Consider the following 57,015-nt stretch of genomic DNA (forward strand, 5'->3'; position numbering starts at 1 on the left):
GTAGAGCGGCGTTCGCTTGAGTTGGCCGCGTCACAATACATACGATCTTTGGTAATGTCGATGTAAATACCGCTCAGCTCATTGACGATGAAATAATTCAGAGCGCTCATCCCGTGGACGAAATTGTATTCCCCGAACAGACGATGGGTTTCATCAAACACCTCTTTGGCTTTGGCCACGATCCATTTATCGATCTCCCCCATTTCACTGTAGGGGACGATGGCTTCCAATCCGTCAAGATTGGCCAGCATAATACGGAACGTATTGCGCAGTTTACGGTATTGCTCCGCCGTCTGTTTGAGGATATTCGCCGAAATTTTCAAATCCCCCTGATAGTCGCTCATCGCAACCCACAGACGTAAAATCTCTGAACCGTACTCTTTGAGGACCGTCTCGGGAGCGACGACGTTCCCTTTGGATTTCGACATCTTCTCACCCTTCTCGTCCACCGTAAATCCGTGGGTCAGAAGCGCTTTGTACGGTGCGATATGTTCCACCGCCGTACTCAAAAAGAGAGAGGATTGAAACCATCCTCGGTGCTGATCGGACCCTTCGATGTACAAATCGGCCGGATAAGTTCCCGCATCGTAGTTGCGCGATTTAAGAACCGCATTCCACGTCGAACCGCTGTCGAACCAAACGTCAAGGATATCGGATACTTTTTCAAGTTCGTCGGCCTTGTAAGCACATCCCGGATAGAGGAGCTCATCGATACCCATGGAGTACCATGCGTCAGTGCTGTGCATCTCGAAAATCATCGCGATAAAGTTGAGTACTTTCTCATCCAAAATCACTTCACCGGTCGCTTTAACACGAAAAAAAGCGATCGGAACCCCCCAGTCGCGCTGTCGTGAAATACACCAGTCGGGACGGTTTTCGACCATAGAGCCCAAACGGTTGCGTCCCGATTCGGGATAAAATGCTGTTTTGGCCACTTCCGCCTGCGCGATTTCACGCAAGGTTTTGCTCTCACCGTCCGGAGTTCCGTCCACGCTGATAAACCATTGCTTCGTCGCACGGTAGATAAGCGGCGTATGGCTTCTCCAGCAGTGAGGATAAGAGTGGCGGAATTTAGAGACTTTCAACGCCGCTTCGCCCAACAAAGCGATAATCGGTTCGTTGGCTTTAAAAATATGCATACCGACAAACGTTTCGGGATCCGGAAGGAGTTTCTCTTTAACGAGCGTAGCGTCATAACATCCCGTCTCATCAACCGGCATCACCACTTCGAGGTTGTAGCGAAGGCCGATACGGTAGTCGTCTTCCCCGTGTCCCGGTGCGGTGTGAACACATCCCGAACCGTTCTCCATCAAAACATGCTCACCCAAAACCACGTGTGAACCACGGCCGTTGAGAGGATTGATCGCATAAAGATTTTCGAACGTTGTCGCTTCAATTTTTTGAATGACGGTACCGTTAAAAACACCCTCTTCTATCAGAGCGTTATACCGTTTTTCGGCAACAATGTAACCATCACTAGTACGAACATAAATCTCATCCGGGTTGAGAGAAATCCCCGTATTGGCAGGCAACGTCCAAGGTGTCGTCGTCCAGATAACGATGGCGGCGTCTCCTTCGATACCGGCGCGTATTTTAGCTTCATCACTGAGTTCAAACGCGACGTAGATGGAGTAATCCTCTTTGTCCTCATACTCCACTTCCGCTTCGGCGAGTGCGGTGCGCTCCGCCCAACTCCAATAAACGGGTTTGGAACGCTCAATCAAAAGCCCTTTCTTTGCCACCGCACAAAGAGTCCGGTAGATGTTCGCTTCAAATTTGGAATCCATCGTTAAATACGGTTTTTCCCAATCGGCAATCACCCCCAGTTTTTTGAACTCTTCACGCTGGATATCGACAAATTCGCCGGCATGCTCACGGCACATTTGGCGCACTTCTGCGGTGCTGAGAAGCTCTTTTTTCTGCTTTCCGCCCAGTTTCTTCTCAACCTGCTGTTCGATCGGGAGACCGTGACAATCCCAACCCGGGGTAAAACGGACCGATTTACCGTTAAAATAGTGATATTTGACAATAATGTCTTTCAAAATTTTATTGAGCGCGTGACCGATATGAGTGTGGCCGTTGGCATAGGGGGGACCGTCATGCAGAGTAAACGGTTCTGCCCCTTTTCGAGCAGCCTTCATCTTTCCGTAAACGTCAGCAGCAATCCATGCACGGTAGCGTACAGGCTCATTTTGAACCAGATTTCCACGCATCGGAAACGGGGTTTGGGGTAATAGGAGGGTCTCTTTGTAATCCATTATGTGCCTTAGATAATCAGCGTATTAAAAATGGTGCATTATATCCATTAGGGGATTAAATTTTGCTGTCACTATGCTATACTACCCCAAATTTACAAGGAGCAAAAGCATGAAGCGGGATATCATTTTTGTAGGTAACCGTCTAACACTCAATGAATCATTTGAACGTTATATCCTCCGAAATATTAAAAATCATCTTACCTCGATCGATTCCGTCTCCTATTTTGACGAATCCGACAAAGGGCTCTTTTTACATCTGGAATCGCTTTTAAAAAATGAATCCAAACTAATTATTATCACAACAAAAAACACCTTTACGATTGTCGGAAAGCTTCTGAGCACCGTGACCGCCGACAATCAGATTCTTAAAGAGCATATGCTGATCCCATCGCGTGCCAGCATACTGGAAAAAGGGAGCTACCTTCTCAGCCACAACACCTCTGAAATTAATGTTATTTTGGCACAAGAGGGGAAAATGCTCCCCCAGATTCTGATTGAAGATGAGCAGCGAAGCGCCGTTATCCATCTTTTTAACGAGGAACTCAACAGCGCTCAAACCCTTCTTGAACCTCTAGCCCAGAATTTTGATGTCCGGCTTGAATTCAGCGAACTCATCGAGGGGTGGATAAAAATTAAAATTCATACGCGACGGCACGGAAATCTCTCCCAATTTATCGCTTCCGCAAAAGGGCTGATGCACCATAAAGTGATCAGCGCGGGCAATATTGCCGCATTTATCATCGAACGCCTCGCTAAAAATCATAAAAAACTCTCTTTCGCCGAAAGCTGCAGCGGCGGTCTGTTGGCCTATTTTTTCACCTCTCACAGCGGCTCATCCGCTATTTATGAGGGATCACTGATCACGTATTCCAATACATTGAAAGCCAACTGGCTCGCCGTCGATGACGAATCGATCAACGCATACGGTGCCGTCAGTGCCGAAGTTGTCCTTCAAATGTCGGAAGGGGCGATGAACGTCAGTTACGGCGATTTTTCCATTGCAATCAGCGGTGTTGCCGGCCCTACCGGAGGAACAGACAGCAAACCCGTCGGAACCGTCTATATCAGCGCACGCTCTAAAACTTCGGTCCATACGGAACGGTTCCATTTTGAAGGTGACCGCAATTACATTCAGGAACAAAGCGTTTTAATGGCAATAAAAATGTTTTTAAATATCGACCGAGAGCTTTTCTTTGCACATTAGCCCATTTTGCCCTTGACAAAAGAAAACTTTTCCCCTATAATTTCGCCCTCACAATCGCCGCATTTGGAGATTGATTGAGGTCTCGTTAGCTCAGCCGGTAGAGCATCTCACTTTTAATGAGGGGGTCGATGGTTCGAATCCATCACGGGACACCATGGGATTATTTCAAGTGACCCTTTCGTCTAGTGGCCAAGGACACTATCACTTCATGGTAGGAACAGAGGTTCAAATCCTTTAGGGGTCGCCACTTGTTCGAATAGTTATTTTTTTCTTTACATAAAAAGAAAATTGCGGGAGTTTAGCTCAGTTGGTAGAGCGCTACCCTTACAAGGTAGATGTCACAAGTTCGAGTCTTGTAATTCCCACCATTTATTTGGCGCTGCAGCGGTAGTTCAGTTGGTTAGAATGCCTGCCTGTCACGCAGGAGGTCGCGGGTTCGAGTCCCGTCCGCTGCGCCACGTTATTTGATTTTTTTAAAATTTCAGATTTTTTTCTTCAGACGAGGAAAACGAAATTTTTGAATGAGGCAGCGTACATCAAGTACGTAACGAAATAAAAAAATGAGTTTGACGAAGTATCAAGAAAAAAAGATAAATTTTGGGAGTTTAGCTCAGTTGGTAGAGCGCTACCCTTACAAGGTAGATGTCACAAGTTCGAGTCTTGTAATTCCCACCATTATTTTAGGTTGCAGCGGTAGTTCAGTTGGTTAGAATGCCTGCCTGTCACGCAGGAGGTCGCGGGTTCGAGTCCCGTCCGCTGCGCCACCTATTTTACCCCTATTTTTCTCTCCCTATGTTATGATTCTTTCATGAAACTCAATCGCACATTGTTTGTACTGTATCTGTTAATCTGGATTGTTTTGGCCTATGCTCCATCCTATCGCAGCGACTGGCTCCTTGAAAATATAATCGTATTTATCACCGTTCCGATGATACTCTGGGCCGATAAACGGATCCGATTTTCCCGTAACAGTCTCTGGATGCTCTTTCTCTTTTTTGTTTTGCACGCTATCGGCGCACATTATACCTATAGCGAAGTCCCTTGGTTCTCACCGATCACCGATTTTTTCGCCTTTGAACGCAACCATTACGACCGGCTGATCCATTTTTTCTTCGGATTTTTACTTTTTATGCCGTTTTATGAATTATTTTTTAGCTTCCAAAAATCGAAACGGCAAACGATTCTTTTTACAGTTATGTTTCTCACTGCCGCTTCGGGGATGTACGAAGTGATCGAGTGGGGAGCTGCCGAAGTAACCCATCCGGAGCTTGGTACCGCATTTTTGGGGATGCAAGGAGATGGATGGGATACGCAAAAAGACATGGCCTGCGGCTATGTAGGGAACATCATCGCACTCCTATTGTGGTATAGAGAGCTACCCGCTGATGGATAAATAACTGACCTTACGCACCTTGTCTAAACAAGTGCGACAAGGTTAGTAATCTCTCGCATCCGAAAGATGCGGGTAGCTTCAGGGGGGTGCAGGGGACATCTGTCCCTGCCACTTTACGGGCTTTGCCCGGAAAGTGCGTAACGTCTGTAAATGTTTTAATGGGTAGCGATGTTTCCGCGCGGATAGGATTGAAATTTAAATTTTACCTCCGATTGCTCTGTTTTTGAAGCTTCAATCGTTTTGCTTGCCCCCTTAGGAGGGGGCGAAAGCTTCTCTTTTTTACTCGGCGGCTCACTTTGTTTGGTCAAGCTTGTCGCTTCAGCACCGAAAGCAGCAATACAAAGCGCACTGCATACCAAAATTTTTTTCATTATTTCCCCTTCTCTTTTAGTATCCGCCAAAGTTACCGTACCAATGTCGAATATTTGCGAACTATAATCCCCCTTTTAGAAAACTTCCCTTAGAATAAATAATTATTATCCAAAACAAGGAATCTCAATGACAGCCGTTATTATCATCATCGGTGTACTCATCCTCATAGCCGTCCTCATGTACAATTCGCTCATTGGCAAAAAGAATCAGGTGGAAAATATCTTTGCCGGCGTCGATGCCGTCCTTAAAAAAAGGTTTGACCTCATCCCCAACCTCGTCGCATCGGTCGAACGGTATATGGAACACGAAAAATCGACCCTCGAAAAGGTGACCGCACTCCGTGCAGAGGCGATGAAACCGGGAATCAGCAACGATCAGAAAATCGCTCTGGATGCGAAACTGACCGCCGCGCTAGGCTCGATCACCGTCGCGATGGAGGCCTATCCCGATCTCAAAGCCAACGAAAACGTCATGCACCTCCAACGCAGTCTGAACGAGATCGAAGAGCAAATCTCCGCCGCCCGCCGCGCTTACAATCAATCGGTTACCGATCTGAACAACGCGATCGAAATGTTTCCGACCAATCTGATGGCCGGATGGATGAATCTCAGCCGCCGCGCGGTGTTCGAAATCACCGTAGCGGAACGGCAAAACGTTAACGTAAGCCATTTATTTAGCCGTCCATGAAATCGACATCGGAACTGACAGATTTTTACTACAAAGAGCTCTACCCCAGCCTCAAGGAACTCGAAGAGACCCGAAAACGGATCGTTTCGCAGCTCCAATGGTACGGGGGGATGGGCATCGTTGTTTTTGCCCTTGCGGCCCTATGGATGGGAAAAAACTTCGGCCTCTTCCACCCTCTGATGATGGCCGTCACGATCGGATTTGTCGCCCTTGCGTCGATTACCTACCGTTTTATGACGCAAGGGTACGCGCGTGATTTCAAAGCCAGAGTGATTACCCCACTCATCGGAGCGATTGATCCGCTTTTGCTTTATAACCCCGATTTTATGATCTCCCGGTATCTCTTTGAACGCTCCAATCTTTTTAACCACTCCATCGACCGCTACAGCGGCAACGATTACGTCAAAGGCTCCATCGACGGCACCGCAATCGAATTCTCCGACGTTCATGCCGAGTACCAGACCCGCGATTCCAAAGGGCGTACCCAATGGCACACCCTCTTTCGCGGGCTGTTTCTCGTCGCCGAATTCAACAAACACTTCAAAAGCAAAACGGTGATTCTTCCCGATCAGGCGGAAAAAAGTTTCGGCTCCCTAATCGGCGGATGGCTCCAGTCGATCAATTTTTCCCGCGACGACCTGATCCGTCTGGATGATCCCGAATTCGAAAAACATTTCGTCGTCTACGGAAACGACCCGATCGAAGCTCGCTACATCCTCTCTCATTCGATGATGAAACGGCTGCTCGACTTCCAAAAAAAGGTCTCCCATCCCCTCTTTGTTTCGTTTGTCCACAACCATATTCACGTCGCGATCGGTACGGGAAAAGATTTGTTCGAACCGGCTGTTTTTACCTCACTCTTGGATTATAAACAGGCGATGGAATACGTCAATACCCTGCGCAACACGATCGGATTGGTGGAAGAGTTGAAACTTAATGAGAAGTTGTGGAGCAAAGAGTAACGACTTAGTTACTTATGGATTACAACCCGTGCCAAGCACCATCAAAGAATCTTCCGCACAAAGGAACATCGATGCATTTTACCAAAACCGCTGAATACGCTATTCGGGTATTATCATATCTCTACCGTCATCACGAGAGATCCCACTCCGTCAATGTTCTCCACCAGGAGCTCGATCTTCCCTACAAATATCTCACCAAAATGGTAACAGATTTGGTAAAAAAAGGGCTAGTCAACGCCTCTCGCGGTCGTGAGGGGGGGATAAGTTTAGCTAAAAATGCGGATCAAATTCGCCTGTGTGATATCCTCGAAGCGATTGGAGAGCCGTTGGAGCATGAACGGTGTATCTTGGGGTTTGAGAAATGCGATGCCTCGAACCCTTGTGCTTTGCATGAGCAATGGGTTCGGCCCAAAGAGCTGATTGAGACGATGCTCACCACTACGACGCTGGCTTCACTCATAGATAATAAAGAGACAAAATTATAACCGGCTTAAAACTTTGCATTTTTTGCAAAATGAAGTGATATCAGCTTTTCAAGCACCGCTAACACATCCTCTTCATCACTAAGCGATTCAACAATCGAGTGCATGCACGCTTGGTAGGGATCAAACCCGTGGGTAATCAATTTTCCGGCGTAAATAAGCAATCGTGTCGATACCGCTTCTTGAATATCGCTGTCACTCAGCTGGCGTATTTCACCCGCAATTGCCACCAGCTTTTGCGCGATCTTTTGATCTACTCCACTCTCTTTGACGATAACCTCTCTCTCTATCTCCGCCTTTGGATAGTTAAACGTAAGGGAGATAAAGCGTTGCTTGGTGCTGGGTTTCATCCCTTTTAATACATTTTGATATCCGGGATTGTAGGATACCACGAGCATAAAATCAGGATGAGCCGTGATCACTTCACCGGTTCGATCGATCGGGAGAACTCGGCGATAATCGGCAAGGGAGTGTATAACAACCGTCGTATCTTTGCGCGCTTCGATAATCTCATCCAGATAGCAAATTCCGCCGTTACGCACCGCCTTCGTCAATGGGCCGTCTTGCCAATAGGTCCCGTTTTCATCGATCAAATGGCGACCCACCAAATCGGCGGCACTGAGATCATCGTGGCACACCACCGTATACACATCACGACCCAGCTCTTCCCCCATCGCTTCGACAAATCGGGTTTTCCCGCACCCCGTCGGTCCTTTGATCAACACAGGGAGGTTCATCCTAGCCGCCGCCTTGAAAAGCTCAACTTCGTTACTTTGAGGTAAGTAGTACGTTTTAGACATAATTAAATTCCTTTTATTTGGTCAAGTTCATATAAATTTCGGGTAACACTTTGGGGAGTTTTTTGGCATCGCGGATCACCGCATAGGAGTTTCTCCCGAAAAGATAGGGGAGATACTCTTTCGCCTCGATATCGATCGTGATACAAAACGGCGTGATCCCCTTTTGTTTCACCTCTTCGATCGCTTTTTTCGTATCTTCAATCCCATAGCGTCCATCGTAGCGATCAACGTCATTGGGTTTCCCGTCACTAAGAATCAACAGGAGCTTATTGGCGCTTTGTTGTTTCTCTAAAATCTTGCCACTCTCTCGTATTCCGGCTCCCATCCGGGTGTAATACCCCGGTTTTATGGCATGAATCCGACCGCGAATATGGTCACTGTAGCTCTCTTTGAAATTTTTAATGATGTGAAAGTTGACCTTGGTATTTTTGATCGAGGAAAAAGTATAGATGGCAAACCGATCTCGGAGCCGGTGAAGCGATTCGGAGAACACCATCAACGCATCTTGTATCATGTCGATGACCCGTATCTCTTGCGTGATTCCCGCTTCGGTGGAGAGGGAAACATCCGCCAATATTAGTGTCGACATATCACGCATCTTTCTCTCATACGTTTGAAAAAATCGCTGTGGATGGTTTGAGCGGTTTTGATCTCCTTTGTAATCGATCCATGACTCGATATTGATCTCATCACCGTAGGGGAGATTGTCTCTTTTAATGCAGTCAAGTTCCATCAGATCGAGTTCGCTTTGGACCCGCCGCATCATTTTTTGGAGTCGTTTTGGTAATTCGATGGGTTCGGTATGGAGCGAAATAATGGGTTTTATACAGACATAGTTTTTGAGATAGATCTCTTTTTTATAGTCCCACTCATCGATAAAATGCCCTTTACCCAGAGGATATTCTTCAACGCTGTTAGCAGAGATATCCAAATCCATTTTGATGCGGGCGGAGAGGTTGGCATCTTTTTGCCCCAGTGTGATCTCCTCTAAATCTTCGGCATTGTAGAGGGCATCCGCATCAAAGCTGTCATTTTCCTGCCGATCAACCTTCACCTGCTCCATCAGGCTCAGTATCGACTCGGGTAAAAAGAGGAGTAGTCCGTCCGTCTCTTTTTTATCGTTGATTTGTTCGCTCTTTTTCTTCATTTTCAAGATTTCGGTTTTATTCTCCTCATCTCTTTGTCTGTGTACCTCCTCTTCATCATTGCTTGAGAGGAGTTTATTGGAGCTTGAGAGGGGCAGATAAATCCATAACGGATTGGGATAATTATGTACGGATGAGGCTTCTAGGGAAGGTTCAATCGTAGATAATTCAGGATAATGTTCACGTAAGTAGCGAGTGCAATACGTATAGAATTCACGAAATCCGGGATACTTTTCGATGAGGAGATCACTCACTCTCATGTTTTCAGAAGATATATTTTGAGTATTAACCGTGACATTAGAGAGCATAGCAATCAGCCAATAATAGTGCATCTCATTGTGTGTTTTTAGGGGGAAATAGGCGAGAGAGGCAGGGAGATAAATCCCTTTTTCATCTTGCCAAGCAAGGAAAAAAGTTTTACCCGTCCCTGAAAATTTTTCCAAAAGTGTTCGTGACGTTTGGATGGAGCGTTTGTCGGTAATATGGAGTTCTTTACCTTTTTCACCCCCTAAGAGGTGATAAAAGAGTTTTAAGCTTTTGGCGATCTCCGTAAAGGTGACCTCTTCGTCTTTAAAAAGACGAGAGGCTTTTTTCGTGACATAATGATCCCAAAATTTACCGACTTTTTCATCCATTACGCGGTTACTTTCTCTTCTTTAACAAAGAAACTGTAAAAATAGGTCAATAGTCCCACAAGAACCATCACACCAAACGCCAATCGAACACCATATACCGTGCTAATCGCCGCTTGTGCACTCATGAAATCCAGCGCATCCGCCGCATCGGGAAGCCGTTGCAGTTGTATTTGTATGATCCCCGCAGCTGTCAATGCCAACGTCAGACCGATCATACCGATCACCATCATCCAAAAACTGGTGAGCTCCACACTCTGCGCCTTCGGTCCGTTTCCATGAGGACGACCTCGAAGGATCGGCATCGCATACGAAATCAATGTAAAACAGATCATCACATACGCACCGAAAAAGGCGAGATGCCCATGTGCTGCGGTCAGCTGCGTCCCGTGCGTATAGTAGTTGATCGGGGCGAGTGTGTGCAAAAAGCCCCAGACACCCGCTCCCAAAAATCCGACGACGGCCGTCCCTTTTGCCCATATCAGCGCAATTTTATTGTCATGCTGGATACGACGATTTCTTGCCATAGTGTAGGCAAACAAAATCATCAGGAAAAAGGGGATAGGTTCCGCCGCAGAGGCAATCGATCCAATCCACAACCAATACCCCGGAGTACCGATAAAGAAGAAGTGATGCCCCGTCCCTGCAAGCCCGGAAATCAACGTCATCGCAATAATCAAATAGAGCCATTTATCGATATGCTCACGGTCCACACCCGTCGTTTTAATCAAAACAAACGCTAAAAGAGCCCCTAAAATAAGTTCCCACGTCGCTTCAACCCACAAATGGACGACAAACCACCAGAAAAATTTATCCATGACCAGATTTTCAGGGACATAAAACGCAAATAAAAAGAAAAATGCCAACCCAAAAAGACCCGTCAACAAAATAACCGATATCGTCGTCTTACGTCCTTTGATAACCGTCATTGTCGTATTAAGAATATACGAAAGGACGACCAAAACAATCCCGATTTTTGTAATCGTCGGCTGTTCTAAAAACTCACGCCCCATTGTCGGCAACAGATTGTTATAGGTTAGTTCCGCTAACGTGGCATAAGGGACCAATAAATAACCCAAAATTGTTGCTACACCCGCCACTGCAAATACCCAAAAGGTAATTTTGGCCAACATCGGGCTCCACAATTCACGTTCACTCTCTTCTGGAATCAGATAATAGGTAGCTCCCATAAACCCGAACAACAAAAGAACAATCAACAAGTTCGTATGAACCATCCGAAGGACATTAAAAGGGATAGCAGGGAATAAAAAATCCCCGTACAAATACTGAACTCCCATACTAAGGCCGAAAACAATCTCCCCGGCCAAAAGGATGAGTGCAAAAATAAAATATGGTTTTGCGACCATTTGAGATGAATATTTCATAGTTTTCCTTATCCTTTAATGTTTGGCGGCCACTCTTGATTGTTGACACGAGAGGTCCAAATCAAAAAGTCTGCAAGGTGATTCACTTGTTCCGGGCTCAGATGGAACTGTGGCATTTTTCGTCTATCAGGTGTATCGAGCGGTTGTGCCGCCATCCATCCGGCTAAATATGTTTTAAACGCGGCTTCGTCATTGGCACCAAGACGAGCAAATGCATTCCCAAGTTCCGGAGCATAATACGCCCCCTCCCCCATGATCGTATGGCAACCGACACAATTGTTCTCTTCCCATACCACTTTTCCCCGAGCGACTGACTCGGTAATTTTGTCATCATGGCTCAGCTTTGGGATTTGTTTAACGGTATCAACGCTCAGTCCGGTAAATACCAAAATCGCGAAAAGTCCCCCGCCAAAGTAAATATTTCTGGCCATATTTTTAGTAATACGTTCAGCCATTTCAACCCCTCTGTTTAATTCTACCTATATGTAGTAATAAAATAGTAGCAGGATATATTTAATTCTACCTTTATATAGTATTTTGTGGGTTTTCTTTTTTAATGATCCAATAGACTAAATAAAGGGCTACCATTCACCCTTCCAAGACGTATTTATGAGTTCATCATCACTGCACGAGGTGATTTTTTTAGGTTGTATCGATTTAAGTCAGCTTTTTTTATGCTCTGGAACAATCATCAAAATTTGCCCGTTTCGTTTCACTTCCAAAGGCTCTTTGGTTTCGATTACGGAATCAAGTAAATTATAAAGATTTTCTCGTAACTTTGAGGGTGTTATGATCACAATTCACCTCCTAAATAAAAGCACTATAACATAAACGTACGTTTTAGCATAATATCGTACGTAAGCTAGAGTTTTTGAATAGAACGTCCCAAAACGGTGAAAAACTCTTCCAACTTCTCCCCCGTCCCCTCAATCTCAAAAATCGCTCCCCTCTCACCAAACTCTTTGGAGAGAATCCGAATATTTTTTTGAGTGCTTTCATATTCGACCATCGAGACATTCGAGTAGTTGCATTCGATTTTTTGGATAAAGAGTTTTTGATACGGCACTAACTCCGCTTGTGCGTACGCCGCATTCGCCGCTTCCGCATAGGCACGCACCAAACCTCCCGGCCCCAGCTTCGTCCCGCCGAAATAGCGGACCGTGATCACTGCCGCATTCATCAGGTCATGCCCCTGCAAAACAGAGAGAGTCGGTTTTCCCGATGTCCCCTTGGGTTCGCCGTCATCACCGCTGTATTCGACGATCTGATCGTATTCGTTGAGGCTTCGTGTGGCGCTGACAAAATGGACCGCCTTGGGATGGAGGGAGCGAAAACGCTTCATCTCTCCCTCATAAAATGTTATCGGCATTAAAAAAGCAATAAATTTAGACCCTTTGATCTCGATTGTATCGCTAAAAATTGCGTTCACCGTAACCATCACACCCCTTTTTTGATATCACCCTTATACAATTTGATCATCCAAGCGGATGATATGCCCATGATCATCATGGTGGACAGTAACCAATTGACTATTGAGACACTGCTGCAACTCACTCTTTTTTAGCTGAAAATAACCGACATAATCGCTTGATTCATACACCAAATGTTCACTCGGTGCCTGATGACGATTGAGCCGTGAGAGGATAAACAACACAATCGGCGTTCCCAAGAGCATATAGACCGCATGCGAAAATGTTACACTGCTGATGTTCTCATAAATCCAATCCGAAATTTCTCCTGGCTGCGTTTCTAGCGTAATGATTCGGTAAAAGACAATCAGTAACGGTTTCCACAAATACAAAAAACCCAACCACAGCGCAACCGTTGCCGCATCCCAGATTATTCGTTTGGATCGTGGCAAATCATGACGTTTATTGATAATTAATGTTTCCATCTCTCTTAACCTTTATTTGTCGCTTGATCCAAAGGGGTATCATCACTCTTTTTGAGCTGCTGATGCGCTCCTCTGTCCGGACTGATCCATCGGGCACGCCCTTTTTTAGTGAATAAAACCTTCGGAAGAGCCGTTACTGCGGTAAACAGATTCAGCAGCCAATAAACAAACGGATACCAGACCATCCAAAAATAATTTTTGCCCAGCCCCTGATCGTAATGGCCGTCCAGCCATTTACTGATCGCAAACTGTATCAGACACGCACCGATCAAAATAACACTGCTTTCATCCGGAAGAATCGGTGAGCGCTGAGGCATCAGATAGGAGACGGGAACAAAGAGGCTGATAAACCAGACCAAAAAGACCAATACCATGCTGTAGGCCCACAGGGTGCTGAGCATCAGTTCGGTCATGAGTCCCCACAGGTGGGTCTGTTTGGGGTGAAACAAGACCTTGAAGTTTTTAAGCATCACCTGAACGCCGCCCATAGCCCAGCGAAGGCGCTGTTTCCAAAGTCCGCTCAGCGTTTCGGGCATCAAAATCCAGACCAAAGCCCGAGGCTCGAAACGGACATCCCAGCCGTTGCGCTGAAGTTTCCAGGTGATGTCGATATCTTCGGTCAGCATATCCGGGCTCCAGTAGCCCACCTCGTGCACTGCCGCCTTTCTAAAACCCGTAATGACGCCCGATACGGTAAAAAGGCGCCCAAAACTGCGCTGTGCACGCTTGATCATCCCGACAATGGAAGAAAACTCACCGACCTGAATTTTGCCCAAGAGCGTTGTACGGTTGCGAATTCGCGGGTTGCCTGTAACCGCCGCGACTTCGGGATAGCGGACGAAATGTTTGACCATCCAGTGGACGCAATGTTTGTCGATCAGGGCATCCCCGTCGATACAGATCAGATACTCATATTTTGCCAACAAAGCTCCCGCCTGTAACCCCAGCGCTTTCCCCTGATTTTCCGCTAGATTAACCACTTTTAATCGCGGATTCTCTTGTGCCAGAGCGACCAGTATTTCGAGAGTATTATCCTTGCTGCCGTCGTTGATCGCGATCACTTCGAATTCCGGATAATCGACATTCAGCGCATAGGTGATGGTTTCGATCGCATTGACCCCTTCGTTGTAGCAGGGGATTAAAATACTGACTCCGTCCCAGGTTTCCTTCTCTCTAAGGGGGGGGATAATGTATTTGGAGTAGGGTTTTTCATTTTTAAAATAAAAAAAGATCGCCCCGACAATCCATAAACTCGACATAAATAACGGATAATAAAAGACAAAAGCGAGCACTACATGCCACAGCGAATGCCAAAACAGGAGAAAATCCATCATCTAATCCTTATCTCCTGCCGGGAGTTATTGTAAACATCCGTACCGCTTTTTCTGAAAAAACCCGATTGATCGTATCGGCATCGGGAGTGTTGGTGTAGACATCATCAGGATAATAAGCTACGTGGTGTACCCCCTGAGCGTATAGATCGCGGATGGTTTCACTGAGTTCCTGGCGGGAAATCGGCTCATTGTTTTTTCTCCAGTTGACTGATTGCAGTTCCATGACGGTACGCTCCAATCCGCATTGCTCCTCTTTGACACGATTGACGATCTTCTGATAAAACGCTTTGGGATCATCGGCTTGTTCCATGTACGGCATCGCCATAATGGCCGTATAGTCGTATTTTTGAATCGATTGGGCCAGATTTTGTGCATACCACTCTTCGGCATCGGGATGAAGTGCGACTTGTGCGTAGAGGTTGCGTGCCGTTTTGAGTTCGGGCTGCTCTTTTCTCACGATTTTCCCTAACTCTATTGCAAAATCATCCAGATAGCGTGTTTTGAGTTTCGTCCATTTTAGAAACTGCGCTCGATCGGATCGGATTTGGGAGACATTTTCGGACAATCCCCATTTTTTGTATTGTTGACGGGCAAAGAGACTGTCGTCTTCAAAATCGGAGAGGGTCACGTCGTCATGAAACAAGATTCCCGAGATGTAGGCCGATTTGGCCAAATCGGCATAGATCTCCTCAATCACTTGCCGCGCTTTCGGAGAAAACGGGGAGAGGCGGTGGTATCCCATGTTCAGATGGGACGGATCCACCTGTAGGGTCACGACCGTATCGTTGGCTGCAGGGTGATTTTGCGGCAATCTCCAGGCCATCATCGGCATCCAGGCATAAATACGTTTAACCTGCGTAGCTTTGGCGATTTGCCACGTTACGCGGTTGAAAAAATCGTCCTTCATCGGAATATGGCGGTTGCGAAAATAGACATAGTCGGCCGAGCCGTCGCCGTCGGGATCGGCAAACGCCTGCACATAGACCGTATTGACCCCCAGTTTGTTGATCCGCTCAAGCAGGAGGCCGAGATTTTTTTCGCGCTGGATCGGATCGGGATCGTAGATATAATCGATATCAATATGGGCCGCTTTGGTCGTACGGGCATCATCGATCAGATTGGCATTGCGCTCCCACATGTCAATCTCCAGATCCGCAAGACTCATCCGTCCCTCTACCAGAATACGGCGCAGCCCCCATAGCGGGGTTGTGCGGGTATTGCTTCCGTCATCAAGAGTCAACCCTATCGGCATCCCCAGCTTTTCGGCAATAGTGCGTACTTCGATGTTGTAGCGCCCATATGGCCATACGATGACACGGGGCTTCTGTCCCGTATAGCGTTTTAAAAAGGTGCTGTTTTCAAGTAAATCGTTGTAAACGCGCTGCTCGTAGCTTTTTTCGTCCTCATACCGTTTTTGGTCCGCCAGCCATCGGCGGGTAGTGGCTGCGGGCTGCATACTCCCCTGCGGATTGCCCTGAACCCCCTTATGCAAACCGTAGCTGTGGCTGGCGATCTCCACCAGACCGCTACTGATCATCTCTTTGAGTTCCGATTGGCTTAAAAACTTGCTGCGATCGATTATGTGCCCGTCGAAATCGACTTTCTCTTTGGCCCTCATCCAGTTCCCGACCAGTGCGATGACGGCCGGAATGCGATATTTTTTGAGTATGGGATAGGCATTGGTATACACGGATCGATATCCGTCGTCAAACGTAATCAAAACCGCTTTATCGGGCAGCGCCTTGCCGATTTTGCGATATTTCAGGATATCGTCTACCGTGATAAAGTGGTAGCCGCTCTCTATCAGCCAACGTATCTGCTGTTCGAAATTTGACGGGGAAACCGCATAGGAGGTATCCAGTGTTTCGCTTTTATCGGCTATCTCATGATAGCTTAGAACGGTAAACTCGTTGACGTTCTGATCCCGACTGCACACATTGGGCAACTCATTTGCCATGACGTAACTGCTTGCAATAGCGATTAAAAGCAATGTCAATTTTAGCAGTGGCTTGAGTAGACTGCATCCATTTTTTAGCGTTATTGATCCAACCATAGTTAAAGCACTTTTTTTAAAATTTCTAAAAAATATTATACATCAGATCCTCTTATAAAACATGTCTATTTGGCTACAATTGCGTATGGATAAAAAAGTACATCAATCCCTTTTAAATTGGTATGAGCAAAACGGCAGACATGATTTGCCTTGGAGGCGTACAAATGATCCTTACAAAATATACGTCAGCGAAATCATGCTCCAACAAACACAGGTAAAAACCGTCCTTGAACGGTTCTATTTTCCCTTCCTTGAAGCCTTCCCTACAATGGAAGATTTAGCCCGTGCAAGCCTCGATAATGTCCTAAAAAAATGGGAAGGATTAGGCTACTACACCCGTGCCCGAAACCTTCTCGCCACAGCGCGACAATGCAATAAAGCCCTCCCCGAATCGGCACATGAACTGATGAAACTACCCGGTATCGGACGCTCTACCGCCCATGCCGTCGCCGCATTCGCCTATCGTGAAAGGCTCCCCATTCTCGATGCCAACGTCAAACGGATTTTGCACCGCTATTTTGCCGTTGCGGAGCGAAACGAAAAAAAACTCTGGGAATATGCCCATACTCTCTTTGACTCCTCTCACCCGTTTGAATACAATCAGGCGATGATGGATTTGGGATCCATGATTTGTTTACCGAAAAAACCCCTTTGTGAATTGTGTCCGTTTGCAATGAGCTGTCAGGGGAGATCTACCCCCCTCTCGTATCCGGCTCCGAGAACCTCCTCTGTAAAACCGATTCGACACCGAAATATCATTGTTTTTCAAAAAGAGGACAAATACGCCCTTGTGCAGCGGGAGACACGATTTTTGCATGGGTTATGGGGATTTTTTGAAAGTGAAGAGGCAGATACTAGACGATTAAAACATTTAGGAGAGGTTACACAACACTACACACATTTCACCCTTCAAGCCAACGTCCACCTCTCGAATGAGGAGACTTTACCCGAGGGGTTTGAATGGTTTACCCTCGAAGAGATCACACGCCTCTCACTCAGCCGCGCCGATCATAAAGTGGTAAATTTGTTCTAAACTCTCCCGCATATGAGAGATGCGGATAGCTCCGTTCGTTATAAATTGAACCGTTCGGGATCGAAAAAGGTATCATCGCTGATGTGGCCGAATGCCGAGTTGATCGAGACAAACAGATTGGGATATTTCTCTTCCATCTCATGGAGCATTGTTTTCATCGAAGCCCGGGCATGGGGCATTTTGACATCAAAACGCATGGAGGGGCACGCCTCATCGCCGATGGTCGGCATCTCGTTTTCGATCGCACATGCGGCCAATTGACGCTCACGTAACTGAATCAGAGGACGGATAACAATCAACCCGTTTTCTGCCTTATATTTTGGAGCAAGAGCACGCATATGTCCGTTATAGATGAAGTTCATAAAAAAACTCTCCGCAGCATCATCAAGATGGTGCCCGAGGGCTACTTTGTTGCATCCGTACTCTTTTGCCGCACTGTAAAGTGCACCGCGCCGCATACGGGAGAAAAAGCTGCAAAAAGAGGAGTTTTGACGAATTTTGTCTGCGGCAATCGCATACGTGTTCGTCTCATATATCCGGTGGGGAATATCATGCACGACACAATGTTCACTCAGAGCACGGAGGTCTTCCCCCATTCCATAGGTTACCGTTACGGCGATTACTTCAAATTTGAACGGGGCACGGCGTTGCTGCTCTCTTAACGCGTGAATCATCGTAAGCGAATCTTTCCCGCCGCTCAGTCCGACAAGAATTTTATCCCCCTCTTCGATCAAACCAAACGCCGCATTGGTCCGCCCGATCTGGCGCATAATCTTTTTACTTAGCGTAATCATCGGAAATCTTATCAATCATGGCCAAAATAAAACTGCTGCTTACCTTGGAAGAGTGTTTTAGAAATTCATCAAAATCGAATGTCGCATCGGTATCTGCCGTATCACTGATAGCACGAAGAACAAAAAACGGCACGTTCAATGCATCGCAAATAACCGCTACAGCAGCCCCCTCCATCTCAATTGCATCCGCCTCAAACGTTTTTTGGATCCACTCTTTGCGTTCCGGATCGGCGATAAACTGATCCCCCGTAGCGATAATGCCCCCTTTGAGGTTGATCCCCTTTTCATCGGCAACTTCTTTTGCGATATGGAGCAAATGCTGTGAAGGTTCTACATACACTTTCCCTTCAGGGACAAATCCGTGCGGGTGACCGAAAGCGGTAATATCCAAATCATGTTGGCACAAATGGGTAGCGGCTATCAAATCGCCGATTTTCAACTGCGGATTGACGGCCCCCGCTACACCGCTAAAGAGAAGCATCTCGGCACCGAATTTTTCAATCATCATGGACGCGGTCAAACCGGCATTGACTTTTCCGATTTTACTGTAAGCCAAAACGATATCAAGCCCCTTGTATTTGGCTTCATGGTAAATATTCCCGCCATAAACGGTATCGGTATGTTTTTTAAAATACTCTAAAAGCGGTTCATGCTCTGCCACTTCCAAAAACGGTTCAACTTCTTCGAGCATAGCGCCCATGATCGCAATTTTCATTTTTATCCTTGAAATAAATTCAGTCTCTTAAGGGGGGGCACTGCCCAAATGCGGCCGCATTAACACGTTATGCAACTATCAAAGATAGTTTGCTATATAGCGCCCCACTTTTTGGAGGCGATGGTTCAGTTCAACCGTAGCCGATTGTGCTTCAAAAAGGGAAAGGCTATACTCGATCTCCCCCATCGGAGTGATAATACGGCTACCGCCCCAAAAACCGAGTCCGTCTTCAAATCCGACCCGGTTCACAAAAATAACATAATTGTGGGAAAGGAGTGCCGTCGTTTTCAACAAAGCATCCCATTGGGATTCGATTCCGATCCCCGCTTCACTGAAATCACGCGCAGGTGACGCCGCAAGAACATAAACAATCTCAGCTTTGGAAGCGGCAATAGCAGCAATTGTTTCAGCACGCCAAAGGTCTTCACATACCACCATAACGGAAGATCCGTGAGGAGTTAGAAAAGCTCTGATCTCCTCTCCGGCAGAAAAATAGCGCCCCTCTTCAAACATACCGTACGTCGGCAAATGATTTTTATGATGAATATGGAGCAACTCACCTTTCGAAAAATACAGAGCACTGTTATAAACTTTACCCTGATCCCATAATGCTGCACCGATAACAATATCGCAAGAGAGGCTCATCTGCGCCAAATCGGCCAACTCATCTACTTTCCAGGCATCTTCAAACAATTTATCTTGGAGCATATAACCGCTAAGTGCCAATTCTGAAAAAACGACGACATCGGCTCCCTTGTTTTCCTCAATCCTCTCCAGAACGTTCAAAAGGTTGGAACGGTTCAGCTTCGGTGAGGACTGGATCAATGCAACTTTCATGAGAGCGCTTCACGTACCTTTTGCAATGACTCCATATCGGATATACCGTAGGTTTCACTCTTGGGTGAATTGCGTTTGTTCAGCCCTTTCAGAACTGCACCGTTACCGAATTCAATCATAAGATCAATTTCACCGTTGATCGCTTCAATCGATTGTTTGTAGCGTACCGGCTTGATCAGCTGATCTTTCAGCAATGCAACGGCTTCCTCTTTCGTCGCGTATTTTTGTGTTGTTACATTTGAAATCACCGGTGCGATGAAAGTGTCACTCACCATTTTTTCCATAACTTCCGCCAATGGTCCTTGCGCCGATTCCAAGAGAGGACAGTGACTCGCAATTGACATATTTAAAAGCAATGCACGCTTCGCACCCGCCTCTTTAAAGGTTGATTCCATCGCTTGCAAGTCAGCTTTCAATCCTGCAACAACGAGTTGCCCGTCTTGATTAAAGTTTGCAGGCCAAACACTTTTTCCTTCACTTTGCGCTTGTTCGCAAAGCGCTTCAACAACATCGTCATTCAATCCCAAAATTGCCATCATTCCGGCTTCTACCGATTCACATGCACTTTGCATCAATGCTCCGCGTTTGTGGACCAATTCAACCGCATCCACATAATCGATCGCTCCGGCTGCACACAACGCACTAAATTCACCGAGGGAATGCCCTAATAATACGACGGGGGTTGTTGGGTTTGCTTCCTGAAAAAGACGATACGCAATCATTGAAACCAACAAAATAGCCGGTTGGGTATAAGCGGTTTGGTCCAGCTGTTCATTGGGTTCAAACAACAGTTTCGTAAAATCGATACCGATGCGCTCGCCCGCTTTTTCAAACATTTCACGGGCAACCGCACTATTCTCATAAAACGACTTCCCCATACCGACCGATTGGCTCCCCTGTCCGGGGAAAATCATTGCAATTTTTTTTGTTGGCACTAACTCTCCTTGATTTCTAACTGATACGCTGAATGTTCTGCAATTTTCTTCCGTAAAGTATTACGGTTTAACCCCAATTTGTCCGCAAGCTGCAATTGAGACTTAAACCTTTTAATCCCCGCCCGGATCAGAGGCACTTCATAAAGGTGTAAAAAGTGGCGATAATCGTTTGACGTTCCCATTTTATCCACCATAAATCGTTCCATGATTCCCATCAGGTCATTTTCACTAATGGCATCAATCAGATAATGAAGGTAGACTTGACGTCGAAGCGAAATGGCATTTTCGCTTAAATCGGGGACAAAATCTTCCAAATCAAATGGTTCGGATTTTCCTAATGTCACACGGGCTTCTTTCACAAAAGCTTCAATCAACACGTGTACATCTTCATCTCTTTCCGATAAAGGGGGTAAAGCAAGACGAATTGTGAAAATATCATCCAACTGTTCTTGCGTATAACGTCCTCCGCCTGTTGCGATAACACGTGTTTTATACTTTAAGATTGTTTCAATTAACCGTTTGAGATTTGCTACGTCATCAATACGATGAATAATCACTTCTCGATTCGTCTCGATTGCATCGAGTAATTCATCAAAATTATTTGCATCAAGAACAGGGGCATGGGGAAGAATATAACGGGCCAGAGTGAGCTTGCCCGTACCTCGCTCTCCGAAAATCATGGCATTAACGCCAAGTCCTTTGAGTAAATTAGCAGTTTTAAACGCCTCGATAGAGGCGCTTGATGCGGTTAAAAAATTAGTGGCATCCACAGCCGTGATTACCGCCGCTTCCACAACATCCGCTGTCATCAACAGCATTTTCAGCAGGAATACCTGTCATAGCCTCTTCCGGTGATGCATCGCGTATAGTGTTAATAGTTACGGTAAACATCAAATTTTTTCCGGCTAAAGGGTGATTGAAATCGATAACTACCGTATCGTCTTGAACCTCTTTAACCATAACCTGAACCGTACCGCCATCTTCGCCTTGACCGTACAACGTCATACCGACATTTAAATCGATACCGGCAAATTGTTCGCGCGGAAGTTCTTGCTGAGCCTCTTCATTATACTCGCCGTACGCATCGGCCGCTTTAACCAATACGTCACCTTTTTCACCGATTTGCATGTTGACAATTCCGGCTTCAAGACCCGGGATAATTTGACCTTTACCAAACATAAATGTTAATGGATGACCACCGACATTGCTATCTACTACGGTTTCACCGTCACGTACTTCATATTCGATCGATACAATTTGATTGTTTTCAATTGCCATTTTGGAACCTTCTTTTAAAATTGTGCGATTTTAGCACAAATAGCTATGTTAAGACTGAAAAGAGCGAAATACTATTTTAGCTTAGACAAACGTTCATTTGCCTCTTTCGCTGCTCCGCTGCTGCCGAATTTTACAACGGTAGCCTGATAAAAAGCTTTTGCGCTGTTGGTATCCCCTGTTTTTTCCATTGAAATACCCGAATGCAAAAGCAATGTAGGCATATACAGCGCTTTATCATTGCGTGCGGCACTCTCTTTATACGATACCATCGCGTCTTTGTAGTTTTTTTGCCCGAAATAGCTTTCCCCTATCATATAATAGGCTTCTGGAATTTTGTACTTTTTTTGCACCATAAGCTCAAAAGCATGCTGTGCGTCCACATATTTTTTTTGCTCGAACAACACATATGCCTCTTTTTCAATGGACCCATTATCGGTTTTCATTAAAACAGCTCCAGTCGTCGGAACGGCTACCTTCAGCTGTTTGATCAATCCCGAAAAATCTTCTTTCGTGACATAGTTGGTTTGAATCCCATCCACAACACGAGAGAGCTCTTCCAATAGCCCTTTGATCTGCCCGATATTCTCGGTATTAGCCATAACCTGTTTTTGCAAATCCGTTATCGTTTCTGTCCGATTTGCATCTGCAATTTCTGCTTGGGAGGTAGACTCTTGTAAATTTTGAATAGTATATTTCAGCTTATTATTTGTTTCGGACAAACCTTCAACAATTCCTTGTAAACCGTCAATCCGTTCAGAAACCGATTCAACTTTTGAACTTTGAAGATTATGCTTTTGGATAACCGTTTGAAGCTCTTTTTTATTCTCAAGTATCAGCTTCTCTTCATTGGTAAGACCGTATGGGTTAGGATTGTTAAGATCACCTGCACCGAAAACCGAAGGTTCCGATGCAGATAGACTCAAAGAAAGCAGTAGTGGAAATGCGATTAATGGACGCATTTAGGGAAGTTTGAAGTCTACGCGACGATTTTTTGCCCAGCACTCTTTGTTTTTCTCCAAACAAACCGGGTTCCCCTCTCCAAGACTCGCCATAGAGATAGAATCGCCATTCATACCCGAATTGATCAAAGCCTCTTTCACCGTACTGGCACGTCGTAGGCCAAGAGCGAAATTATACTCATCGCTTCCGAATTCATCACAGTTACCTTCCAGTTTGACGCTTTTTGTTTTTAGCAAAGCGGCATTGGCACTCATTCTTCCTTCCATGTCCGAACGAATGTTATACTTGTCAAAATCAAATAATACACTGATTAATTGTCCGTCAGAACCGTTTGCACCATTTGCAGCGCTCGCAGCAGCGCCCGCATCTATATTGCTAACCGGTGTGATTGCAGTAGGTGCAACTGCATTAGAGACAGGGGTAATAGCCGCATTGGCATCAGTTCCTGTCGCTGTGGCGGCATTACTATCGGCCTGAGTTCCCGTAGACGTTGTACTCGCATTCGCCGTTGCGTCAATTGCAGGCGCTTTGGTACTACACCCGCTTAAAATCAACATTGCTACCGTCGCACTTAGAAAAGCAACATTTTTAATCATCCTATCTCCTCCAGATTTTTTAATTGTGCTATAGTAGCGAAAAAAAGTTAACACTACCAATCAATCGATTGAATTCGCCCCACTTTAAGGGGAAATGAGAAACTTTTGTTATACGAGAGCCGTATAATTCCGAGTGAACTGCGCGCCCCTTCTTGTTTAATGAAAAGGACGGCCTGACCGTCACCCGAAAATCGTGGAAAATCGTTTTCACCGCCTGAAGTGAGCGGTCGAAGAGTATTGGACCGTAGGGACAGCAGATGAAGATTAAACGTCGTCCCCTCGTACATACCGGAGGTGTCACGGGCTTTGTATACCAGATTATCTTGATAGGCGCTAAACGAGGAGTTGCTTTTCCCTTCGTATACCAATTGCGTAACGGACGAATTGTTGATCGCTTTTGAAAAAATATTGGGATACCCTAATCGGTTTGAAACAAATGCTATTTTGTCATTACTCATAAATTGTCCGCTGACATCGATGCCCGAGAAATCGGTGACCTGTATTTTTCCCCGAGTTTCCGTATCATAAAGATAAATATCCGGTTGACCGGTAGGTGCAAGCGTCATCAATAGTTTTGTACCGTCTTGATTCACATCCGAACAGATCGCCATACCGTCCGATGAAATAATTTTCTCTTTTCTACCGTTGATAAGGCTCATTTTGTAAATAGTAGGCTTAAAATCACTGAGCGACGTGTAATAAAAATCGGTCTGTTCCCCATTAGCCCACTTGGCAAAGCCGAACATTCCCCCGCTAAGAAGCACCTTTTGATATGAAAGGGTGTAATCCGCAGCAACGATTTCTGAGCGTCTCGCCCCAGTCAGACGGACAAGCAACACTTTTCTCTTTATCCATTCCAATGGGGCACCACCCAATTTTGTGTTAATGTCATACGCAATCGAATGAGAGAGAAATACCGCCATTTCACTCTGTTTTAAAAGATAGGTTTTGACAAAAATCTCTGTCGAGTTTTGGAGGAGCTTTACATCGGCCCTCACCCCTCCTGCCCCATCAGGAGCCAAACGAAAACGCAAAACATAGTGAGAATTCGTGCTATTTGCAGCTGCAACTCCCCCTTCGTAAGGGACATGAAAATAATTTTCATTAAGGGTAAAAAGTGAAATAACATTCATATCGGCACTCAGCATTGCATGCATTTTTTGCGACATTTCATTTTCTACCGCGCTTCCATCCTCAATGACCAAGGAGGGGAGCGGCTGTACACCCTTCACCACTTCCAAAGTTGCATCAGCAGACCAGATCAGTCCGGTAAATAAACACCATACTACTAAAAATCGCATATTATTCCTTAGCCGTCAGAATTATCTCAAATTGTGAATTTTTACCGTCAGGATTCGCTGGAAATGTCAGATTACGAAGACGCTCTTTCAAGAAATCGATTTCGTTATTAAAAGGGGTATTCCCGGAATAAGTAATAACCCGATACGCAATCAACTTACCGGACCCGTCTACTTGCAATCTAACACGGGCACTTTGACCCTGTGAGCCTGTTGGCGGATAATAGTTGGCATAAATTAAAGCCTGAATTTTAGCGTGATACTCGTTTACTAACGGCCCTGTCGATCCGCTATTGGAAAAGATTTTGACCGCCGGCTTGATCAGAGAAGTATTTTTAACTTTCTCCGCGAGTTGTGAGGTTGGTTTTGTACGGGAAATCTGCCGTTCGAACTCATTTAAAACTTCCAGTTTTTTTTCCGAATCATCCGAAACTTTAGACGTTTTTTGTGCAGGTACACTTGAAAAAAGATCCGAGATGGCGGGAGTTTGTTTCTCAGCTTTAGGATCATTTTGCCCTTTACTCTTCGTAGAGACAAAATTACGCTCAAGAATTTTTTCTTGCGGCTTCGTTACTTCAGGTTGCACTTCAGCGATATCGGGTTCCGGTTCACTTACCTGCGGCTTTACGGGAGGTATAGGTATGGCTGAGGGAACGGATACCGAATCCGTCATTGATATCGATATGTACGGGCTTTCCAGCAGAGCAAAGTTTTCTATTTTATCAGAAGAAATAACCGTGAAACCGATTAGAAAAAGGAGAAAGGCGAAAAGGGAAAAGGCGATAGCGCCTCCCATAAAAAAATAACGTTCATCATTAAAACCCATTTTACAGTACCTTGATATGAAACTCTAAAATTTGTTTAGCCATTAGTAGCGAGAGAAACTTCTTTAAATCCTGCTTGCTTTACAGCTCCTAAAATTGCCATAACTTTACCATAATCGAGTGATTGATCGGCACTAATTAAAACTGCGGCATCATGGTTGAGTGTTTGCGCGTAAAGATTAAAATTATCATTAAACGTCTTAAGATCAAATGAACGTTCGTTAACTTTGACACTCCCCTCTTTCATCACTTTTATATGGACCGGGGGAATCTTTGAAATCTCATTTTGGGTAGACCCTTTTGGCAGGTGGATCAACTCTTCGTAAACAATATTGGGTGAAATAACCATCAAAATAGCCAAAAGCACAAGCATCACGTCAACGAGTGGCGTAATATTTAACTCCGGCTTCTCATCCCAGTCAAACATCCGTTAAACTCCTCGAGACAACAACGCATCACTTTGCATTCGGATCAAGCCGGAGAGTTCATAAGACTTTCGTTTTAGTACCTGATGATAGGTATAAGCAAAAATTGCGACAAAAATTCCCGATGCGGTTGCAACAAGGGCATCCGATACCCCCCCCGCAATAATACTCATGGTACTGCTTGCCTGACCGATATGTTTAAAGGTCCCTAAAATGGATACTACCGTTCCGAAAAGACCGATAAAAGGTGTGGTAGAGGCGACTACAGAGAGAAACATAAGCCCTTTTGTCGCTTCCTTCGTCGCTGCATAGAGGGCCAAATCAAAAAGCTCTTTAGAAAGCGATGCTGAAGATTTCAAAAAATGACTCAGATAGGCATGATCAGAGAGACGGGAAGTACCCATAAGGATCGATTCCAAAGACTGGTTTTCTTGCGTTATCCATTGATTTAGGGAAAACAAACGGTAATAAAAAATCCAGTTGATTGCAATAAAATAAAAAGAGAGGACCAGTAACACACCAAGTGTTACCGGATGGCTTTTCGCGTAAAAATCGGCAAATGCTTCGATCATTATAATAAGTTATGTGCAGCAGATTCTATACGGGCTGAAACGGTTGCCAACATGGCATTTGAATCAGCAATACTTTTGATAAGAGATTGCGCTTCAGCAATTGATCGCGCAATATCCCCCTCATTTTCGCCACGAATCGCAACGGCACCGTCAACCAAAACGACAACGTTATTACCGCTAATTTGGACAACGCCCCAATTAACGACAATCGATTCAATCACACCGTTCTCTTTTTGAATATCGACGACACCGGCTTGAAGTAAAGTAGTCAGTGCAACGTGTTCAGGAAGAACACCGAATTCCCCCTCTTCACCCGGCAATGTGACACTTTTGGCCGGTCCGTTATAAATCGGACCGCTCGGTGTTAGCACTTCTAATTGGAGTGTTTCCATACTATTTCCTTTAAGGCGAGAAGCAATTACTTGCTTTTCATTTTAGCAGCTTTCTCAATCGCCTCGTTCATATCACCGACCATGTAGAAGGCACCTTCCGGTAAATGATCGTATTCACCTGAAAGAATTCCTTTGAATCCTTTAATGGTATTTTCAAGAGAAACATATTTCCCCGGAGAACCGGTAAATACCTCTGCAACGAAGAACGGCTGAGAAAGGAATTTCTCGATTTTACGTGCACGCTCAACCACAGATTTATCTTCTTCTGACAATTCATCCATACCGAGAATCGCAATAATATCTTGCAAATCTTTGTATTTTTGAAGTGTTTTTTGTACACCGCGAGCAACATTGTAATGCTCTTCGCCGATGATTTGCGGATCAAGCAAGCGTGACGTTGAATCCAATGGATCAACCGCAGGATAGATCCCTTTTTCAGCGATTTTACGGTTAAGAACCGTTGTCGCATCCAAGTGAGCAAATACAGACGCCGGAGCCGGATCCGTCAAGTCGTCCGCAGGTACGTATACCGCTTGAACCGATGTGATTGAACCTTTTTTGGTTGATGTAATACGGTCTTGAAGTGCACCCATCTCACGCGCCAAAGTCGGTTGGTAACCAACGGCTGATGGGATACGTCCAAGAAGTGCTGACATCTCAGATCCTGATTGTGCAAAACGGAAGATGTTATCGATGAACATCAATACGTCAAGCCCTTTCTCATCACGGAAATATTCCGCCATGGTAAGACCGGTAAGAGCGATACGGTTACGTGCTCCCGGCGGTTCAGACATTTGACCGTAGCACAGTGCTACTTTGTCCAAAACGCTGGATTCTTTCATCTCGTGGTAAAGGTCATTCCCCTCACGAGTACGCTCACCGACACCGGCGAAAACAGAAAGACCGTCATGCCCGTGTGCAACGTTGTGAATCAATTCCATGATAATAACGGTTTTACCGACACCGGCACCACCGAATAGACCGACTTTACCCCCTTTTGCATACGGAGCCAAAAGGTCAACAACCTTGATACCGGTTTCAAACATCTCTGTTTTAGTACTTTGGTCAACAAGTGGAGGAGGATCACGGTGAATTGACCATGTATCACAATCGGTCACTTGATCGCCGCCATCGATGGTTTCACCGATAACATTAAAGATACGTCCAAGAACTTTTTCCCCAACCGGAACTTTGATCGGAGCGCCGGTAGCATGTGCTGCCATACCGCGAACAAGCCCTTCAGACATATCCATAGCGATCGTACGAACACGACCGTTACCAAGATGGGAAGCTACTTCTAAAACCAAACGGGTTGTAGTCCCTTCCACAGTTACATTTACTTCGATCGCTTCGTTGACTGTAGGCAAATATCCTTCGAAATCAACGTCAACAACCGGACCAATTACTTGAGCAATTTTACCAATCATTCTTTCCTCCATAATTATTTCATCGACTCGACGCCGCTGATAATCTCGATTAACTCCGTCGTAATCGCCTCTTGTCGTGCTTTGTTAAACGACACTTTTAGCGATCTGACCATCTCTTTTGCATTGTTGGTTGCCGCATCCATTGCTTGCATACGCGCGCTGTGTTCAGCTGCAACAGAATCGATCAATGCGTAATACATATTGTATTCAGCGTATTTCGTAACCAATGAATCGAGCATTTTCTCTTCATCTTGAGCTTCAAGTTCAAGAGTTGTATTTTTAGTCGCTTCACAATCATAATCACCGATATTTGCCGGTAAAATTCGATTCACATGCAACTCTTGGGTAATGACGTTTTTATAACCGTTGTAAACAATATAAACGGCATCGACGATACCTTCTTTGAAATCATTAATTGATCGGGTCATAAATTCGGCTGCACGTTGCATATCGGGTGCAGAGCTTAAATTTTTAACTTCATCAAGCATCTCTACTTGATTGTAGTTAAAAAACTCAATCCCTTTCTTACCGATACCGCGGATACGGATTTTGACATTTTTATTTTTGTACTCGTTTATCAAACGCTTAACGGCTTTAATCGTTTGCATGTTAAAACCGCCACACAAACCTTTATCAGCCGTTACAAAAATAATATCGATCATTTCAGGGGTATCATTTTCAATAAAACAGCGATTAACAATTCCGCCAACTTTATTGCATTGAATACGTCCTGCGATTTCAGCTATTACTTGATTCGTTTTTTGAGCAAACAGACGAGAGCGTTTTGCAAGCTCTTCTGCACGGCGAAGCTTGGCCGTTGAGACCAGCTTCATTGCCCGTGTAGTTTTCTGCGTATTCGAGACGCTCTTGATCTGTCGTTGAATCTCTTTCAAGTTAGCCATAAAGATCCTTATTCAGCAACGAAAGTAGATTTAAACTCTTCGAGTGCTTTTTTCATCATCGCCATCGTATCATCATCAATTTTTGATGACTTAGCAATGCTTTCAAAAATTTGTGGATACGATGCTTCTACGAACGGGTAAAGGTCCGCTTCGAATTTTACAACATTAGAAGCAGCCATATCATCGAGGAAACCTTCGTTACCTGCGAAAATGATCAACGCTTGTTTCTCAGCTGAAAGCGGTGAATACGGAGGTTGTTTCAACACTTCCACCATACGTTGACCACGCTCAAGCTGCTTACGGCTTACTTCATCCAAATCAGAAGCAAACTGTGCAAACGCCTGAAGCTCACGGTATTGGGCAAGGTCAAGACGCAATGTTCCCGCAACTTGTTTCGTTGCTTTGATTTGTGCGGCACCGCCGACACGTGATACGGAAAGACCGACGTTGATCGCCGGACGGATGCCGGAGTTGAACAAATCGGTTTCCAAGAAAATCTGACCGTCTGTAATCGAAATTACGTTGGTAGGGATATATGCCGCAACGTCACCCGCTTGCGTTTCGATAATTGGAAGTGCCGTCAATGAACCTGCACCCAATTCGTCGTTCAATTTCGCTGCACGCTCTAGCAAACGGGAGTGTAGATAGAAAACGTCACCCGGATACGCTTCACGGCCCGGAGGACGGCGTAGGATGAGTGACATTTCACGGTATGCCACCGCATGCTTGGAAAGATCATCATAAATGATCAAGCCATGGCCGGCATTGTCACGGAAATATTCCGCCATCGTTACACCGGTATACGGAGCAAGAAACTGGAGGGCAGCCGCTTCAGAAGCCGGTGCAGAAACGACAATCGTATATTCCAATGCACCTGCTTCTTCAAGACGGCGGATCACTTGTGCAACCGTCGATTCTTTTTGACCGACAGCTACATAGATACAAACGACACCGTTCCCTTTTTGGTTAATGATCGTATCAAGAGCAACGGTTGTTTTACCGGTTTGGCGGTCACCGATGATCAATTCACGCTGACCTCTTCCGATCGGCACAAGGGCATCAATCGCTTTGATACCGGTAGCCATTGGTTCATGAACCGATTTACGCGCCATGATACCGGGAGCTTTTTCTTCAACAAAACGAAGTTCCGTTGTTTCAATCGGCCCTTTACCGTCGATCGGTTCACCCAGTGAGTTGACGACACGTCCGAGAAGCGCTTTACCGACCGGGACACGTAAGAGCTGACCAAGACGTTTAACGCTCATCCCTTCACGAAGATCTTTACCTTTACCAAGAATAACAACACCGACGCTGCTCTCCTCAAGATTCATTACAAGACCGCGGCTGCCGTCGTCAAATTCAACCATCTCACCGGCCATAACATTGTTCAAGCCATATACTTTGGCGATTCCATCTCCATATGAGACGATTTTTCCGGTTTCATTAATATCTACATTAAGTTCGAAATTCTCAATTCGTTCTTTGATGATTGAACTGATTTCGTCTGCTTGTACTTTTGCTACCACTACTTTCTCCTTTCGCGAGGGTTAAATTGCTTTTAAAATATGCTCAATTAATTGAGCGTTAAGGCGGTTTTTTGAAAAATTAATCTCTATGTTGAGATCATCGACTTCAACACGAACCCCTTCAAAGCTTGACGCAACAAACTCCAAAGAGATAGTTGCGCCTACTTTTTTTCCAAGGTCATGCGCAATAGCATCGATAGAACCCTTGTCGATTACACTATTGCAATAGACACGCCCTTTGTAAAGGCGCTTGATACGCGAAATTTCACGTCTCAATTCGTGTGCCAAAACGGGTAAAAGATTCAATCGGCCATTTTCGGCCATTAATTTAACAAGGTTGTTAGCAACTGTACTGTCGGCCGGAGCTACCATATCCAACACCAAAGAGGTTTTTGTCTCTTTGCTCACATCGTTACTGCACATAATGGTGATAAATTTATTATCTTGATATGCAGCTGCGACAGCGTTCAATAATTCAGACAAATTATCGAGATCTTCTTGCTTCGTCAACTCTATCAATGGCTTTATATAACGTTTGGCAATCAGTGCGTTTTCCATAATTAAGCCACCTTCTTTTTCAAGATTTCGGTCATAGCCTCTTGTCCAACAACACTGTTGCCGCTATTCATCACATCGTTCATCACTTCCGTTACCGTTTCACGTATCATTTTACGCTTCTCAAGTTCCATCAGCGCATTACTTTGCTTTTGAATCACTACAAGATCTTGATCGCACTGCGCGCTAATCTTATCGGATAATATCTTGTTCTCTTTCTTTGAAAGTTCACTCAATTCATTAGCAAATCGCATCGCTTCATCAATCTTGTGTTCAGCTGCATCCTTAAGACGCTTTGACTCGCGTAGACGCTCTTGAACTCTTTCAAGCTCGCTCGCAATTCCCGCACTTCTACCGGAAAAATAATTTTTTACCGGTTCTGCCAAAACATAAACCAAAATTCCGGCAAAAATCAGGAAGTTGACGGTTCGCTGAACAATATCCGAACACCCTTCTGCCCCAGCATCTGATCCAAATAGATAAGCGCCGAGCATTAATAAAGTAATAATTATTTTACTCATTGCATCCCTCAAATTTGACTTAATTTTGCTGAGACAGCCGCTTGGAAAGCAGGTACTTCGTTAAGAAGACCCGATTTCAACCGTGTACGCTCTTCAGACAGTGCGTCTTCAAACTTAGTATACTCTAGTGCCATTTCAGCACGCTTGGCTTCAATTCTGCTATTTGCTGCTGCTTTAGCCTCAGCAATAACTTTTTCTCTTAATGCCGCCGCCTCCAGTTTTGCATCACTGATAATCTTTTCAGATTTGGCGTGAAATGCGGCAATCTCGGCATCGTTGTTTCCAACCAATTCGAGATCTTTTTTAATATCCGCATCACGTTTTTCCATATAATTGAAAAGAGGATTGTAAAGCAAACTGTTTAGAACGGCAATAAGGACAAGGAAGACAATCAGTGTGCTGCCTAACAGCATCGGACTTATATCTAACATACCACCTCCTAAAAGTTACGTGATTATACAATGTATAAATTGAAGGGATAGTTAAACTGTAGAAAATATTAATGAAGTGCGATTAAAAATGATTCAATATCTCTCTCATCTGAAAATTCAATCGTTATTTTCTGCCCTTTGACGCTACTTTTATAGCCAAGCTCACTCAAACGCTTTTGCAAGATTGAAAAATCAGGCCTTCCAGAGGATACTTCTCCTTCTATGGGGCTAGAAAGAGGAGATTTGATTTTTTTTACCATCAATTCAACATCTCTGACGCTTAATTTTTGACCGATAATCGAATCGATCATTAACGTTTGCTCATTAGGCTCAAGAGCGACAATCACTTTTGCATGCCCGGCACTGATTTTCCCCTCTATCAAAGCTTTTCGCCCTTTTTCGGAAAGTTGAAGCAAACGTAACGTATTCGTGATGTGGGCACGGCTTTTATGTACGGTATGAGAAAGCTGCTCATGGGTCAATTGATGGATCTCTATCAATTCCTGATACGCTTGCGCCAGATCAATTGCATTAAGTTCATCGCGTTGAATATTTTCTATTAACGCGTGTTCCCTCATTTGCTCATCGCTGACCGATACAACAATTGCTTTAATCGTTTTTGTTTTCGCCAATTTACTAGCTCGTAAACGCCGTTCACCGGCGATTAAAACATAGCCGTCAATATCTTCTTTCACCACAATCGGTTGCAAAAGACCGTGCGCTTTAATGGACTCTGACAATTCTGCCAACGATTCAGAGTCAAAATGTTTACGCGGCTGATAAGGATTCGGGCGGACTTTTGTAAGGAGGATCTCTTCGACCCCCCCCTTTTTAGGGAGCTCGTTATCGTACGCTTCTTCAATCTCGCTGAGTAATGCCCCTAACCCGCGACCAAGAGCAGATGCTTTTGCCATCCAGATACTCCCTTATGCGATAATAGCGTATGCTAGATCTTGATACGCCATGGATCCCGTTGATTTGACATCATACAAAATGGCCGGTTTACCAAAACTCGGTGCCTCCGCCAATTTAACATTGCGCGGAATGACAATGTAATCATCAGCTCCCGATTTAAACAACTTTCCTTGAAAATGTTGACGTAAATCGGCAAAAACTTGTCTTGAGAGGTTGTTTTGTGCACTGTACATCGTCGGCAAAAAACCTTTGATCGTCAATTTAGGATTAATCGTTTTTCGTACCAGCTTAACCGTATTCAGGAGCTGTGCCAAACCTTCCAATGCAAAAAATTCACATTGAATCGGGATAATCACCGAATTTGAAGCCGACAGCGCATTAATCGTCATCGGCCCAAGGGCAGGAGGAGAATCGATGATAATATAATCGTATTCCTCTCTTACCTGCGCAATGGAACGTTTAAGAATCAATTCGCGCCCCGTGGAATTCCCCGCATCGTAATACTCTTTTTCTACACCGACAAGACCGATATTTGAAGGGGCTAAAAAAAGTTTCGGCAATGATGTTTTTAAAATAATTTCTCGTAATTTTTTAGCACCGATTAAAACATGATAGATATTGAATTCATAATTATTACGATGGTAACCAAGCGATGTTGTTGCATTGGCTTGCGGATCAGCATCGATCAAGAGTACTTTTTTCTCAGCTACTGCTAACGATGCGGCTAAATTGACGGCGGTCGTGGTTTTACCCACACCCCCTTTTTGATTTGCAATAACTATAACTTCACTCATCGTAAACTGTATATCCTTTGTCCATCACATTCTAAAGATCCGTCTTCTAATAAAAGGGCATCTTTTAACGCAATTTTTTCATAATTGTGGTGGGTAAAAAAAACTCTGCTGTATTCAAATTCTAACTGGTATTTACTAAAAATCTGCTTCCATGACGGTAATTCCGAAAGGAGAGAAACGTAATATCCTGTTAATTTTTGTGAATCTACAACTATGTCGATCACGGAAAACCGATCCGGTGCCGATACTAGGTTAATGCCGATACCGCATACTAAGGTTTCTCCGACCAAAGTGGTAATAACCCCTCCGATCTTTTTCTCTCCAAGATAGAAATCATTAGGCCATTTCAACCAAACATTTGATCCTAAAGAGGCAAGAAGCTCCTTCATAATAAAAGCCAAATAAATAGAGGTCGATTCAAGCTTTAGATCGTTGGGTAAATCGGATCGACGTAATGCCACGGAAATAAAAAGATTTCCCTCTTCACCGATCCATCCATTCCCGCGAGATCCTCTGCCATCACTCTGCAACGATGTTCCGATGCACACCGGGGCGGCAAACACTTTATGTTTTAGCCCTTCTATCAATGTACTCTGGGTAGAAGCAAGGGTGTCAAACCAGATAATTTCCACAGCCCAGACGCTTTCCGTTCAAATATTCCTGGATTGATGTCTCTTGTTTAGAAGGTGCTTGTACACGCAAAAGACGCAAGGATCCGCTAAGACATTGAATAACGGCCCCTTCTGAATCAATTTTCCGTATCATTCCCGCCTCTCCTGCAGAGTTCTCCTCTTCCAATCGCATTGATTTGATTTTCAATCCGCTTTCTAAATGAATTCCCGGCCATGGAGTAAACGCCCGGTAATAATTATAGATCTCTCGTCCATTCTGAAAAGTTACCAATCCATCGCTTTTGAGAATTTTCTTACAATGGGTTGCTTCTTCATCATTTTGGGAAAGTGCACTGCAGCGGTCCCAATTACGAATGACGTCCAATGTCAAATCAACGGCTATATCCGTTAATTTTTTATACAGAGTTGTAGCCATTTCATCCGGAGCTATCTTTGTTCTCACCGTTTGTATAATGGCACCGGTATCCAAACCTTCATCCATCCACATGGCGCTAACCCCGCTCTCGGAATCATTGTGGAGCAAACTTTGCTGTATAGGGCTTGCTCCACGGTATTGAGGAAGAATGGATGCGTGCAGATTCACGCACGGGGTATACTCCAAAATTGCCTTTGGCAATATTTGTCCATAAGCCGCAACGATAATCAGATCACAAGGGATACTCAACAATTCGGCGACAACATCTTCGTCGCGCAGCCTTGCAGGCTGGAGGACACGAATACCCGCCTCTTGCGCAAGAACTTTAACAGGGGGAGGTGTCAATACCGCTTTGCGTCCGACCGGTTTGTCCGGCTGAGTATAAACGGCAACAACCTCGATATCCGAAGCTGCAATCAACGATTGCAAGATTGCGGCGGCATAATCGGGTGTCCCCATAAAAATGATCCGAGTCATTCTCCCCCCTCCTTTGTCTGAAACAGGCTCCCGCCGATATGGTTCCCCTCCATCAAAAAACTTCTCGCATCTTTTAGATCAAATCCGCTTGCCAAAAACATCGCGCCGCCCCGTTTGAGCAAAAAATCGGCCGCTTTGAGTTTGGTAACAATGCCGCCCGTCGCAAAACTATGGTTTGGGGTGACTTCACGTGAAAGCTCTTCGGACTCGATGCAGGTAATTCGGGAACGGACGATTGCGTCGTTGTGAACACGAGGATCCTTATTGTAATAGGCATCGATGTCGGAGAGGATGATTAAAAGATCTGCACCGAAGTGATAAGCCGCATAGGCGGAGAGTTGATCATTATCACCCAATACAAGCTCTTCGGTCGCCGTTGCATCGTTTTCATTGATAATAGGGATAACATTGTGCTGCAAAAGGGTTTCAATGGTGTCTTTTGCTTTTTGAGACTCCCCTGCCGTATTGAAATTCGCTGCTGTTACCAATACCTGAGAGGGGAGAATATTATGATGCTCGAACATCTTACGATACTTATTCATCAGGATCGGCTGCCCGATAGAGGCGAGAGCCTGTTTATTGGCAAGCACTTTTTTATCGAGTTTCAATTCGGTGTATCCGGCCGCTACAGCGCCCGATGAGACCAAGATCACTTCGTATTTTGTTTTGAGTTCAGCAATGAAATCGACCAGATTTTGCATCCGGTCTTTGGCGATCCGATTTTGCTCACTCAGTACGGCACTCCCGACTTTAACCACTACCCGCTTCATCAGCGCTCCGTTACAACCATATGATAGAGCGCATAGGTCAGCGGCTTGATATTAAGATTGATGGCCGATGAAATCGGTGCAACAAAATAAGGCTTACTCCGGTCACAAAAAGGTTTTTCAAAATTCTCCTGTTCATAAATCGGATACTCTTCACTGAATCCGAATCGACTTTTCATTACCGGTTCAAGATTAAGAAGCTTTAAAAACTGTTCCGTTTTTTCAACCGCTTCTTCCGGAGTCATCGCATCGGCACGGGTGAGGGCAACCGCATAATTGCGTTCCGCCAGCAGCGGTGAAAAGGCAGCAAGCTCTTTTTTCAGTGTTTCGTACTGATATTCGAGTTCATGATACGATGCGAGGTCAATCATAAACAAAAGGGTTTTCGTCCGCTCAATATGACGGAGAAATTTCAGTCCTAACCCTTTTCCTTCGGCCGCACCGCCGATAATTCCCGGGATATCGGCCATAATGTACGAATCAAGCTCACCGATATTGATCTGACCGAGCTTAGGGGTGAGTGTTGTAAATTCATAATTTGCCACTTCAGGGCGAGCATTGGAAACGGTAGAGATCAGGGTTGATTTTCCGACATTCGGGAATCCGACCAAACCGACATCGGCAATAAGCTTGAGATCCAATCGAACCACACGGGTCACTGCCGGTTCACCCGGTTGTGCGTACATTGGCTTTTGATTAGTAGAAGATTTAAAATGGACATTCCCCAATCCTCCTCTTCCACCGGTTAGAAACAACACCTCTTTACCATCTTCAAGCAAATCAAGCAATATCTCTCCGGTCTCAACATCAACGACTTGTGTTCCTGGAGGAACGGTAACAAAAAGAGGTTTACCCGATTTACCGGCCATATTGGAGCCACCTCCGGGCTGTCCTTTTTCGGCCTTCAGATTTTTATTTCCCTGAAAATGGGCAAGTGTATGGGTATTATTATCTACTTTAAAATAGACATCTCCCCCTCTTCCGCCGTCGCCGCCGTTAGGACCGCCTTGAAGGACAAATTTTTCCCGTCGGAATGCAACACATCCCTGCCCCCCTTTTCCGGATGAAACGGTAATCTCTACACTATCACTAAACATTGATGTTCCTTAACATTATTTTAAACGCCAAGGAGATCAAATCACTTTGGCTATACTGGCCGAAACGGCACTACAACTTTGTCTCACACGAGGTATATAGATTATTTCCTTAAAGCTGCACTTCTGTCTTAAAAGTACACGACTAAGAAAATAGTATTTTAGGTTGGGAATATAATTGAAATCGGGCGAGTGCCCGATCAAATCTTCGAGAAATTAAGCAGCAGGTATAACAGAAACTTGTTTACGTTTTTTGTCTTTGCGTTCAAACGCAACAACGCCGTCAACCAACGCATACAACGTGTGGTCTTTGCCCATGCCGATATTTTTACCCGGATGTACTTTGGTTCCGCGTTGACGGATAATAATATTACCCGCTCTTACAACTTCTCCGCCGTATTTTTTAACACCGAGTCTACGTCCCGCTGAGTCGCGGTTATTCTGTGTACTACCCTGACCTTTCTTATGAGCCATCTTATTCTCCTACTATTCTAATGTGAATTACGCAGCAATACTAGTGATGCGTACACGTGTATGGTCTCTTCTGAAACCACGCTTAACTTTACTGTCTTTACGACGACGTTTTTTGTAAATCACGACTTTACGGTCACGACCTTCATTGATCACTTCTGCCGTCACTACAGCACCCTCTACGAATGGAGTACCTACTTTTAGTTCACCGTTATTCACGGCAAGAACTTCTTTGATTTCGACGGTTGTTTTAGGATCTAGACCCATTTTATCGAACAAGAGGATATCACCCTCTTGAACTTTGTACTGTTTACCGCCGTTTTTGATGATTGCGTACATTGCTGTTGTCCTTCTTTAAATGCTACAAAAAGTTGCGAATTATAGCGTGAATATATTTAAGCTTAAATTAAAGCGATTGCATCTATCTCAACAAGTGCATTTTTCGGTAACGTTTTGACGGCTACGGTGGAGCGTGCAGGCTTGTGATTCCCGAAACTTTCGGCATATAATGCATTAACTGCACTAAAATCGTCCATATTATCTAAAAAAATGGTCGTTTTGATCACTTTATCCAACGAACTGCCCGCCGCTTCTAAAACGGCCTTAAGGTTAGCGAGTACCTGTACGCATTGTTCACTAACATCCCCTTCCACCATTTCACCTGAGGGCTTAAGGGCAATCTGACCTGAAGTAAAAACCATCCCGTTGGCAATCATTGCCTGCGAGTACGGTCCGATTGCCGCCGGAGCGTTTGGTGTTTGAACTGATTGCATCATTAATCCTTTATTCCTATAATATATTACCTTAGAAAATATCTTTGGTAACCCTTGAATCTTTGATGGTAAAAATAAGATTCTTGAAGAGGCAATTTTACCATAATACACTCTTTAGTACGTGTTGTTTATCCGTTTATCATCCCGATGGAGGAGAAATGTCCTTTAGTAATTGCTTTCTCCCGCCGATATTGCACACCGAATATGCAGAGTAAAGGATAAATTTTGGCAGGAATTACGACCAAAGGTTTATATGGCCTTGCTGCAATGTATGAATTGGCACGTCATTATAAACAAGGGCATCTCAAAATTCAGGAGATTGCGGAAAAAGCGGATATCCCTTCGAACTATCTGGAACAGATACTTGCCAGCTTGCGCAAAGAGGGGCTTATCCAAAGTATTCGAGGTGCAGGCGGCGGTTACAAATTGATGCTGCCGCCTGCCGATATCTCCGTCTATAGTATTCTTACCACACTGGAGGGGGGGTTGTGTATTCTGCAAGACGGTTCCAATGTCGTCTTAAATAAGATGTGGGAAAAGAAAACGCAGCAGTTACAAGAACTCTTCAGCGACACCTTGCAAGATCTGCTCGATGAAGGGGAAAAAATCAACAGTCAAGCCATGTTTTTTATCTAAAGCGCCCCTTCTGTGAACCGGGCAATACTCTGATTGCGCAATTGGTTTGACCATTTTTGGATAGCATCGACTAATTTGTCAATCGTCTCGTTTTTGTGCGTGAAATGGAGACTCACCCGGAGCCATCCCGGACGCTCCTCTAAATTTTGGTTATCCGACAAACCCAACAAATCATGACCGTATGGACCGGCACACGAACATCCGGCACGTGTTTGAAATCCCTCTTCAGCCGATAATACGCTACACAATTCATAAGGATCGACATCTTTGATATTAAAAGAGACAATTCCGATATTTTCCGTATCGTTACATCCGTAACATTCGGCTCCGGGAACCGTTTTGAGCCGCTGGATGAAACGGCGATAGAACGATTTTTTCGATAATGCGATCCATTCCAACCCGATTTCATTTCGAAGTTGGTAGGCCAATGCCGCACGAATCAGCTGTAAAATACCGGGAGTTCCGGCATCTTCTCGCTCTTCAATTTCATGGATATAATAATGGTTTTTTCTACTGACATAACTAACCGTTCCACCTCCCGAAAATGTAGGGGGAGAGGCTATATCAAACAAATTTTTTCGTATCGCCAGCAAGCCGCATGACCCCGGACCGCCAAGCAATTTATGGGGTGAAAAAACCATTGCATCGTACAGTTCGCATGCAATATTTCCATAAGGTGAATAGGCTGCCGCATCGAAACAGACAAGAGCCCCATACCGCCGCAACAATGCTGAAATCTCGGCATATGGGGTGATGGTTCCCGTCACATTCGATGCGATACAGAATGCACCGATCATCTCTCTCCCTACATTCTCCCGTAAAATCGTCTCAAGCTCTTCAAGATCAACCAATCCTTTGCGATCCAATCCGATTCGAATCGTATCGCACACCGCTTCTCGGTAACTGATCTCATTGGAGTGGTGTTCGTACGGCCCGACAATCACCAACGGACGTTTGTTCGATTGACTCAAATTATTCCCATAACGGATACGTGTCATCGGCGGAATATAAAGCCCCAATATCTCTTGCAAACGCTTCAGTGCGGCAGTGGCTCCGCTTCCGCAGGGTATCAGTGCAAAAGTATCATCAAGTTCCAAAAGTTTTTTGAGATGTTCACGGGCTTGACGATAATAGTGATCCGTTCTGGCCGCCATTGTCGCCTCTTTGGAATGGGTATTGGCATACGTTTCCAGTACGGTGCGGATTCTCTCTTCGATCGGCTCATACGCAAGCCCTGAAGCGGTATAGTCAAAATAGTACTCTTTATGAATACCTATCGTATTGGTAAGGATCTGCGTTCGCTTATCCCTCTTTTCAAGAAGGGGTCGAAAAAGGTGATGCATGTTGGTATTTCTCCAATAAAAATTTTCCGAAATTGGTATTTGAGCTTATTTCATATTCACGAATCAGGGATGTAATCAGCGGTGCAATTTCATCAGGAGTCACTTTGACTCTGGTTTTAAGGGCAAAACGGCTCTCGTTCCCTTCCAGATACCCTCCAACCAACATATCAAAGCCGTTAACCCTAAATTCTTCTTGCTTTACCATTGCCCCGACAAAACCCAAATCGGCGATTTGGGGATGTGCGCAAGAATTCGGGCATCCGTTAATACTGATACTGATCGGTTCTTGAAATTTGGGGAACTGTTTATTCAAGTAGTCAATCACTTTAAGCGAGGTATCTTTTGTCTCACTTACGGCATATTTACAAAAATCCAGCCCCGTACAGGCTTGTGTCCGTCCCGTAAAAGCACTCGGATTAGAATAAATTCCCAGTGTCTCAAGTGTTTCGGCCATTGCATCCGCGTTCATCTGCGAAACACCTTGGACAACCAGATTCTGCGTTGTTGTAAGCGATATTCCATGGGCCCCGTAACGTGTTAGGATTTCTCCCAACTGAATCAGATTCTCTCCGCTGATACGGCCGCTCATAACGGCACATCCGATAAAAGATGTCCCCTCTGTCGTAGCGGGAAAAATTCCGAAATGGTTCCGATACGGATAGGGGGTGAACTCAACCGTATCATAATTTTCCAGTTTAACCCCTGCCGTATATTCAACTTCACTGACAAAACGACGCACACCCCATAATTCAACCAAATGGCCCAATCGCGCTTTTGAGCGATTATCGCGACATCCGAAATCACGGTATAAAGTAGTGACCGCTTCGGCGATTCTGACGATATTACTCCGATTGACATAACCGATGGTATTCGCGAATCGCCGGTTGCTTGCGATTCCCCCTCCGACACTTACCAGAAAAACCACATCGTCGTTTGGACGTTTTACCGCTGTAAAGGTGAGATCTTGGATCTCATGCGATATACAATGTTTACTGCACCCGCTTACCGCCACTTTAAACTTTCGCGGAAGATTGGAAAACTCCCGGTTGCCCCGATACAGATCGTTGAGCGCACTGACAATATCCCGTACATCATCAATTTGATCGTGGTCGATTCCGTTGACCGGACAACTAACGATATTACGCGGACAATCACCTGCGGCTTGAAGGGTGCTGAGTCCGACTCGATCCAAACGCTCAAAAATTTCCGGTAAATCCTTCAGTTTGATCCAATGCAGCTGAATGTCCTGCCGCGTCGTCAAATCGCCGCTGTTTTGTCCAAATTCTTTTGAGATTTTCCCGATAGCACTCACTTGCTCGGTGTTTAAATATCCCGATTCCAATTTAATCCGCAGCATAAAATAAAGGGTCTCATCTTCGGGATCTTGCAGATTCCGGTTCTGGGTATACAAACCGTACCATTTGAAACGGTCGATATCTTCCGGATGAACCGCTTCACCGCTTTGTGCATACGCCAAAATGTTTTGCAAAACATCCAATCCGTCTTTTTCCTCTTTGATCCGCTCAATACGCTGAGCTTTTGATTCGGTAGCCATTATCAAGCTCCTGCTGTTATTATCGCGGCATTGCAATGGGGGAAATGACGCCGTATGAGTGCGTTAAGCTCTATCTCAAAAGGGGACGCTGCCGCACTTGCCTCTAACACATCGCATTGGGAACTTCCGGTAATCATCCCTGCCGCAACGGTGTTGTTGGTGATTTTATCGATCAGGATAAAACCACCCATCTCCCTGTTGGTATCGTAATTGTCATAGGCGATCGATTCTCCTAAAATCAAACGGACCGAACCGATGTCGTTGAGCCCCAAAGATTCCGCCGTATGCCGTTTTTGGGTATTTACATCGACCCGATACTCTATCGAATCGATCGTGGCGTTAACCTGCGTCGACGCTCTTTTGAACAGATAGCTTTTGCCGGGAGAACATTTCTCCTCATCCATCCAAACCAAATGCCCTTCGATCGTATCACTTTGATTCACCGTATCACCGGTTTTGATCAGAACGTTCCCTCGGCTAATATCAATCTCCTCCTTCAAGGTCAGCGTCACCGCTTCCCCGGTAGATGCCGATTCTAAATCGCCGTCATACGTGACAATCGATTTGACCGTTGCCTCTTTGGCAGAGGGAAAAACGGCGAGCCGATCCCCTACCCGTACGGTTCCGGAGAGGATCGTTCCCGCAAATCCTCTAAAATCGAGATTCGGCCGGTTGACGTATTGGACCACCATCCGAAACGGTGCGTCGTCAGAGGGGGCCGACAAGGGAACCTCCTCCAAAAGGGCCAGCAGCGGCTCACCGCTATACCACGGCGTACGCTCACTCCGCGCTACAACGTTATCCCCATCCAGTGCTGACATCGGTACGGTCAAAATCGTCTCAATCCCGATCTCATTGGCAAAGGCGTGATACTCCGCATCGATCTTTTCAAACACTTTGCGGTCAAAATTGACCAAATCCATTTTATTGATCGCAACAATGACATTGCGTATCCCCAAAAGACGGACGATATACGAATGGCGGCGCGTCTGCGTCTCGATGCCATAACGTGCATCGATCAAAATGATCGCCAGATCGGCCGTCGATGCCCCTGTCGCCATATTGCGCGTGTATTGCTCGTGCCCCGGAGTATCGGCAATAATAAATTTTCGTTTGTCGGTCGAAAAGTAACGGTAAGCTACGTCGATTGTAATCCCCTGCTCCCGTTCACTTTGGAGCCCGTCTACGAGCAATGCCAAATCGATTTTATCGCCGGTCGTTCCGTGGCGCTTGCTCTCTTTTGTCAGACTCTCCAGATGATCTTCAAAAATCATCTTTGAATCGTGAAGCAATCTCCCGATCAGAGTGCTCTTTCCGTCATCCACACTGCCACAGGTAATAAAACGCAACAGCTCTTTATGCTCTTGCTCATGCAGATAGCTCTCGATATCAGCGGCTATCAGGTCCGATTGATGTGCCATTAAAAATACCCCTCAATTTTTTTCTTCTCCATCGATCCGGCTTGATCGGCATCGATAAGGCGTCCTTGGCGCTCGCTGGTTTTGGTCAGGAGCATCTCTTGAATAATCTCCGGCAGCGTTGCAGCGTCACTCTCTACCGCTCCGGTGAGGGGATAGCACCCCAATGTCCGAAACCGGACATTCTTCATCACCGGAACTTCCCCTTCTTCGAGAGGAAAGCGCTCATCATCCACCATAATTTGCGTCCCTCCGCGCACGATGACCGGGCGAGGGGCGGAATAATAGAGGGGGACGATGGGAATCCCTTCGAGATAAATATACTGCCAAATATCGAGTTCCGTCCAGTTGGAGAGAGGAAACACCCGGATACTCTCCCCCTTGTGAATCCGCCCGTTGTAAATATTCCACAGCTCCGGACGCTGGTTCTTCGGATCCCATCGATGGTTCTTGTCCCGAAACGAATAGATTCGCTCTTTCGATCGGCTTTTCTCCTCATCCCGCCGTGCTCCGCCGAATACCGCATCAAATTTATAATGATTCAAGGCCTGTTTGAGCCCCTCGGTTTTCATGATATCGGTATAGACGGCGCTCCCGTGGCTGAAGGGGGTGATCTCTTTGTCGATCCCCTCTTGGTTCGAATGGGTCAGCAATGTCAGCCCAAGCTCTTTGATACGGGAATCTCGAAATTCGATCATCTCTCTAAACTTCCACGTCGTATCGACGTGAAGCAGCGGAAACGGAAGTTTTGCCGGATAAAATGCCTTGATCGCCAAATGGAGCATCACCGAGGAGTCCTTTCCGATCGAATAGAGCATCGCCGGATTCTCAAATTCCGCGACGACTTCGCGCATGATGTGGATGGCTTCGGCTTCCAGTACTTTTAAGTGTGTCCGACGTTCTTGCGTCATAGTAATCCTTTCATTAGTGTGTTAACTATCATACAAACAAAGCCCAATCCGCCAAATCTTCGCGCTCGGACCAACAATCCTCTCCGCATATTTGACGTAAAATTGCCAGTAAAAGTTCCATTATTTTCCTCCTCGCAGGTGCAATCCGCACTCTTTATGTTCGGGGTTCTCCCACCACCATCGTCCGGCGCGAAGATCTTCCCCCTCGCCGATCGCACGGGTACACGGTGCGCATCCGATACTCGGATACCCTTGCGCGTGCAGTGCGTTATAGGGGATTTCGTAGCTTTTAATATAATCCCATATCTTCTCTTCGCTCCATTCGATCAGCGGGTTGAGTTTCATCAGGCCGTTTGCTTCGTCCCACTCGACAAGACGCATCGTTTCGCGTGTCGGAGACTGGCTCCGACGCAATCCGGTAATCCAGACATCCAGAGGTTCCAACGCCCGTTTCAGCGGAGCGATTTTACGGATACGGCAGCACTCTTGCCGATTTTCAATGCTCTCTTTGAACCCATTGATCCCCTGGGCGTAACAGAGCGCTTCAACGTCGGAATCTTTCGGAAAATAGACATCAATTTTGATACCGTATTTGCGGTTGGTCTGCTCCATCACCGTATAGGTCTCTTCGGGGAGTCTTCCCGTATCGAGTGTAAAAATTTTGGCGTTCGGATCCGTCCGTAAAATCAGATCGCTCAATACCTGATCTTCCGCACCGAAACTCGAAGCCAATCCAATTTTTCCGCCGTATGTTTTTAAAAAATAACCCAAAACTTTCTCAATCGGCACATCTTCTAACCACATATTTAATAATTCAATAGAATCTTTCACCTTTTCTCCTAAATTTGATAATCATTTTCGGGACTTTTACTCCGCCCAAAATTGGTAGCATTCCAGGCACGCTCATGAAAATAGTACAAAACCATCTTGGTAATCACTTCGATCGATCCGATCGATACGGCCATCACCAGATTGCCGGTAATAAAATACGATATGATCATCGTATCGATGGTTCCAACCGTTCTCCAGGATAGTGTTTTGATAACACTCCGATAATGTTTTTCCCCCATAATAGTCCTACTTTCTCAATCACTATCGGAGGGGAACTCATAAAGCTCCGTACTCAGATAGCGCTCTCCCGTATCGCACAAAACCGTTACGATCGTTTTCCCTCTGTTCTGCGGACGCTGCGCAATTTTTCGCGCCGCCGCGACATTGGCCCCCGAAGAGATCCCGACCAAAAGCCCCTCTGTTTTTGCGAACATTCGGGATGTTTCGATCGCTTCGTCATTGGTGATTCGGATAATCTCGTCGTAAATATCCCGGTTCAGCACGTGAGGGACGAACCCTGCTCCGATCCCTTGAATCTTATGTGCTCCGGGGGCCTCGCCGGATAAAACTGCAGAAGCGTCCGGTTCTACCGCGATCACTTCGATAGCGGGGTTATAGTGCTTTAAAATCTCCCCTACCCCCGTAATCGTCCCCCCCGTGCCGATCGCGGCTACAAAAATATCGATCTTTCCGTCGGTATCTCTCCAAATCTCTTCCGCCGTTGTCGTACGGTGAATTTCGGGATTGTCACCATTATCAAACTGCTGAAGTACTACCGCACCGGGTATACTTGCGGAGAGTTCCAAAGCTTTTTCTACTGCTCCGGCCATCCCCTTGGCCGGTTCAGTCAAGACGATTTGTGCCCCCAAAGCTGCCAGAAGTCTCCGCCGCTCCATGCTCATCGAGCTGGGCATCGTCAAAATCAACTTCAGCCCAAGGTTTGCCGCAATGGAAGCTAACGCTATCCCCGTGTTGCCGCTGGTAGGTTCGATAATGACACTCTCCTCCGTAATTTCTCCCCTCTCCAATGCCCGGAGGATCATATTGCACCCGATCCGATCTTTTATCGATCCGGATGGATTCATAAATTCACATTTTCCGAAAAGAGTCGTACCGTTATCCGACGACTTTAGTTGTACAAGTGGTGTATTCCCGATCAACTCCGTAATATTGGCCGCAATTTTCATGAACGTATTCCCCGTATATGATTTTTATGAACGCTCATCACAAATCAAAATCACATTTATTCAAAATGTGATATAAAAATGATAAAGATGATAATATGTTCATTTATATTTTGATAGAATAGTATCCGAAAACTTTTTCAATATGCAAGTATTCATAGCGATTTACTAATATATAAAACAAAAAACAGCCCTATTTCTAGCCCGGATGGGGAATTTTCTCAATGAACGGAGGGGAAATAAATCGATTAGCTTACTGACCTTACGCACTTATTTCAAAAGTGCAATTAGAGATCGGTTATCTCTCCCGTATCCGAAAGATACGGGAAGCTTTAGAGGGTTGTAGGGACCCTAGTCCCTGCCACTTTACGGGCTTCGCCCGGAAAATGCGTAACATCAGTTAGTAAGTAGAGGAAAGAGGCACCCGCCGGTACCTCATGAAGGAAGAAGTCTATTTTTTATATTTCCGAAGCGCGTCATCTAAAACCGAATCATAATCTTCGGTCCCCCAATATCCGGGGATTTTATAAATTATTTTGCCGTCATCATTGAGAAAATAACTCATGGGAACCATTTTTGCATTTAAGGTACTCGGATAGATGCTTTTGTCCCGGGTCACATGAACGGCAATAAAATGGGTATTGATCCGCGTCGCAATATCATCGTTTTGCAAGGTTGTCGCTTCAAATTTACGACACCAGCGGCACTGTTCGCTCGTAATCAAAACCATTAACGGTTTATGCTCTTTTTTTGCCTGAGCTTGAGCCTCCGCAAACGAACCGCTCCAATTGACATCAGCTCCCATCAGCCAAAGCGGTGCCATGAGAAATAAAATTCTCTTTATCATTATCATCGTCCTTTTTAAAAAGGACATTGTATCCAAACGTTTTTATATCCGAAATATAATCTATGTTATACTTGGAGTATGAAAGCGCACTCAACCTTATTGTTTAATGCAATCGCAAAAGTAGAAGAGCGGGTAATCACGATTCGTCATGACCTTCACGAGCATCCGGAGCTTTCCGGAAAAGAAGAGCGGACCAAATTCTTTCTCAAAGGTATTTTGGAAGCCGAGGGGATTGAGGTGATCGAATCGGAAAATCACTTCGGTCTTATCGCCAATATCACCTCCGATCCCCTCAAACCGTATGTCGCACTGCGTGCCGACATGGACGCGCTCCCTATCACGGAGCAAAACGAATTCTCCTACGCTTCACGCGAAAAAGGGATCATGCACGCATGCGGCCATGATGCCCACACGGCCATTGTTCTTGGGGTTGCACTTGCACTCAACGCCATCAAAAACCATCTGAGCGGAAATGTACGATTCCTCTTTCAGCCCTCCGAAGAGATTTTGGAAGGGGGAAGTTCCGAGATGATCGCCGAAGGGGCCCTTGAGAGTGTCAAAGCCATCTTTGCTCTGCACACCTATCCCTATCTCAAAACAGGGCAAATCGGCTACAAAAAAGGGGTGATGCTTGCTTCTGCCGATATGTTCGAAATTGAGATCTTCGGGAAAAGTTCCCATGCCGCCAGACCGCATGAAGGGGTCGATGCGATACTCGTAACGGCAATGGCCGTCAATTCCCTCAACCATATAGTCTCCCGCCAAATCGATCCGCTCCATCCCGCCGTCATTTCACTGGGGACCATCGAGGGGGGACGTGCCGCCAATGTCATTTGCGATCATGTCAAACTTCAAGGAACCGTTCGGACGGTCAATCATCAGGTTCGTCACAGTATTCCAAAAATGATGGAAGTCTCGATAGCGGGGATTTGCAAATCGATGCACGCTTCGTACAAATTTCACTACGATTTCGGTATCCCTGAAGTGTTAAATGACGATACGATGGTTGAGCGGGTAATTGAAGCGGCTTCCAAAATTGTAGGCAAAGAGAACTGCATCGATTTAGCCGATCCCGTCATGGGGGGGGAAGATTTCGGCCGCTATCTCGAAAAAGTACCGGGAGCATTTTTCCGTCTGGGAACCGGTAACGAAACGAAAGGGACGTGTGTCGCCCAGCATAACAGCCGTTTTAATGTAGATGATGATGCCCTGATCATCGGAATGAAACTTCTGGGTTCACTGGCATTGAAGGAAATGGGCAATGGATGAGCATCTCCATCAACCGATCCTCCCGACCATTACCGCACATCTCTTTAAAGAGGATGATGCTGCGGGTATCACCCGAGTAATTTACCAAAATTACGGGACCACCTATTATAAAAAACTCTATTACGATACCGATGCCATCAAATCGGCGAATAAGGATGGTGCGATCATCTCCATTGTTGCCAAACATGAGGAGAAGATCGTGGGCCATTTTGCGATGATCCCCTCCAGTGTTTCGAATCTTGCCGAAATTGGCGCTGCTGTCGTCGATCCCATTTTCAAGCATACCGGAATCATGAACCGAATGTTTGATCATCTGGTCACCGTCGCACAACAAAAAGGGTTTGATGCGATTTATGGGGAGGGGGTGATGCTTCACCCCTACAGCCAAAAAGCCAATCTTCACCACGGAATGAACGAAAGTGCCCTTTTGCTAGGAGAGGTCCCCTCCTTTATGGAAATCGAACATCTTCCCAAAAAGTCGAAACGAAGCGGTGTCCTTATCGCATTTTTGCTCTTTGATAAAACCCCGCGCTCCCTGTTTCTCCCTCTGCGCTATCAGAGCATCATTGAAGAGAGTTATCAACAAGCCGGAATCGCAATTAAACCGGCTTGCCGCCCGACATCGACACAACGTCCGGCCATCCACTATCGGGTCAATGAGCTGCTCAATACAGCCACCATCGTGATCAACGATCTTTTCACCAAAGAGCAACTAAAGACCCTTCTTGAAACCTTTTTCGTCCGAAACTGCGATATGATCTATGCCGATATCAATCTTCACCGTATACGATCGATCGATGCCGTTGTCGAGATGCTCAACCAATCCTCTTTTTTTTACAGCGGCATCTTTTTCTCTTTTTACGCCAACGAAGACTATCTCCGGTTACAGCGTAAAAACAGTTCGGATATCGAGGAAGAACAACTGGTGTGCTACTCTGAGACCTCTAAAAAACTGCTCGCATTTATCACGCAAGATGAGCGATCCCTCTGCGGCACAAATGCAGCACCTTAATAACTGACCTTACGCACCTTGCCTTAAGGGGTACTTCAAGGGGAGTTAATCTCCCGTATCCGAAAGATACGGGTAGCTTTAGGGGGTTGTAGGGACATCAGTTAATAAGTTTTAATCACGTCTGAAAAAACGTCATACAATTGGGTCACCTCATCCACACCGGTCCGCTCATTGGGCGCATGGATCGTATCGTTTTTGACCCCGAACTCAATGACATCAATCCCGAATTCGGCGATAAAGCGTGCATCCGACGTTCCTCCGGCCGTGGAGTGTTTCGGTTTTATCCCGGTCACACGACCGATTGAAGCATCCAACGCTTTGACAATTCTCGTATGGATATTGGTCATAAACGGTTTGGCCGACTGATCCAGCTTGAGGGTATAGTTCATCTCTTTAAAATAGCGATGGACAAAATTTTCAATATCCTCTTTGGTTGTTTTCGTCGAGTTGCGAACATTGAACATCATTTTAAGTTTCCCCGGAGTGACATTGGTCACCTCCATTCCGGCACGGATATCGGTAATGACAAATTGACTCGGACTGAAAAACGCATCCCCCTTATCCAAATCAACCCCCGCCATGTGCTGAAGTACCTGAGAAACTTTATGAATCGGATTCGTCGCTTTTTCAGGATAAGCCGCATGTCCCTGCTTCCCGTGTTTTTCAATAACACCGTTGATCGAACCGCGCCGTCCCACTTTCATGGCATCCCCGAAATTCTGTTCGCAGGTCGGCTCCGCGACAATCACCGCATCGGGAAGCATATGGTGTTCCTTGAGATAATGCAACACTTCAAGCGTCCCGTATTTGGCAGCCCCTTCCTCATCCGAAGTGAGAAGAAGGGAGAGGGTTCCGTTAAAGGATTCTGCCTCTTTAAGCGCCTGAACCGATGCGGCGACACCGCTTTTCATATCCTGAGCCCCTCGGGCATAGATATATCCCCCTTTTTCAACGGCTTCGAACGGATCGGAATGCCACCCTTCCCCGGCGGGAACCACATCGACATGACCGGCGAAACACAAGTGGGGACCCTCTGCGAAACGGCGGTAGGCGAAGATATTTTTTACCTCGTTCCGATCTATCCGGATAAAGGTGAATTCATCCAGATACCCTTCCAAAAAATCAAATATCCCCCCCTCTTCGGGGGTTACACTTTTGGATTCCAAAAGTCTTTTAAAAAGTTTTATAACATCCAAATCTTATCCTTGCAACTGCATCTCATATTCCATACGCAAACCTTGAGGTGTCATTATAAATCCTCGCACTTTGATTTTGCCTTCAGCCATCATCCGATGATGCCGACCACAGAGGGGTATAAGGTGATGATGCTCTCTTTCCGCACCCTTTTTTTGATCCACTCGCACCAACGCACCGCAAATGATGCATTCGCACACCACGACATCCCGGTAACGCTTCATATGCTCCTTTTTATGGCCCAATTCCAAAAGGGTATACTCTTTTGCAAGATTTTCACGCAGCCGTTTGGCATTTTTCAAAAAAGCCGGATGCATATGGAGCGACTCGGCGAATTCAAGTCCGTAAACACTGCTCCCCCTTCCGGCTCTGAGAATACGATCATAAAGGAGAGAATCACTGTTTTCATCGTAACGGACACTTAAATGAAGACTCACCACGTGACGTAGTCCGGTCAGTTCCTGAACCATCGAAAGTTGATGCAAATGGGTAGTCATTAAAAATAAAACCCCCTTCGAAGCCAGCTCCATCACTGTAGCCGCTACAATCGCAACGGCGGAGAGGGTTTCGGTACCGTGACTGATCTCGTCACCCAAAACCAGCGTTTTTGGGGTAATACGGTGAAAAATCGTATTCAGTTCCAACATCTCCACCCCGAACGTCGAAAGTGATTTCGCTACATTGTCCCGCGAAAGGATACGGGTATAAAGACCATCAAACAATGAGAATGTCATCGAAGCGGCAGGGACAAAAAATCCGGCTTGCGCTAAAACTACCGCAATCCCGATACTTTTCATTAAGGAAGATTTCCCGCTTGAATTGATTCCGTAGAGAAGGACACCGTTAATATCGGCCCCGTCATGCACTTTCGAATCAAGCATCACCGTATTGGGATAAGGGAGGTCGAGGTAGTCACGTTTTCCCATCACGATATCGTTTGCGACATACGCAATCCCCTGGGATTCGACCAATAAATGACGAAGTCCCATCACCTGCAAAAAATTATCATCCCTTCGGGTTTGGATCACTCGGGGACGGGAGAGGCCATAGTGTTTTGAAACCCGCGCCGAAGAAACCGCCACATCGACTTGAGCAATGAAATGCAATAACGATCGGACAAACGGAACATATTGTTTTACCCAACGCCGATTTTGGTAATAGACCATCAAACCGTTGCAGCAAGGTAAAATCTCCTCTTCCGGCGTAAAAAAAATGGGAACTTTATGCGTTGTCAAATAGGCTAAAAGGTTCAAAACCTCTTGCATCGATCCGACACAACGTTCCGCCGTCTCCACACTCCCTTTTTGATTCTCGATAAGAAGCCACATCTCTTCCAAATCCCCGATCACCGATAGCATCTTCGCGATAACGGTATCATGCGGGCTCAGCCATTCACACCAGTTGTAACGGCGTTCCAACTCTTCAACATCCCGGATGGGAAGGTGCAAACGCAATCGCCCCAGCCGTTTCCCCATAGGCGTCACCATTTTTAATACCAATGCGTCGACGCTAAGGGCACGCGGGTCCGCAGAGGTAATCTCTAGCTGCTCCAACGCATTGTTGCCGATCTCCAACAATCCCGATATATCCAAAATAAAAGGGGATGAAATCGGAAGATAGGGCGATTGACGGACCATGACGGACACCATTGCCAGCGCCTGAGCGGCCAATGGACGCGATTCCAACGAAAGATGTTCATGGGGAGTGAGCAACGTATTGAGTGCAAACGTCTCTTGAAAAAGGGGAATCTGATCTTCACAATTTATCGATCCATCGCTCACGTCATAATCAAAAAATTCAAAATGATTTTTTAACTCCGCAATGAGCTCCTTGCTCGAAGCACCGATCCGCAGCCGTTTGACATTCCCGATAGAGAGGAGGTGTTGCACCTGATCAACCGCCCCGTACGGATGAAACGGACTGCTCTTTATCTCGCACACCCAGCTTTGCATTCCCAAACGCTCTACGTAAGCGAAACCGATACAAATGCCGTTTTGCCCTTTATCTATATAAACTGCTCCAACAGAACCGTTTATCAAAAAATCATCAAATGAATAGCTGTTCATACCACGATTATACCTTTTTTGAACTCAAATTGCCCGATCCACTTTGATTTAAGATATAATTTTCGAATATGAGAAAAAAATAAGTTTAAGTGCTTTAACGGTTTTGTAACATTACGCTGATTAGAATACGTTTTTTATGAAATACTAAAGTTCTATATACCACCATGAGAAGAGAGATTATCATCCTATGAAACGCCCTACTCCGATAAATGAAGAAGTTTTATTCGACGGACGCAGTCTTATATCCGAAACCGATACAAAAGGGATTATTACCTATATCAATCGAAAATTCACCGAAATGACAGGGTATACCGCCGTGGAAGCCGTAGGTCAGCCCCACAGTCTGTTACGCCATCCCGATATGCCGAAAGCGGGATTTGAACAAATGTGGAAAGTGATTGAAAGCGGTAAAATCTGGGAAGGATATGTTAAAAATCTCCGCAAAGACGGCAAATTCTACTGGGTTGTTGTCCATATTGTCCCAAAACTGGACGAAGAAGGGAGTGTCATCGGCTACATTGCATCCCGTAAAATGCCGGACCGCAACCGCTTGAGAATCATCGAAGAGCAATACGCTCAATTGTTAGCCGAAGAGAAGCAAGGTAAATAATCGCTTAGAGAGTGGTATGAAGCCACTCTTTTTTTTGATACACCCTCCAAAACCACCACCCTTTAATAAACGTTTCCATACTCATCGCAACGTATACCCAGACAATCTCCCACCCCATCCCCATGACGGCATAAGAAGGGATAATACGGAAACACCATAAAGAGAGCGTATTGATCCGTAAGGTGGTTTTCGTAGCCCCTGCCCCTCGCAATGCACCGCTAAAGACAAACGTCAATGCCAGCGGGATTTGTGAAATACCGACTAACCGCAGATAAAGGGACGCTTGCTCGATTGTCAATAGATCGTGGGTAAACAAGGAAGCAAGCTTCTCGGGAAAGAGAAATAATACGATGCCGACACTCCCCATAAACATTGCCGCGACTTTGGCACTGAGTATCCCTGAATAATAGGCATTTTCCAGTTTTTTGGCACCGATATTTTGCCCCGCAAGGACCATCGCCGCAACCGAGAACCCAAATCCGGGCATGAATGCCAATGCTTCGATGCGCAAACCGATCTGGTATCCCGCCATTGCATGGGTTCCGTACGATCCGATAATCATCACAAACAGCATAAAGGAGCCGACTCCGATGCTCCGTTCATACGCCGCAGGGGTACCGATTCGAAGCACTTTTTTCAGATCATTTTTGGAAAATACCGGATAAATTCCCAAGGCTCCCCTGCGATTGGCAAATATCCAACCGTACAGTATCAGATTAAAAGCATACGCACACACGGTTGCATAAGCAGCTCCGGCAACCCCCATAGCCTCAAATCCGCCATGCCCGAAAATAAAAAGATAATTCAACCCCGCATTTAAAAAAGCGGAAAAGATTTTAATATACAACGAACTCCGGGTATCCCCTGCGGCGGAGAGGGCATTGTAGGCCAGTGCATCCAAAAAAATAAACGTCATCCCCAGTGACAAGATGCCGAAATAGCGGTTCCCTAAAACAATCACATCCTCAGCCGATCCCATCCATCGAAAAAAGTGGCCGCTAAAATACCATCCGCTCAATCCGACGACTATGGATAACGCAATGGCAAAATAGGCGGTCGAAAACATTACCCTCGATCCCCTCTTCACCCGTCCGCTTCCGATATATCGGGAGATCAAAGCAGTAGAACCGACGATATAAAGCGTCATGGCCACTTGAATCATCATCATAAACTGCATGCTGAGCCCTACTGCGGCCAATGCCGCCGCACCCAATGAGCCGACCATGATCAAATCAATCAAAATTTGGAGAATATCAAGAAGATGTTTAAAGGCCGCCGGGATGGCTAAGGCCAAAACGTTCTGTCGCATCGAAGAGGTGTTCAAGCGTTAACTAATCTTGCAATCTCATGCATCGCATCAAACAAAGACTCTTTTGTTGGATAGTGAAACTCAATTCGATTCACCGGCACTTCCCCCACCGGATCAAAATCACAAATCAGCACATAACATTCCAACGTAATCACCTCTTCTTTGAGTTCCGCCCACTCCAGCGAAACCGACGCTCTCTCTCCTGCGGCATGGATCAATGCCGCAGGATAGAGCCGGGTCACTTTTGAAAGGTCCGCCGTTACCCCCTCATGTTCATACAAAATAGCCGGTTTCATTCAATCTCCTCCAGTGCAAAATGGTTCCGTATCCAACCGTAATAGCCGCTCGCAATCAAAAACAGTACCGCCAAAATCATCGTAATGCTCTCCAGGGAGTAGTTCAATTTAGCCAGATACCCGATCATTAACGACGTCAACGTCCCCACCCCTAAAAAAATCATATCGTTATACGCAATAACCCTACCGTAATACTCCTCTTTTGTATGATGCTGCAATAGCGTGTAGGTATAGGACCATAACGTTGTCGTTACAAATCCTACCAATACCGATGCTGCCAAAGAGAGGTAAAAATCACTCAAAACCATTGCCCACAATGCGATGGCAACGGCTTCAGCAATGAGCAAATAGCGCAAACGGCGATTATTCATCCGATGTCCCAGCACCATCGGACCGATAACAAGCCCAATGGCACGGGAGGCATGTACCAACCCGATCGCCATGGAAACGGCAATGACGTTCGAATAATAATATTTTGCACTCAATGCGACCAAAGCGTCAAATGCCGTCAATCCGATCACCGCATGAAGCAGCATCAGATGAAAAACAATTTTGTGGGTACGGATATAGTTATAAGCATCCGCCATCATTGCGGTAAAGCCGATCTTGACCTTTTCAACTTTCAGATCAATGTGCAACCCCTTCAAAAGGAGCAGAACAAGGGCAAAAAGTCCGGCATCCAACAAAAATGCGCTGCTCGTTCCCAACCAATAAACGAACATCCCGCTCAATGCCATCCCCAACGTATACGATAATGACCAAATGATCGAGTGAATCTCATTGGCGGCTTGAAGAACTTTCCCCTCCACTATTCTCGGAAGGAGCGACATTTCGACCGTAAAATGAAAACTCGATGCCCCCATACGGATAAATACCAGAATATACAACAGCCACAGCATCTGGATCGTATCAATACTAAGGAGCAACAAAGTGCAAACAATTTCAATCACTGTCAAAAAAATCAATAATCTTTTCGGACTGATACGGTCGATTATCACACCGCTTAAAGGGGCTTGCAGCACACCCGGTAAAAAATGAAGTGCCGCGACAAAGGCAATGATCGTTGCATCTACTTCCATTTGAATCAATAGCGTATAAATGGCAACATTACTGAACCAAGCACCGAAATAAGCGATGAGCTGGATCAGCGAGAGGCGGCGCAGTAACGGAAAATTTTGTAAAAGGACCCAATATCGTTTCATAAACGCAAGGGTATCATAGATTGCTAAAGTTTTAATTCATATGGACGATCTAGTAAACAGATAATCTTTCAGATGAAGGAGAACCAATATGGAAATCTTTAAAGCCACTGCAAAAACTCAGCAGAGTATGAGCCTAACACCAAAAAGCAGTACAACCGAATTGCAACATGCACAGAGTGCCCAAAAAACAGAAGAAGTCCAAATCAATCAGGAGAAAAAAACAGAGAACGGGAGTGAACAAAAAACTGAAAAGGTAGAGACGCAAAAACAAATGGATCAATTACTAAAAGAGCTTAATAATGCACTTGATCCGTTTCATACATCATTACGTTTCGGATTTGACAACCAATCGGATGATTTTTATGTTTCGGT

At 45.5% G+C, this 57,015-nt stretch carries 62 protein-coding genes and 6 tRNA genes (1 of these 68 only partly in view); 17 read left to right on the plus strand and 51 right to left on the minus strand.

Annotated elements, in window-relative coordinates; all coding sequences use genetic code 11:
- On the minus strand, window positions 1-2,258 hold a 2,258-nt coding region (gene ileS / locus M0P91_RS11515; RefSeq protein WP_295067464.1), incomplete at its 3' end, for an isoleucine--tRNA ligase.
- Window positions 2,259-2,367: 109 nt separating this feature from the next.
- On the opposite strand from ileS, the gene M0P91_RS11520 reads away from it, so the two are divergent.
- The 8 genes from M0P91_RS11520 to M0P91_RS11555 all read left to right on the plus strand — a co-directional run bounded on the left by M0P91_RS11520 (window position 2,368) and on the right by M0P91_RS11555 (window position 4,855).
- On the plus strand, window positions 2,368-3,462 hold the full coding sequence (locus tag M0P91_RS11520; RefSeq protein ID WP_295067466.1) for a CinA family protein: 1,095 nt from the start codon (window positions 2,368-2,370) through the stop codon (window positions 3,460-3,462).
- Between the two features lie 79 nt (window positions 3,463-3,541).
- Window positions 3,542-3,617 (plus strand) — tRNA-Lys (locus tag M0P91_RS11525).
- Between the two features lie 16 nt (window positions 3,618-3,633).
- Window positions 3,634-3,709: transfer RNA gene (locus M0P91_RS11530), tRNA-Glu, on the plus strand.
- 45 nt (window positions 3,710-3,754) lie between these two features.
- Window positions 3,755-3,830: transfer RNA gene (locus M0P91_RS11535), tRNA-Val, on the plus strand.
- 13 nt (window positions 3,831-3,843) lie between these two features.
- Window positions 3,844-3,920: transfer RNA gene (locus M0P91_RS11540), tRNA-Asp, on the plus strand.
- Between the two features lie 141 nt (window positions 3,921-4,061).
- Window positions 4,062-4,137: transfer RNA gene (locus M0P91_RS11545), tRNA-Val, on the plus strand.
- Window positions 4,138-4,149: 12 nt separating this feature from the next.
- Window positions 4,150-4,226: transfer RNA gene (locus tag M0P91_RS11550), tRNA-Asp, on the plus strand.
- Between the two features lie 44 nt (window positions 4,227-4,270).
- Window positions 4,271-4,855 (plus strand): DUF2238 domain-containing protein, encoded by a 585-nt coding sequence (locus M0P91_RS11555; RefSeq protein WP_295067469.1) that lies wholly within the window; start codon window positions 4,271-4,273, stop codon window positions 4,853-4,855.
- Window positions 4,856-5,010: 155 nt separating this feature from the next.
- Here the strand turns inward: M0P91_RS11555 and M0P91_RS11560 are convergent, their stop codons facing one another.
- Window positions 5,011-5,226 (minus strand): hypothetical protein, encoded by a 216-nt coding sequence (locus tag M0P91_RS11560; protein WP_295067472.1) that lies wholly within the window; start codon window positions 5,224-5,226, stop codon window positions 5,011-5,013.
- Between the two features lie 127 nt (window positions 5,227-5,353).
- On the opposite strand from M0P91_RS11560, the gene M0P91_RS11565 reads away from it, so the two are divergent.
- The 3 genes from M0P91_RS11565 (at window position 5,354) to M0P91_RS11575 (ending at window position 7,361) form a co-directional block, all read left to right on the plus strand.
- Window positions 5,354-5,914: a LemA family protein gene (locus M0P91_RS11565; protein ID WP_295067475.1), complete on the plus strand. Its 561-nt coding sequence runs from the start codon at window positions 5,354-5,356 to the stop codon at window positions 5,912-5,914.
- Complete coding sequence (locus M0P91_RS11570; RefSeq protein WP_295067478.1) at window positions 5,911-6,876, plus strand: DUF3137 domain-containing protein; 966 nt, start codon at window positions 5,911-5,913, stop codon at window positions 6,874-6,876. Before M0P91_RS11565 ends, M0P91_RS11570 begins: the two co-directional genes overlap by 4 nt.
- 71 nt (window positions 6,877-6,947) lie before the next feature.
- Window positions 6,948-7,361: an Rrf2 family transcriptional regulator gene (locus tag M0P91_RS11575; protein ID WP_295067481.1), complete on the plus strand. Its 414-nt coding sequence runs from the start codon at window positions 6,948-6,950 to the stop codon at window positions 7,359-7,361.
- Window positions 7,362-7,366: 5 nt separating this feature from the next.
- Here the strand turns inward: M0P91_RS11575 and M0P91_RS11580 are convergent, their stop codons facing one another.
- The 8 genes from M0P91_RS11580 to pgaB all read right to left on the minus strand — a co-directional run bounded on the left by M0P91_RS11580 (window position 7,367) and on the right by pgaB (window position 16,505).
- The gene (locus M0P91_RS11580; protein WP_295067484.1) at window positions 7,367-8,158 is read right to left on the minus strand and encodes a CbbQ/NirQ/NorQ/GpvN family protein; all 792 of its coding nucleotides are present in this window, start codon (window positions 8,156-8,158) and stop codon (window positions 7,367-7,369) included.
- A gap of 13 nt (window positions 8,159-8,171) precedes the next feature.
- Window positions 8,172-9,938, minus strand: a complete 1,767-nt coding sequence (locus M0P91_RS11585) for a VWA domain-containing protein (protein WP_295067487.1) — start codon at window positions 9,936-9,938, stop codon at window positions 8,172-8,174.
- Entirely contained in the window at window positions 9,938-11,320 is a 1,383-nt protein-coding gene (locus M0P91_RS11590; RefSeq protein ID WP_295067490.1) for a cbb3-type cytochrome c oxidase subunit I, read from the minus strand. The genes M0P91_RS11585 and M0P91_RS11590 overlap by 1 nt, the downstream gene beginning before the upstream one ends.
- An 8-nt stretch (window positions 11,321-11,328) precedes the next feature.
- Complete coding sequence (locus tag M0P91_RS11595) at window positions 11,329-11,775, minus strand: cytochrome c (protein WP_295067493.1); 447 nt, start codon at window positions 11,773-11,775, stop codon at window positions 11,329-11,331.
- 407 nt (window positions 11,776-12,182) lie between these two features.
- Window positions 12,183-12,758: a YigZ family protein gene (locus M0P91_RS11600; protein WP_295067496.1), complete on the minus strand. Its 576-nt coding sequence runs from the start codon at window positions 12,756-12,758 to the stop codon at window positions 12,183-12,185.
- Between the two features lie 24 nt (window positions 12,759-12,782).
- Complete coding sequence (gene pgaD / locus M0P91_RS11605; protein ID WP_295067498.1) at window positions 12,783-13,214, minus strand: poly-beta-1,6-N-acetyl-D-glucosamine biosynthesis protein PgaD; 432 nt, start codon at window positions 13,212-13,214, stop codon at window positions 12,783-12,785.
- Between the two features lie 5 nt (window positions 13,215-13,219).
- Window positions 13,220-14,548 carry a poly-beta-1,6-N-acetyl-D-glucosamine synthase gene (gene pgaC, locus M0P91_RS11610; RefSeq protein ID WP_295067501.1) on the minus strand — a complete coding sequence of 443 codons (1,329 nt, stop codon included), beginning with the start codon at window positions 14,546-14,548 and terminating at the stop codon, window positions 13,220-13,222.
- A gap of 7 nt (window positions 14,549-14,555) precedes the next feature.
- Window positions 14,556-16,505: a poly-beta-1,6-N-acetyl-D-glucosamine N-deacetylase PgaB gene (gene pgaB, locus M0P91_RS11615; protein ID WP_295067504.1), complete on the minus strand. Its 1,950-nt coding sequence runs from the start codon at window positions 16,503-16,505 to the stop codon at window positions 14,556-14,558.
- A gap of 181 nt (window positions 16,506-16,686) precedes the next feature.
- Here pgaB and mutY point away from each other — a divergent pair, with 181 nt between their 5' ends.
- Window positions 16,687-17,634 carry an A/G-specific adenine glycosylase gene (mutY, locus tag M0P91_RS11620; protein ID WP_295067508.1) on the plus strand — a complete coding sequence of 316 codons (948 nt, stop codon included), beginning with the start codon at window positions 16,687-16,689 and terminating at the stop codon, window positions 17,632-17,634.
- Between the two features lie 38 nt (window positions 17,635-17,672).
- Here the strand turns inward: mutY and M0P91_RS11625 are convergent, their stop codons facing one another.
- From M0P91_RS11625 to M0P91_RS11760, 28 genes are all read right to left on the minus strand, one after another.
- The gene (locus tag M0P91_RS11625; protein WP_295067511.1) at window positions 17,673-18,428 is read right to left on the minus strand and encodes an ATP-binding protein; all 756 of its coding nucleotides are present in this window, start codon (window positions 18,426-18,428) and stop codon (window positions 17,673-17,675) included.
- Window positions 18,412-19,143, minus strand: a complete 732-nt coding sequence (locus M0P91_RS11630; RefSeq protein ID WP_295067513.1) for a 5'-methylthioadenosine/adenosylhomocysteine nucleosidase — start codon at window positions 19,141-19,143, stop codon at window positions 18,412-18,414. The genes M0P91_RS11625 and M0P91_RS11630 overlap by 17 nt, the downstream gene beginning before the upstream one ends.
- Before the next feature lie 78 nt (window positions 19,144-19,221).
- Window positions 19,222-19,980, minus strand: a complete 759-nt coding sequence (locus M0P91_RS11635) for a nitrilase-related carbon-nitrogen hydrolase (RefSeq protein ID WP_295067515.1) — start codon at window positions 19,978-19,980, stop codon at window positions 19,222-19,224.
- Window positions 19,977-20,894 carry an ACP S-malonyltransferase gene (fabD, locus tag M0P91_RS11640; RefSeq protein ID WP_295067699.1) on the minus strand — a complete coding sequence of 306 codons (918 nt, stop codon included), beginning with the start codon at window positions 20,892-20,894 and terminating at the stop codon, window positions 19,977-19,979. Before fabD ends, M0P91_RS11635 begins: the two co-directional genes overlap by 4 nt.
- A 20-nt stretch (window positions 20,895-20,914) precedes the next feature.
- Window positions 20,915-21,724: a Fis family transcriptional regulator gene (locus M0P91_RS11645; protein ID WP_295067518.1), complete on the minus strand. Its 810-nt coding sequence runs from the start codon at window positions 21,722-21,724 to the stop codon at window positions 20,915-20,917.
- A complete protein-coding gene (locus tag M0P91_RS11650; RefSeq protein ID WP_295067520.1) occupies window positions 21,672-22,193 on the minus strand; it encodes a peptidylprolyl isomerase in 522 nt (173 codons plus the stop codon). The genes M0P91_RS11645 and M0P91_RS11650 overlap by 53 nt, the downstream gene beginning before the upstream one ends.
- Window positions 22,194-22,264: 71 nt before the next feature.
- Complete coding sequence (locus M0P91_RS11655; RefSeq protein ID WP_295067523.1) at window positions 22,265-23,152, minus strand: tetratricopeptide repeat protein; 888 nt, start codon at window positions 23,150-23,152, stop codon at window positions 22,265-22,267.
- Entirely contained in the window at window positions 23,153-23,749 is a 597-nt protein-coding gene (locus M0P91_RS11660; protein WP_295067526.1) for an OmpA family protein, read from the minus strand. It abuts the gene before it with no gap.
- 53 nt (window positions 23,750-23,802) lie between these two features.
- A complete protein-coding gene (gene tolB, locus M0P91_RS11665) occupies window positions 23,803-25,050 on the minus strand; it encodes a Tol-Pal system protein TolB (RefSeq protein WP_295067528.1) in 1,248 nt (415 codons plus the stop codon).
- A gap of 1 nt (window position 25,051) precedes the next feature.
- Entirely contained in the window at window positions 25,052-25,873 is an 822-nt protein-coding gene (locus M0P91_RS11670) for a TonB C-terminal domain-containing protein (RefSeq protein ID WP_295067530.1), read from the minus strand.
- Window positions 25,874-25,908: 35 nt separating this feature from the next.
- Window positions 25,909-26,298: a biopolymer transporter ExbD gene (locus M0P91_RS11675; RefSeq protein ID WP_295067533.1), complete on the minus strand. Its 390-nt coding sequence runs from the start codon at window positions 26,296-26,298 to the stop codon at window positions 25,909-25,911.
- A 3-nt stretch (window positions 26,299-26,301) separates the two neighbouring features.
- A complete protein-coding gene (locus tag M0P91_RS11680) occupies window positions 26,302-26,868 on the minus strand; it encodes a MotA/TolQ/ExbB proton channel family protein (RefSeq protein WP_295067535.1) in 567 nt (188 codons plus the stop codon).
- On the minus strand, window positions 26,868-27,260 hold the full coding sequence (gene atpC, locus M0P91_RS11685) for an ATP synthase F1 subunit epsilon (RefSeq protein ID WP_295067537.1): 393 nt from the start codon (window positions 27,258-27,260) through the stop codon (window positions 26,868-26,870). Before atpC ends, M0P91_RS11680 begins: the two co-directional genes overlap by 1 nt.
- 26 nt (window positions 27,261-27,286) lie before the next feature.
- Window positions 27,287-28,687: a F0F1 ATP synthase subunit beta gene (gene atpD / locus M0P91_RS11690; protein WP_295067539.1), complete on the minus strand. Its 1,401-nt coding sequence runs from the start codon at window positions 28,685-28,687 to the stop codon at window positions 27,287-27,289.
- A 14-nt stretch (window positions 28,688-28,701) separates the two neighbouring features.
- Window positions 28,702-29,589, minus strand: coding sequence for an ATP synthase F1 subunit gamma (atpG, locus tag M0P91_RS11695; RefSeq protein ID WP_295067541.1), 888 nt, complete (start codon window positions 29,587-29,589; stop codon window positions 28,702-28,704).
- Window positions 29,590-29,597: 8 nt separating this feature from the next.
- On the minus strand, window positions 29,598-31,115 hold the full coding sequence (gene atpA, locus M0P91_RS11700; RefSeq protein ID WP_295067544.1) for a F0F1 ATP synthase subunit alpha: 1,518 nt from the start codon (window positions 31,113-31,115) through the stop codon (window positions 29,598-29,600).
- A 21-nt stretch (window positions 31,116-31,136) separates the two neighbouring features.
- The gene (locus tag M0P91_RS11705; protein WP_295067546.1) at window positions 31,137-31,673 is read right to left on the minus strand and encodes a F0F1 ATP synthase subunit delta; all 537 of its coding nucleotides are present in this window, start codon (window positions 31,671-31,673) and stop codon (window positions 31,137-31,139) included.
- A gap of 2 nt (window positions 31,674-31,675) precedes the next feature.
- Window positions 31,676-32,191, minus strand: coding sequence for a F0F1 ATP synthase subunit B (locus M0P91_RS11710; RefSeq protein ID WP_295067549.1), 516 nt, complete (start codon window positions 32,189-32,191; stop codon window positions 31,676-31,678).
- Window positions 32,192-32,199: 8 nt separating this feature from the next.
- Complete coding sequence (locus tag M0P91_RS11715; protein ID WP_295067550.1) at window positions 32,200-32,622, minus strand: F0F1 ATP synthase subunit B'; 423 nt, start codon at window positions 32,620-32,622, stop codon at window positions 32,200-32,202.
- Window positions 32,623-32,690: 68 nt separating this feature from the next.
- Window positions 32,691-33,536 (minus strand): ParB/RepB/Spo0J family partition protein, encoded by an 846-nt coding sequence (locus tag M0P91_RS11720; protein WP_295067553.1) that lies wholly within the window; start codon window positions 33,534-33,536, stop codon window positions 32,691-32,693.
- A gap of 12 nt (window positions 33,537-33,548) precedes the next feature.
- Window positions 33,549-34,331 carry an AAA family ATPase gene (locus M0P91_RS11725; RefSeq protein ID WP_295067556.1) on the minus strand — a complete coding sequence of 261 codons (783 nt, stop codon included), beginning with the start codon at window positions 34,329-34,331 and terminating at the stop codon, window positions 33,549-33,551.
- Window positions 34,328-34,963: a biotin--[acetyl-CoA-carboxylase] ligase gene (locus M0P91_RS11730; RefSeq protein ID WP_295067559.1), complete on the minus strand. Its 636-nt coding sequence runs from the start codon at window positions 34,961-34,963 to the stop codon at window positions 34,328-34,330. Before M0P91_RS11730 ends, M0P91_RS11725 begins: the two co-directional genes overlap by 4 nt.
- Window positions 34,944-35,855: a methionyl-tRNA formyltransferase gene (gene fmt, locus M0P91_RS11735; protein ID WP_295067562.1), complete on the minus strand. Its 912-nt coding sequence runs from the start codon at window positions 35,853-35,855 to the stop codon at window positions 34,944-34,946. The genes M0P91_RS11730 and fmt overlap by 20 nt, the downstream gene beginning before the upstream one ends.
- On the minus strand, window positions 35,852-36,625 hold the full coding sequence (gene proB / locus M0P91_RS11740) for a glutamate 5-kinase (RefSeq protein WP_295067565.1): 774 nt from the start codon (window positions 36,623-36,625) through the stop codon (window positions 35,852-35,854). Before proB ends, fmt begins: the two co-directional genes overlap by 4 nt.
- Window positions 36,625-37,719: a GTPase ObgE gene (gene obgE / locus M0P91_RS11745; protein ID WP_295067568.1), complete on the minus strand. Its 1,095-nt coding sequence runs from the start codon at window positions 37,717-37,719 to the stop codon at window positions 36,625-36,627. The genes proB and obgE overlap by 1 nt, the downstream gene beginning before the upstream one ends.
- Window positions 37,720-37,932: 213 nt before the next feature.
- A complete protein-coding gene (gene rpmA, locus M0P91_RS11750; RefSeq protein ID WP_295067571.1) occupies window positions 37,933-38,190 on the minus strand; it encodes a 50S ribosomal protein L27 in 258 nt (85 codons plus the stop codon).
- Window positions 38,191-38,217: 27 nt separating this feature from the next.
- Window positions 38,218-38,526, minus strand: coding sequence for a 50S ribosomal protein L21 (gene rplU, locus M0P91_RS11755; protein WP_295067574.1), 309 nt, complete (start codon window positions 38,524-38,526; stop codon window positions 38,218-38,220).
- Between the two features lie 62 nt (window positions 38,527-38,588).
- Window positions 38,589-38,960: a RidA family protein gene (locus M0P91_RS11760; protein WP_295067577.1), complete on the minus strand. Its 372-nt coding sequence runs from the start codon at window positions 38,958-38,960 to the stop codon at window positions 38,589-38,591.
- A 225-nt stretch (window positions 38,961-39,185) separates the two neighbouring features.
- Between M0P91_RS11760 and M0P91_RS11765 the strand changes: the two genes are divergently transcribed.
- Window positions 39,186-39,596, plus strand: coding sequence for an Rrf2 family transcriptional regulator (locus M0P91_RS11765; RefSeq protein ID WP_295067580.1), 411 nt, complete (start codon window positions 39,186-39,188; stop codon window positions 39,594-39,596).
- Here M0P91_RS11765 and M0P91_RS11770 read toward each other — a convergent pair.
- The 8 genes from M0P91_RS11770 to M0P91_RS11805 form a co-directional block, all read right to left on the minus strand.
- A complete protein-coding gene (locus M0P91_RS11770; protein WP_295067583.1) occupies window positions 39,593-40,939 on the minus strand; it encodes an aminotransferase class V-fold PLP-dependent enzyme in 1,347 nt (448 codons plus the stop codon). The two genes, M0P91_RS11765 and M0P91_RS11770, sit on opposite strands and share 4 nt — an antisense overlap.
- A complete protein-coding gene (locus M0P91_RS11775; protein WP_295067586.1) occupies window positions 40,911-42,494 on the minus strand; it encodes a nitrite/sulfite reductase in 1,584 nt (527 codons plus the stop codon). Before M0P91_RS11775 ends, M0P91_RS11770 begins: the two co-directional genes overlap by 29 nt.
- Window positions 42,495-42,496: 2 nt before the next feature.
- Complete coding sequence (cysN, locus tag M0P91_RS11780) at window positions 42,497-43,915, minus strand: sulfate adenylyltransferase subunit CysN (RefSeq protein ID WP_295067589.1); 1,419 nt, start codon at window positions 43,913-43,915, stop codon at window positions 42,497-42,499.
- The gene (cysD, locus tag M0P91_RS11785) at window positions 43,915-44,823 is read right to left on the minus strand and encodes a sulfate adenylyltransferase subunit CysD (RefSeq protein WP_295067592.1); all 909 of its coding nucleotides are present in this window, start codon (window positions 44,821-44,823) and stop codon (window positions 43,915-43,917) included. Before cysD ends, cysN begins: the two co-directional genes overlap by 1 nt.
- Before the next feature lie 120 nt (window positions 44,824-44,943).
- A complete protein-coding gene (locus tag M0P91_RS11790; protein ID WP_295067595.1) occupies window positions 44,944-45,654 on the minus strand; it encodes a phosphoadenylyl-sulfate reductase in 711 nt (236 codons plus the stop codon).
- 8 nt (window positions 45,655-45,662) lie between these two features.
- Window positions 45,663-45,893: a DUF2061 domain-containing protein gene (locus M0P91_RS11795; RefSeq protein WP_295067598.1), complete on the minus strand. Its 231-nt coding sequence runs from the start codon at window positions 45,891-45,893 to the stop codon at window positions 45,663-45,665.
- Between the two features lie 15 nt (window positions 45,894-45,908).
- Window positions 45,909-46,841, minus strand: coding sequence for a cysteine synthase A (gene cysK, locus M0P91_RS11800; RefSeq protein WP_295067601.1), 933 nt, complete (start codon window positions 46,839-46,841; stop codon window positions 45,909-45,911).
- 448 nt (window positions 46,842-47,289) lie between these two features.
- Complete coding sequence (locus M0P91_RS11805) at window positions 47,290-47,685, minus strand: DUF255 domain-containing protein (protein ID WP_295067603.1); 396 nt, start codon at window positions 47,683-47,685, stop codon at window positions 47,290-47,292.
- Between the two features lie 78 nt (window positions 47,686-47,763).
- Between M0P91_RS11805 and M0P91_RS11810 the strand changes: the two genes are divergently transcribed.
- Both M0P91_RS11810 and M0P91_RS11815 read left to right on the plus strand, forming a co-directional pair.
- Window positions 47,764-48,954, plus strand: coding sequence for an amidohydrolase (locus tag M0P91_RS11810; RefSeq protein WP_295067605.1), 1,191 nt, complete (start codon window positions 47,764-47,766; stop codon window positions 48,952-48,954).
- Window positions 48,947-49,966: a GNAT family N-acetyltransferase gene (locus tag M0P91_RS11815; protein WP_295067608.1), complete on the plus strand. Its 1,020-nt coding sequence runs from the start codon at window positions 48,947-48,949 to the stop codon at window positions 49,964-49,966. Before M0P91_RS11810 ends, M0P91_RS11815 begins: the two co-directional genes overlap by 8 nt.
- Before the next feature lie 101 nt (window positions 49,967-50,067).
- Here the strand turns inward: M0P91_RS11815 and dapE are convergent, their stop codons facing one another.
- Both dapE and M0P91_RS11825 read right to left on the minus strand, forming a co-directional pair.
- Window positions 50,068-51,162: a succinyl-diaminopimelate desuccinylase gene (dapE, locus tag M0P91_RS11820; protein WP_295067611.1), complete on the minus strand. Its 1,095-nt coding sequence runs from the start codon at window positions 51,160-51,162 to the stop codon at window positions 50,068-50,070.
- A gap of 3 nt (window positions 51,163-51,165) precedes the next feature.
- Window positions 51,166-53,226 (minus strand): hypothetical protein, encoded by a 2,061-nt coding sequence (locus M0P91_RS11825; protein ID WP_295067614.1) that lies wholly within the window; start codon window positions 53,224-53,226, stop codon window positions 51,166-51,168.
- 187 nt (window positions 53,227-53,413) lie between these two features.
- Between M0P91_RS11825 and M0P91_RS11830 the strand changes: the two genes are divergently transcribed.
- Window positions 53,414-53,836, plus strand: a complete 423-nt coding sequence (locus tag M0P91_RS11830; protein WP_295067617.1) for a PAS domain-containing protein — start codon at window positions 53,414-53,416, stop codon at window positions 53,834-53,836.
- Between the two features lie 4 nt (window positions 53,837-53,840).
- Here M0P91_RS11830 and M0P91_RS11835 read toward each other — a convergent pair whose 3' ends face one another.
- Genes M0P91_RS11835 through M0P91_RS11845 form a run of 3 tightly spaced genes read right to left on the minus strand, consistent with a single transcriptional unit; the run spans window position 53,841 to window position 56,643 of the window.
- Window positions 53,841-55,145, minus strand: coding sequence for an MATE family efflux transporter (locus tag M0P91_RS11835; RefSeq protein WP_295067620.1), 1,305 nt, complete (start codon window positions 55,143-55,145; stop codon window positions 53,841-53,843).
- An 11-nt stretch (window positions 55,146-55,156) separates the two neighbouring features.
- A complete protein-coding gene (locus tag M0P91_RS11840) occupies window positions 55,157-55,441 on the minus strand; it encodes a hypothetical protein (RefSeq protein ID WP_295067623.1) in 285 nt (94 codons plus the stop codon).
- The gene (locus M0P91_RS11845) at window positions 55,438-56,643 is read right to left on the minus strand and encodes an MFS transporter (protein ID WP_295067626.1); all 1,206 of its coding nucleotides are present in this window, start codon (window positions 56,641-56,643) and stop codon (window positions 55,438-55,440) included. Before M0P91_RS11845 ends, M0P91_RS11840 begins: the two co-directional genes overlap by 4 nt.
- An 88-nt stretch (window positions 56,644-56,731) precedes the next feature.
- On the opposite strand from M0P91_RS11845, the gene M0P91_RS11850 reads away from it, so the two are divergent.
- Window positions 56,732-57,015 carry the 5' portion of a flagellar protein FlaG gene (locus M0P91_RS11850; protein WP_295067629.1) on the plus strand. 112 nt of this gene lie beyond the right edge of the window, so the window shows 284 of its 396 coding nt (coding positions 1-284); its start codon is at window positions 56,732-56,734; its stop codon lies beyond the right edge, outside the window.

This window comes from Sulfuricurvum sp. (assembly GCF_023229695.1).
GTDB lineage: Bacteria > Campylobacterota > Campylobacteria > Campylobacterales > Sulfurimonadaceae > Sulfuricurvum.

Coding starts and splice junctions, on each gene's coding strand:
- M0P91_RS11705 (WP_295067546.1), bottom strand. CDS start 31,673: ATGGAAAACGCACTGATTGCCAAACGTTATATAAAGCCATTGATAGAG.
- M0P91_RS11830 (WP_295067617.1), top strand. CDS start 53,414: ATGAAACGCCCTACTCCGATAAATGAAGAAGTTTTATTCGACGGACGC.
- pgaD (WP_295067498.1), bottom strand. CDS start 13,214: ATGGAAACATTAATTATCAATAAACGTCATGATTTGCCACGATCCAAA.
- M0P91_RS11555 (WP_295067469.1), top strand. CDS start 4,271: ATGAAACTCAATCGCACATTGTTTGTACTGTATCTGTTAATCTGGATT.
- M0P91_RS11810 (WP_295067605.1), top strand. CDS start 47,764: ATGAAAGCGCACTCAACCTTATTGTTTAATGCAATCGCAAAAGTAGAA.
- cysD (WP_295067592.1), bottom strand. CDS start 44,823: ATGACGCAAGAACGTCGGACACACTTAAAAGTACTGGAAGCCGAAGCC.
- tolB (WP_295067528.1), bottom strand. CDS start 25,050: ATGCGATTTTTAGTAGTATGGTGTTTATTTACCGGACTGATCTGGTCT.
- M0P91_RS11670 (WP_295067530.1), bottom strand. CDS start 25,873: ATGGGTTTTAATGATGAACGTTATTTTTTTATGGGAGGCGCTATCGCC.
- M0P91_RS11655 (WP_295067523.1), bottom strand. CDS start 23,152: ATGCGTCCATTAATCGCATTTCCACTACTGCTTTCTTTGAGTCTATCT.
- M0P91_RS11560 (WP_295067472.1), bottom strand. CDS start 5,226: ATGAAAAAAATTTTGGTATGCAGTGCGCTTTGTATTGCTGCTTTCGGT.
- M0P91_RS11625 (WP_295067511.1), bottom strand. CDS start 18,428: ATGATTACGCTAAGTAAAAAGATTATGCGCCAGATCGGGCGGACCAAT.
- pgaB (WP_295067504.1), bottom strand. CDS start 16,505: ATGGCAAATGAGTTGCCCAATGTGTGCAGTCGGGATCAGAACGTCAAC.
- M0P91_RS11815 (WP_295067608.1), top strand. CDS start 48,947: ATGGATGAGCATCTCCATCAACCGATCCTCCCGACCATTACCGCACAT.
- M0P91_RS11660 (WP_295067526.1), bottom strand. CDS start 23,749: ATGATTAAAAATGTTGCTTTTCTAAGTGCGACGGTAGCAATGTTGATT.
- M0P91_RS11845 (WP_295067626.1), bottom strand. CDS start 56,643: ATGAAACGATATTGGGTCCTTTTACAAAATTTTCCGTTACTGCGCCGC.
- M0P91_RS11760 (WP_295067577.1), bottom strand. CDS start 38,960: ATGCAATCAGTTCAAACACCAAACGCTCCGGCGGCAATCGGACCGTAC.
- M0P91_RS11835 (WP_295067620.1), bottom strand. CDS start 55,145: ATGCGACAGAACGTTTTGGCCTTAGCCATCCCGGCGGCCTTTAAACAT.
- M0P91_RS11805 (WP_295067603.1), bottom strand. CDS start 47,685: ATGATAAAGAGAATTTTATTTCTCATGGCACCGCTTTGGCTGATGGGA.
- M0P91_RS11720 (WP_295067553.1), bottom strand. CDS start 33,536: ATGGCAAAAGCATCTGCTCTTGGTCGCGGGTTAGGGGCATTACTCAGC.
- M0P91_RS11645 (WP_295067518.1), bottom strand. CDS start 21,724: ATGACAGCGGATGTTGTGGAAGCGGCGGTAATCACGGCTGTGGATGCC.
- M0P91_RS11840 (WP_295067623.1), bottom strand. CDS start 55,441: ATGAAACCGGCTATTTTGTATGAACATGAGGGGGTAACGGCGGACCTT.
- atpC (WP_295067537.1), bottom strand. CDS start 27,260: ATGGAAACACTCCAATTAGAAGTGCTAACACCGAGCGGTCCGATTTAT.
- M0P91_RS11825 (WP_295067614.1), bottom strand. CDS start 53,226: ATGAACAGCTATTCATTTGATGATTTTTTGATAAACGGTTCTGTTGGA.
- M0P91_RS11520 (WP_295067466.1), top strand. CDS start 2,368: ATGAAGCGGGATATCATTTTTGTAGGTAACCGTCTAACACTCAATGAA.
- pgaC (WP_295067501.1), bottom strand. CDS start 14,548: ATGATGGATTTTCTCCTGTTTTGGCATTCGCTGTGGCATGTAGTGCTC.
- fabD (WP_295067699.1), bottom strand. CDS start 20,894: ATGATTTTCCCCGGACAGGGGAGCCAATCGGTCGGTATGGGGAAGTCG.
- M0P91_RS11650 (WP_295067520.1), bottom strand. CDS start 22,193: ATGGCAATTGAAAACAATCAAATTGTATCGATCGAATATGAAGTACGT.
- atpG (WP_295067541.1), bottom strand. CDS start 29,589: ATGGCTAACTTGAAAGAGATTCAACGACAGATCAAGAGCGTCTCGAAT.
- M0P91_RS11725 (WP_295067556.1), bottom strand. CDS start 34,331: ATGAGTGAAGTTATAGTTATTGCAAATCAAAAAGGGGGTGTGGGTAAA.
- M0P91_RS11770 (WP_295067583.1), bottom strand. CDS start 40,939: ATGCATCACCTTTTTCGACCCCTTCTTGAAAAGAGGGATAAGCGAACG.
- atpD (WP_295067539.1), bottom strand. CDS start 28,687: ATGATTGGTAAAATTGCTCAAGTAATTGGTCCGGTTGTTGACGTTGAT.
- M0P91_RS11590 (WP_295067490.1), bottom strand. CDS start 11,320: ATGAAATATTCATCTCAAATGGTCGCAAAACCATATTTTATTTTTGCA.
- M0P91_RS11795 (WP_295067598.1), bottom strand. CDS start 45,893: ATGGGGGAAAAACATTATCGGAGTGTTATCAAAACACTATCCTGGAGA.
- M0P91_RS11600 (WP_295067496.1), bottom strand. CDS start 12,758: ATGGTTACGGTGAACGCAATTTTTAGCGATACAATCGAGATCAAAGGG.
- rpmA (WP_295067571.1), bottom strand. CDS start 38,190: ATGGCTCATAAGAAAGGTCAGGGTAGTACACAGAATAACCGCGACTCA.
- M0P91_RS11680 (WP_295067535.1), bottom strand. CDS start 26,868: ATGATCGAAGCATTTGCCGATTTTTACGCGAAAAGCCATCCGGTAACA.
- M0P91_RS11635 (WP_295067515.1), bottom strand. CDS start 19,980: ATGAAAGTTGCATTGATCCAGTCCTCACCGAAGCTGAACCGTTCCAAC.
- cysK (WP_295067601.1), bottom strand. CDS start 46,841: ATGAAAATTGCGGCCAATATTACGGAGTTGATCGGGAATACACCACTT.
- M0P91_RS11585 (WP_295067487.1), bottom strand. CDS start 9,938: ATGGATGAAAAAGTCGGTAAATTTTGGGATCATTATGTCACGAAAAAA.
- M0P91_RS11570 (WP_295067478.1), top strand. CDS start 5,911: ATGAAATCGACATCGGAACTGACAGATTTTTACTACAAAGAGCTCTAC.
- proB (WP_295067565.1), bottom strand. CDS start 36,625: ATGAAGCGGGTAGTGGTTAAAGTCGGGAGTGCCGTACTGAGTGAGCAA.
- cysN (WP_295067589.1), bottom strand. CDS start 43,915: ATGGCACATCAATCGGACCTGATAGCCGCTGATATCGAGAGCTATCTG.
- M0P91_RS11710 (WP_295067549.1), bottom strand. CDS start 32,191: ATGAGTAAAATAATTATTACTTTATTAATGCTCGGCGCTTATCTATTT.
- M0P91_RS11675 (WP_295067533.1), bottom strand. CDS start 26,298: ATGTTTGACTGGGATGAGAAGCCGGAGTTAAATATTACGCCACTCGTT.
- M0P91_RS11580 (WP_295067484.1), bottom strand. CDS start 8,158: ATGTCTAAAACGTACTACTTACCTCAAAGTAACGAAGTTGAGCTTTTC.
- M0P91_RS11595 (WP_295067493.1), bottom strand. CDS start 11,775: ATGGCTGAACGTATTACTAAAAATATGGCCAGAAATATTTACTTTGGC.
- M0P91_RS11775 (WP_295067586.1), bottom strand. CDS start 42,494: ATGGCTACCGAATCAAAAGCTCAGCGTATTGAGCGGATCAAAGAGGAA.
- obgE (WP_295067568.1), bottom strand. CDS start 37,719: ATGTTTAGTGATAGTGTAGAGATTACCGTTTCATCCGGAAAAGGGGGG.
- M0P91_RS11565 (WP_295067475.1), top strand. CDS start 5,354: ATGACAGCCGTTATTATCATCATCGGTGTACTCATCCTCATAGCCGTC.
- M0P91_RS11630 (WP_295067513.1), bottom strand. CDS start 19,143: ATGAAAATTGCGATCATGGGCGCTATGCTCGAAGAAGTTGAACCGTTT.
- mutY (WP_295067508.1), top strand. CDS start 16,687: ATGGATAAAAAAGTACATCAATCCCTTTTAAATTGGTATGAGCAAAAC.
- M0P91_RS11715 (WP_295067550.1), bottom strand. CDS start 32,622: ATGTTAGATATAAGTCCGATGCTGTTAGGCAGCACACTGATTGTCTTC.
- fmt (WP_295067562.1), bottom strand. CDS start 35,855: ATGACTCGGATCATTTTTATGGGGACACCCGATTATGCCGCCGCAATC.
- M0P91_RS11575 (WP_295067481.1), top strand. CDS start 6,948: ATGCATTTTACCAAAACCGCTGAATACGCTATTCGGGTATTATCATAT.
- rplU (WP_295067574.1), bottom strand. CDS start 38,526: ATGTACGCAATCATCAAAAACGGCGGTAAACAGTACAAAGTTCAAGAG.